59 protein-coding genes (1 of these 59 cut by a window edge) are annotated in these 55804 nt (G+C 57.4%); 33 read left to right on the top strand and 26 right to left on the bottom strand.

From position 1 onward, the window contains the following. The 5 genes from FPY71_RS00295 to FPY71_RS00275 all read right to left on the bottom strand — a co-directional run. On the bottom strand, positions 1-54 hold the 5' end (the start) of the coding sequence (locus FPY71_RS00295; protein WP_149296506.1) for a hypothetical protein. 234 nt of this gene lie to the left of the window's left edge; only the first 54 of its 288 coding nucleotides appear in the window; it begins with the start codon at positions 52-54; its stop codon lies beyond the left edge, outside the window. 124 nt (positions 55-178) lie between these two features. Next, positions 179-577 (bottom strand): (deoxy)nucleoside triphosphate pyrophosphohydrolase, encoded by a 399-nt coding sequence (locus tag FPY71_RS00290; RefSeq protein ID WP_149296504.1) that lies wholly within the window; start codon positions 575-577, stop codon positions 179-181. Positions 578-581: 4 nt separating this feature from the next. Then, positions 582-1364 (bottom strand): GNAT family N-acetyltransferase, encoded by a 783-nt coding sequence (locus FPY71_RS00285; RefSeq protein WP_149296502.1) that lies wholly within the window; start codon positions 1362-1364, stop codon positions 582-584. Next, positions 1345-2577 carry a bifunctional glutamate N-acetyltransferase/amino-acid acetyltransferase ArgJ gene (gene argJ, locus FPY71_RS00280; protein WP_149296500.1) on the bottom strand — a complete coding sequence of 411 codons (1233 nt, stop codon included), beginning with the start codon at positions 2575-2577 and terminating at the stop codon, positions 1345-1347. Before argJ ends, FPY71_RS00285 begins: the two co-directional genes overlap by 20 nt. 133 nt (positions 2578-2710) lie before the next feature. Further along, complete coding sequence (locus FPY71_RS00275) at positions 2711-3652, bottom strand: peptidylprolyl isomerase (RefSeq protein WP_149296498.1); 942 nt, start codon at positions 3650-3652, stop codon at positions 2711-2713. A gap of 233 nt (positions 3653-3885) precedes the next feature. Between FPY71_RS00275 and secA the strand changes: the two genes are divergently transcribed. Both secA and FPY71_RS00265 read left to right on the top strand, forming a co-directional pair. Beyond that, positions 3886-6564 carry a preprotein translocase subunit SecA gene (secA, locus tag FPY71_RS00270; RefSeq protein ID WP_149296496.1) on the top strand — a complete coding sequence of 893 codons (2679 nt, stop codon included), beginning with the start codon at positions 3886-3888 and terminating at the stop codon, positions 6562-6564. 161 nt (positions 6565-6725) lie between these two features. Next, positions 6726-7310, top strand: coding sequence for a hypothetical protein (locus FPY71_RS00265; protein ID WP_149296494.1), 585 nt, complete (start codon positions 6726-6728; stop codon positions 7308-7310). Positions 7311-7364: 54 nt separating this feature from the next. On the opposite strand, the gene FPY71_RS00260 is transcribed toward FPY71_RS00265, so the two are convergent. The 4 genes from FPY71_RS00260 to FPY71_RS18615 form a co-directional block, all read right to left on the bottom strand. Then, positions 7365-8369, bottom strand: a complete 1005-nt coding sequence (locus tag FPY71_RS00260; protein WP_149296492.1) for a L,D-transpeptidase family protein — start codon at positions 8367-8369, stop codon at positions 7365-7367. 178 nt (positions 8370-8547) lie between these two features. Next, entirely contained in the window at positions 8548-9507 is a 960-nt protein-coding gene (locus FPY71_RS00255) for an acetyl-CoA carboxylase carboxyltransferase subunit alpha (RefSeq protein ID WP_149296490.1), read from the bottom strand. Positions 9508-9623: 116 nt separating this feature from the next. Continuing rightward, positions 9624-10556: a site-specific tyrosine recombinase XerD gene (locus tag FPY71_RS00250; RefSeq protein ID WP_149296488.1), complete on the bottom strand. Its 933-nt coding sequence runs from the start codon at positions 10554-10556 to the stop codon at positions 9624-9626. Next, entirely contained in the window at positions 10553-10732 is a 180-nt protein-coding gene (locus FPY71_RS18615) for a hypothetical protein (RefSeq protein ID WP_246160069.1), read from the bottom strand. The genes FPY71_RS00250 and FPY71_RS18615 overlap by 4 nt, the downstream gene beginning before the upstream one ends. 156 nt (positions 10733-10888) lie before the next feature. Between FPY71_RS18615 and FPY71_RS00240 the strand changes: the two genes are divergently transcribed. Together FPY71_RS00240 and aroB are read left to right on the top strand one after the other, a co-directional pair. Beyond that, on the top strand, positions 10889-11470 hold the full coding sequence (locus tag FPY71_RS00240) for a shikimate kinase (RefSeq protein WP_149296486.1): 582 nt from the start codon (positions 10889-10891) through the stop codon (positions 11468-11470). Continuing rightward, entirely contained in the window at positions 11467-12606 is a 1140-nt protein-coding gene (gene aroB, locus FPY71_RS00235) for a 3-dehydroquinate synthase (protein ID WP_149296484.1), read from the top strand. Before FPY71_RS00240 ends, aroB begins: the two co-directional genes overlap by 4 nt. Here aroB and FPY71_RS00230 read toward each other — a convergent pair. Then, positions 12566-13291, bottom strand: coding sequence for a YoaK family protein (locus FPY71_RS00230; RefSeq protein ID WP_149296482.1), 726 nt, complete (start codon positions 13289-13291; stop codon positions 12566-12568). The genes aroB and FPY71_RS00230 overlap by 41 nt on opposite strands. Further along, the gene (locus tag FPY71_RS00225; RefSeq protein WP_149296480.1) at positions 13288-13587 is read right to left on the bottom strand and encodes a BolA family protein; all 300 of its coding nucleotides are present in this window, start codon (positions 13585-13587) and stop codon (positions 13288-13290) included. Before FPY71_RS00225 ends, FPY71_RS00230 begins: the two co-directional genes overlap by 4 nt. 118 nt (positions 13588-13705) lie before the next feature. Here FPY71_RS00225 and FPY71_RS00220 point away from each other — a divergent pair, with 118 nt between their 5' ends. From FPY71_RS00220 to FPY71_RS00205, 4 genes are all read left to right on the top strand, one after another. Next, entirely contained in the window at positions 13706-14305 is a 600-nt protein-coding gene (locus FPY71_RS00220; RefSeq protein ID WP_149296478.1) for a J domain-containing protein, read from the top strand. A 275-nt stretch (positions 14306-14580) separates the two neighbouring features. After that, positions 14581-15567: a cobaltochelatase subunit CobS gene (gene cobS, locus FPY71_RS00215; RefSeq protein ID WP_149296476.1), complete on the top strand. Its 987-nt coding sequence runs from the start codon at positions 14581-14583 to the stop codon at positions 15565-15567. Positions 15568-15572: 5 nt separating this feature from the next. After that, complete coding sequence (gene cobT, locus FPY71_RS00210) at positions 15573-17459, top strand: cobaltochelatase subunit CobT (protein ID WP_149296474.1); 1887 nt, start codon at positions 15573-15575, stop codon at positions 17457-17459. A gap of 2 nt (positions 17460-17461) precedes the next feature. Further along, the gene (locus tag FPY71_RS00205; protein WP_210246224.1) at positions 17462-18505 is read left to right on the top strand and encodes an esterase-like activity of phytase family protein; all 1044 of its coding nucleotides are present in this window, start codon (positions 17462-17464) and stop codon (positions 18503-18505) included. Positions 18506-18536: 31 nt separating this feature from the next. Here FPY71_RS00205 and FPY71_RS00200 read toward each other — a convergent pair whose 3' ends face one another. Together FPY71_RS00200 and rpmB are read right to left on the bottom strand one after the other, a co-directional pair. Next, a complete protein-coding gene (locus FPY71_RS00200) occupies positions 18537-19229 on the bottom strand; it encodes a queuosine precursor transporter (RefSeq protein WP_149296470.1) in 693 nt (230 codons plus the stop codon). Between the two features lie 152 nt (positions 19230-19381). Then, a complete protein-coding gene (gene rpmB / locus FPY71_RS00195; RefSeq protein ID WP_149296468.1) occupies positions 19382-19675 on the bottom strand; it encodes a 50S ribosomal protein L28 in 294 nt (97 codons plus the stop codon). A 254-nt stretch (positions 19676-19929) separates the two neighbouring features. Between rpmB and FPY71_RS00190 the strand changes: the two genes are divergently transcribed. Next, positions 19930-20724, top strand: coding sequence for a DUF3108 domain-containing protein (locus FPY71_RS00190; protein WP_149296466.1), 795 nt, complete (start codon positions 19930-19932; stop codon positions 20722-20724). A gap of 52 nt (positions 20725-20776) precedes the next feature. Continuing rightward, positions 20777-21658 (top strand): aromatic amino acid exporter YddG, encoded by an 882-nt coding sequence (gene yddG, locus FPY71_RS00185; RefSeq protein WP_149296463.1) that lies wholly within the window; start codon positions 20777-20779, stop codon positions 21656-21658. A 7-nt stretch (positions 21659-21665) separates the two neighbouring features. Here yddG and gloB read toward each other — a convergent pair whose 3' ends face one another. Then, complete coding sequence (gene gloB, locus FPY71_RS00180) at positions 21666-22436, bottom strand: hydroxyacylglutathione hydrolase (protein WP_149296461.1); 771 nt, start codon at positions 22434-22436, stop codon at positions 21666-21668. A 130-nt stretch (positions 22437-22566) separates the two neighbouring features. Here gloB and FPY71_RS00175 point away from each other — a divergent pair, with 130 nt between their 5' ends. Both FPY71_RS00175 and FPY71_RS00170 read left to right on the top strand, forming a co-directional pair. After that, on the top strand, positions 22567-23325 hold the full coding sequence (locus FPY71_RS00175; RefSeq protein ID WP_149296459.1) for a class I SAM-dependent methyltransferase: 759 nt from the start codon (positions 22567-22569) through the stop codon (positions 23323-23325). A gap of 99 nt (positions 23326-23424) precedes the next feature. After that, positions 23425-24408: an aldo/keto reductase gene (locus tag FPY71_RS00170; RefSeq protein WP_149296457.1), complete on the top strand. Its 984-nt coding sequence runs from the start codon at positions 23425-23427 to the stop codon at positions 24406-24408. 121 nt (positions 24409-24529) lie between these two features. Here the strand turns inward: FPY71_RS00170 and metW are convergent, their stop codons facing one another. Together metW and metX are read right to left on the bottom strand one after the other, a co-directional pair. Continuing rightward, positions 24530-25192, bottom strand: coding sequence for a methionine biosynthesis protein MetW (gene metW / locus FPY71_RS00165; protein ID WP_149296455.1), 663 nt, complete (start codon positions 25190-25192; stop codon positions 24530-24532). Next, complete coding sequence (gene metX, locus FPY71_RS00160; RefSeq protein ID WP_149296453.1) at positions 25189-26367, bottom strand: homoserine O-acetyltransferase MetX; 1179 nt, start codon at positions 26365-26367, stop codon at positions 25189-25191. The genes metW and metX overlap by 4 nt, the downstream gene beginning before the upstream one ends. Before the next feature lie 123 nt (positions 26368-26490). Here metX and pheA point away from each other — a divergent pair, with 123 nt between their 5' ends. From pheA to FPY71_RS00145, 3 genes are read left to right on the top strand one after another with little or no spacing between them, the layout of a single operon-like run. Next, a complete protein-coding gene (pheA, locus tag FPY71_RS00155; protein WP_149296451.1) occupies positions 26491-27285 on the top strand; it encodes a chorismate mutase in 795 nt (264 codons plus the stop codon). Positions 27286-27318: 33 nt separating this feature from the next. Then, positions 27319-28422, top strand: a complete 1104-nt coding sequence (hisC, locus tag FPY71_RS00150) for a histidinol-phosphate transaminase (protein ID WP_149296449.1) — start codon at positions 27319-27321, stop codon at positions 28420-28422. Next, positions 28419-29360 (top strand): prephenate/arogenate dehydrogenase family protein, encoded by a 942-nt coding sequence (locus tag FPY71_RS00145; RefSeq protein WP_149296447.1) that lies wholly within the window; start codon positions 28419-28421, stop codon positions 29358-29360. The genes hisC and FPY71_RS00145 overlap by 4 nt, the downstream gene beginning before the upstream one ends. 1 nt (position 29361) lies before the next feature. Here FPY71_RS00145 and FPY71_RS00140 read toward each other — a convergent pair whose 3' ends face one another. Beyond that, positions 29362-30387 carry a DUF2125 domain-containing protein gene (locus FPY71_RS00140; protein WP_188052154.1) on the bottom strand — a complete coding sequence of 342 codons (1026 nt, stop codon included), beginning with the start codon at positions 30385-30387 and terminating at the stop codon, positions 29362-29364. A gap of 238 nt (positions 30388-30625) precedes the next feature. Here FPY71_RS00140 and FPY71_RS00135 point away from each other — a divergent pair, with 238 nt between their 5' ends. The 5 genes from FPY71_RS00135 (at position 30626) to wecB (ending at position 35856) form a co-directional block, all read left to right on the top strand. Then, positions 30626-31165 carry a gamma-glutamylcyclotransferase gene (locus FPY71_RS00135; protein ID WP_149296443.1) on the top strand — a complete coding sequence of 180 codons (540 nt, stop codon included), beginning with the start codon at positions 30626-30628 and terminating at the stop codon, positions 31163-31165. A 69-nt stretch (positions 31166-31234) separates the two neighbouring features. Beyond that, entirely contained in the window at positions 31235-32533 is a 1299-nt protein-coding gene (locus tag FPY71_RS00130) for an O-acetylhomoserine aminocarboxypropyltransferase/cysteine synthase family protein (protein WP_149296441.1), read from the top strand. 120 nt (positions 32534-32653) lie between these two features. Then, complete coding sequence (locus tag FPY71_RS00125; RefSeq protein ID WP_246160067.1) at positions 32654-33520, top strand: dTDP-4-dehydrorhamnose reductase family protein; 867 nt, start codon at positions 32654-32656, stop codon at positions 33518-33520. A gap of 12 nt (positions 33521-33532) precedes the next feature. After that, on the top strand, positions 33533-34585 hold the full coding sequence (locus tag FPY71_RS00120; RefSeq protein ID WP_149296439.1) for a polysaccharide biosynthesis protein: 1053 nt from the start codon (positions 33533-33535) through the stop codon (positions 34583-34585). A 122-nt stretch (positions 34586-34707) separates the two neighbouring features. Further along, positions 34708-35856: a non-hydrolyzing UDP-N-acetylglucosamine 2-epimerase gene (gene wecB, locus FPY71_RS00115; RefSeq protein ID WP_149296437.1), complete on the top strand. Its 1149-nt coding sequence runs from the start codon at positions 34708-34710 to the stop codon at positions 35854-35856. A gap of 6 nt (positions 35857-35862) precedes the next feature. Here the strand turns inward: wecB and rfbA are convergent, their stop codons facing one another. Next, a complete protein-coding gene (gene rfbA, locus FPY71_RS00110; RefSeq protein WP_149296435.1) occupies positions 35863-36741 on the bottom strand; it encodes a glucose-1-phosphate thymidylyltransferase RfbA in 879 nt (292 codons plus the stop codon). A 161-nt stretch (positions 36742-36902) separates the two neighbouring features. Between rfbA and rfbC the strand changes: the two genes are divergently transcribed. Genes rfbC through rfbD form a run of 3 tightly spaced genes read left to right on the top strand, consistent with a single transcriptional unit; the run spans position 36903 to position 39408 of the window. Then, positions 36903-37475, top strand: coding sequence for a dTDP-4-dehydrorhamnose 3,5-epimerase (gene rfbC / locus FPY71_RS00105; protein WP_149296433.1), 573 nt, complete (start codon positions 36903-36905; stop codon positions 37473-37475). After that, positions 37475-38536: a dTDP-glucose 4,6-dehydratase gene (gene rfbB, locus FPY71_RS00100; protein ID WP_149296431.1), complete on the top strand. Its 1062-nt coding sequence runs from the start codon at positions 37475-37477 to the stop codon at positions 38534-38536. The genes rfbC and rfbB overlap by 1 nt, the downstream gene beginning before the upstream one ends. 5 nt (positions 38537-38541) lie before the next feature. Beyond that, positions 38542-39408 (top strand): dTDP-4-dehydrorhamnose reductase, encoded by an 867-nt coding sequence (gene rfbD, locus FPY71_RS00095; protein ID WP_149298538.1) that lies wholly within the window; start codon positions 38542-38544, stop codon positions 39406-39408. A gap of 101 nt (positions 39409-39509) precedes the next feature. On the opposite strand, the gene FPY71_RS00090 is transcribed toward rfbD, so the two are convergent. From FPY71_RS00090 to hutC, 3 genes are read right to left on the bottom strand one after another with little or no spacing between them, the layout of a single operon-like run. Then, positions 39510-40103, bottom strand: coding sequence for a UbiX family flavin prenyltransferase (locus FPY71_RS00090; RefSeq protein ID WP_149298536.1), 594 nt, complete (start codon positions 40101-40103; stop codon positions 39510-39512). 1 nt (position 40104) lies between these two features. Then, positions 40105-41436 carry a UbiD family decarboxylase gene (locus FPY71_RS00085; protein ID WP_149296429.1) on the bottom strand — a complete coding sequence of 444 codons (1332 nt, stop codon included), beginning with the start codon at positions 41434-41436 and terminating at the stop codon, positions 40105-40107. Positions 41437-41460: 24 nt separating this feature from the next. Then, complete coding sequence (gene hutC, locus FPY71_RS00080) at positions 41461-42210, bottom strand: histidine utilization transcriptional repressor HutC (protein WP_210246223.1); 750 nt, start codon at positions 42208-42210, stop codon at positions 41461-41463. 273 nt (positions 42211-42483) lie between these two features. On the opposite strand from hutC, the gene FPY71_RS00075 reads away from it, so the two are divergent. From FPY71_RS00075 to FPY71_RS00045, 7 genes are all read left to right on the top strand, one after another. Further along, complete coding sequence (locus FPY71_RS00075) at positions 42484-43974, top strand: aldehyde dehydrogenase (protein WP_149296425.1); 1491 nt, start codon at positions 42484-42486, stop codon at positions 43972-43974. A gap of 99 nt (positions 43975-44073) precedes the next feature. Next, positions 44074-44931: a glycine betaine ABC transporter substrate-binding protein gene (locus FPY71_RS00070; protein WP_149298534.1), complete on the top strand. Its 858-nt coding sequence runs from the start codon at positions 44074-44076 to the stop codon at positions 44929-44931. A gap of 150 nt (positions 44932-45081) precedes the next feature. After that, a complete protein-coding gene (locus FPY71_RS00065; RefSeq protein WP_149296422.1) occupies positions 45082-46143 on the top strand; it encodes a quaternary amine ABC transporter ATP-binding protein in 1062 nt (353 codons plus the stop codon). A gap of 1 nt (position 46144) precedes the next feature. Then, on the top strand, positions 46145-47011 hold the full coding sequence (locus FPY71_RS00060) for an ABC transporter permease (RefSeq protein WP_149296420.1): 867 nt from the start codon (positions 46145-46147) through the stop codon (positions 47009-47011). Positions 47012-47057: 46 nt separating this feature from the next. Further along, entirely contained in the window at positions 47058-47843 is a 786-nt protein-coding gene (locus tag FPY71_RS00055) for an ABC transporter permease (RefSeq protein WP_246160146.1), read from the top strand. Continuing rightward, positions 47840-49144, top strand: coding sequence for an NAD(P)/FAD-dependent oxidoreductase (locus FPY71_RS00050; RefSeq protein ID WP_246160066.1), 1305 nt, complete (start codon positions 47840-47842; stop codon positions 49142-49144). Before FPY71_RS00055 ends, FPY71_RS00050 begins: the two co-directional genes overlap by 4 nt. Before the next feature lie 45 nt (positions 49145-49189). Further along, positions 49190-49570 (top strand): RidA family protein, encoded by a 381-nt coding sequence (locus tag FPY71_RS00045; protein WP_149296416.1) that lies wholly within the window; start codon positions 49190-49192, stop codon positions 49568-49570. Between the two features lie 22 nt (positions 49571-49592). On the opposite strand, the gene FPY71_RS00040 is transcribed toward FPY71_RS00045, so the two are convergent. Next, complete coding sequence (locus tag FPY71_RS00040) at positions 49593-50114, bottom strand: TIGR02444 family protein (RefSeq protein ID WP_149296414.1); 522 nt, start codon at positions 50112-50114, stop codon at positions 49593-49595. 122 nt (positions 50115-50236) lie between these two features. Continuing rightward, positions 50237-50788 carry a DUF924 family protein gene (locus FPY71_RS00035; RefSeq protein ID WP_149296412.1) on the bottom strand — a complete coding sequence of 184 codons (552 nt, stop codon included), beginning with the start codon at positions 50786-50788 and terminating at the stop codon, positions 50237-50239. A gap of 160 nt (positions 50789-50948) precedes the next feature. Here FPY71_RS00035 and FPY71_RS00030 point away from each other — a divergent pair, with 160 nt between their 5' ends. Continuing rightward, positions 50949-51167 (top strand): sulfurtransferase TusA family protein, encoded by a 219-nt coding sequence (locus tag FPY71_RS00030; protein WP_149296410.1) that lies wholly within the window; start codon positions 50949-50951, stop codon positions 51165-51167. Positions 51168-51169: 2 nt separating this feature from the next. Here FPY71_RS00030 and FPY71_RS00025 read toward each other — a convergent pair whose 3' ends face one another. Both FPY71_RS00025 and FPY71_RS00020 read right to left on the bottom strand, forming a co-directional pair. Then, positions 51170-52261, bottom strand: coding sequence for a CobW family GTP-binding protein (locus FPY71_RS00025; RefSeq protein WP_149296408.1), 1092 nt, complete (start codon positions 52259-52261; stop codon positions 51170-51172). A 21-nt stretch (positions 52262-52282) separates the two neighbouring features. Beyond that, a complete protein-coding gene (locus FPY71_RS00020) occupies positions 52283-53422 on the bottom strand; it encodes a D-alanyl-D-alanine carboxypeptidase family protein (RefSeq protein ID WP_246160064.1) in 1140 nt (379 codons plus the stop codon). A 232-nt stretch (positions 53423-53654) separates the two neighbouring features. Between FPY71_RS00020 and FPY71_RS00015 the strand changes: the two genes are divergently transcribed. Together FPY71_RS00015 and FPY71_RS00010 are read left to right on the top strand one after the other, a co-directional pair. After that, positions 53655-54824, top strand: coding sequence for a M20 aminoacylase family protein (locus tag FPY71_RS00015; RefSeq protein WP_149296406.1), 1170 nt, complete (start codon positions 53655-53657; stop codon positions 54822-54824). Between the two features lie 90 nt (positions 54825-54914). Beyond that, positions 54915-55181 (top strand): hypothetical protein, encoded by a 267-nt coding sequence (locus FPY71_RS00010; RefSeq protein WP_149296404.1) that lies wholly within the window; start codon positions 54915-54917, stop codon positions 55179-55181. Positions 55182-55467: 286 nt separating this feature from the next. On the opposite strand, the gene FPY71_RS00005 is transcribed toward FPY71_RS00010, so the two are convergent. Then, the coding region (locus tag FPY71_RS00005) for an autotransporter outer membrane beta-barrel domain-containing protein (RefSeq protein ID WP_149296402.1) at positions 55468-55804 on the bottom strand (337 nt) is incomplete at its 5' end.

Genomic DNA, 55804 nt, shown 5'->3' with positions numbered 1-55804 from the left:
CAGCGCAGTATCGCGCGTGCGAATAGTCTCGCGATGGTAAGATTGCTTGCTCATAGCCTGACCCGCATTGTCCCGGGTGAACATGCATTTCACCCGTGTGAAGCCGTATGTCGCCTGAACGGGGTTAAGAGGCTGTTAATTTTGCTGCGACATGCGCGCGCATGGTTAATGCCGACGATCATAAAAGGTCAATCAGCGGCGCGATGAGCGGCAGATCGGCCGGCGGCATCGGGTAATCGCGCATGTCCTTCGGCCTTACCCATTTCAGCCGCTGACCTTCCTGGCCCCGCGGTATGCCATCATATTTGCGGCAGACATAAAGCGGCATCAGCAGATGAAAATCTTCATAGGCGTGGCTGGCAAAGGTCAGCGGTGCAAGGCAACTTTCCCAGGTTGTGATGCCCAGTTCCTCGTGCAGCTCGCGGATAAGGCAAGCTTCCGGCCGCTCGCCCGCTTCCAGCTTGCCGCCCGGAAACTCCCACAATCCGGCAAGCTGCTTGCCAGCCGGACGCTCTGCAAGAAGAACCCGCCGATCTGCATCCACCAGCGCACAGGCAACGACAAGCAGCAATTTCATGGGATCAATTCTCGCCCTTCTGGCGGTAGACATACCGGTAGGCTTCCTTGAAGCCGAGGCTGTGATAAAGGGCCACGCCGGCCACATTGTCGGCTTCAACCTGCAACCAACCAGTGCGCGCGCCCTTATGCTGGGTGTGCCGCAGTGCGGTGCCGATCAAATCCCGTCCAATGCCCTGTCGCCGCTCGGATGGCAGCACGGCCACGTCCAATATTCCGGCAAGATCATTATCCGTGATTGCCAGTGCCGTGGCCATCGGGTCACCACCGGCATTTTCCCGGACAAAATAAGCTGCCGGTGGACGAATGACACTCAACACCTCAAACAACCCCGCCCGCAATTCCGCGGGCCGCTGGTGCACAACCAGGCTGGCGTCAAGATAGCGCTCCATATCCCGTATGGGAATTCGATCCAGCGCCTGCGAAAGATCGAGCCGGTCCAGTTCGGCGGTGAAAACTATCGATTCGCCGAACCGTCGCCACCCTTCCGCATCCAGATGGCTGACCAGATCCGGCGGCGCGAGCGGCGACTGCCGGAACAGCAACGGCCTGCCCGCACGTGCAAAGTGGGTTTTGGCGCGCTCTATACGCCCGGCAATATCGCGGTTATCCGACGGATCCAGCGGATTGACCGAATTCAGCCGTTTGGCCGGAAAGCTGGTGGTCAGCCGCACAGCCCAGGTGCCGTCATAATGTGTGGATGTTGCAGGCCATGCTCGAAAACCCGCCGCTTCGAGACGGCGGGTTATTGCAAACTGTCGCAGGCGGTCAGCTTCTGTAGTCGCCATTGATTGTCACATATGCCTTTGTCAAATCACAGCCATACACCGTCCAGCTGCCAGTGCCCAAACCCAGCTCGACCCGAATTTCAATCTCGTCGCGCTTCATGACTTGCGAGGTTTCTGCTTCACTATAAGCGGGGTCACGCTCACCATCCACTGCCACCCGCACATCGCCAAACCAGATAGCAAGCCTGTCGCGGTCCGCTGGCTCACCAGCCTTGCCAACCGCCATTACAACGCGGCCCCAATTGGCATCCTCTCCGGCGACTGCGGTTTTGACAAGCGGCGAGTTGGCGACCGCCAACGCAATGCGCTTGGCAGAGGCATCGCTTTCAGCTCCGCTGATGGTGACGCAGATTTCCTTGCTGGCACCCTCGCCATCACGGGCGACCTGCCTTGCAAGATCGACCAGCAGCCTGTGCAGGCCAGCGCGAAACTCACCAAGCCGCTCATCATCCGCATGAGTTACCGGGGCCATGTCCACTTTGCCGGTAGCAAACATCAGCAATGTATCAGACGTCGAGGTATCGCCATCCACCGTAATTGAGTTGAAGCTTGGCTGGACCGCTTCAGCCAGCAGGCTTTGAAGCGCCGGTGAGGCAATAGCGGCATCGGTTGCAATAAAAGACAGCATGGTGGCCATATCCGGCGCAATCATGCCGGAACCTTTGGCAATTCCGTTGATGGTTGCCGTCACCTCGCCGATCTTGACCTGGACACTGGCAAATTTTGGATAGGTATCGGTGGTCATGATGGCGCTTGCAGCGCCCTCCCAGCCATCGGCCGTTGCCGTCGCTGCCATATCACCCAGAACACCGGCAAATTTTCCGGCATCCAACGGTTCACCAATCACTCCGGTGGATGCAAGAAACACTTCATCCATGCGGCAGCCAACGGCTTGTGCGGCGCTTCTGGCCGTTAACTCCGTGGTTTCGCGGCCGCGCTTTCCGGTAAAGGCGTTGGCATTGCCGGAATTGACAACCACGGCACGTGCAGAGCCGCTTTTCAGGCTTTCCCGGCAAAAATCCACTGGTGCCGAAGGGCATCTGGATGTGGTGAATACTCCGGCAACCGATGTTCCGGCATCCAGCACCATCAACAACACATCGGTGCGGTTGCGATACTTGATTCCGGCAGCTGCGGTGGCCAATCGGACACCGGCAATGTCCGGCATTTCCGGATAGGAGGTTGGTGCAAGCGGTGAGACGGCATCAGACATGAACAACCCCGGATCGAATTTGCAGAGAAGCACTTGAATCGGCCCGGTTTGCCTCATGGTCGCGCATCGCGCAAGGCCACCTGCCATGATGAAACCGGACATGGCAGGTGGAAGACCTGAATTTAAGGCCGTGTCACTGCGCTGGTGCCGGCGCTGGAGCTGGCGCCTGTTGGCCGCTGACCTGCGCTTCCATATCCTGAATCTGCTTCTCCAGAGCAGGATCGGTAAATTCTACCGCAACGTCCTCCCGCGCTTTTTCAAGCATATCGACATAGCTTTCACGCAGTACGATTTGCCGGACCTGATCGCGAACCTGCTCAAATGCCGGAAATTCTGTCTGCCGCTTTTCAACTGATTCGATCACGTGCCAGCCAAATTGCGTTTCCACCGGCTCTTTGGTGTACTCACCCGGCTCCAGAGCAAAAACCGCCTCTTCAAACGGCGGCACCATTTGGCCTCTGCCGAAAAAGCCCAGATCGCCGCCATTTTGCGATGAAGTGTCTTTCGACAGCTCCCGCGCCAGATCCTCGAACTTTTCCCCGGCTTCCAACCGTTCGATAATTTTTTCAGCAACCTCACGCGTATCCACCAGAATGTGCCGGGCGCTCAGCTCCTCCTGAGGTTGATAGCGTTCTCTTTCCTCTTCATACCGCGCCTGCAATGCCTCTTCAGTCATTGCCTCGACGCCGTATTTTTCAAAATAGGCGTTGTGCAGAGCCCGTTCGCGCGCAAATTCGATTTTGCGAGCCAGCGCCGGGTCGTCCTGCAATTTTTCCTTATCGGCCAGCTGTGACAAAGCCTTCACATCAATCAGCGCCGAGATGATGGCAGCGCGGCGCTGGGCCGGCGGAACCTGGGCAAATTGCGAAGCCATGTCTTCTGAAGCTGCTGTAATGTCACCCTCGGTGATCTTCGCCCCTGCCACCGTTGCAACCACCGTGTCCGGTGAAACAGGTGCTGGCTGTGCAGCTTCCGTTGCAACTTCTGGCGTAGCTTCCTGCGCCATTGCGGGCGCCAGCAAGCAGCCAAGGACCAGCGTCGAGGCTAAAAGCCGTGCTGTCAGTTTCGAGCTCATTGTCAGAAAAATCCTTCCCGTTCTGGTAGTAGCGCCTTTTCGCAACCTTATGGCTTTTTTCCGGACGCTGGTCCAACAGAACCAGAAACGTTGACATCGCCGGGGGGCGCTCTTATTTCTCGCTCGTTCTTAATGTCCAGCCGGGTTTGGTCAAGTCAAGCGGCAACCGCCGGCTGTGGGAGCAAAGGCCAGACCGGTCTTTCGCGCCGTGAATTCTCTTGGAAGGACCCTTTATGGTCAGTTTCGGTGGCCTAGCCCGCTTGTTGCTCGGTTCGGCCAATAGTCGCCGGGTTAAGCGTTTTGAACCTACGGTTCGTGCAATCAATGCACTTGAGCCAGAGTTGGCGGCGCTGTCCGATGAGGCGCTTGCCGCCAGGACAACCCATTTTCGAGAAGAGATTGCTGGCGGGAAATCCATCAACGATCTTCTGGTACCGGTCTTTGCGACCGTTCGTGAAGCAGCCAAACGCTCACTTGGAATGCGCCCTTTTGACGTGCAGCTGATTGGCGGCATGGTTCTGGCAAGTGGCGCAATCGCTGAAATGCGCACTGGTGAAGGCAAGACGCTGGTCGGCACCCTGCCGGTCTACCTGGCCGCGCTGGAAGGCAAGGGCGTTCACGTTGTTACAGTCAACGACTATCTTGCCACACGCGATTCGGCCTGGATGGGCCGTTTGTACAAATATCTCGGCCTGACAGTTGGCGTCATCACGCACGGCATTTCCGATGAAGAGCGTCGCGATGCCTATGCGTGCGACATCACTTACGCAACCAACAACGAACTTGGTTTCGACTATCTGCGCGACAATATGAAATATGATCGTGGGCAGATGGTGCAGCGGGGGCACCACTTCGCCATTATCGATGAGGTGGACTCCATCCTGATCGACGAGGCGCGCACGCCGCTGATCATTTCCGGCCCGCTCGACGACCGCTCCGACCTGTACAAGACAATTGATGCCTTCATCCCTCAGCTTTCAGAAGGCGATTATGAGGTTGATGAAAAACAGCGTCAGGTTTCCTTCACCGAGGAAGGCACCGAGAAGCTGGAAGGCCTGCTGACGGCTGCCGGGCATCTGCAGGGTGAGTCGCTGTATGATGTGGAAAATGTCGCGATTGTTCATCATGTGAACAACGCGTTGAAAGCGCATAAGCTTTTCCAGCGCGACAAGGATTATATCGTGCGCAATGATGAAGTCGTCATCATCGACGAATTCACCGGCCGCATGATGCCGGGGCGCCGCTTTTCGGAAGGTCTGCACCAGGCACTGGAAGCCAAGGAAGCCGTAAAAATCCAGCCGGAAAACCAGACGCTAGCTTCCATCACGTTCCAGAACTATTTCCGCATGTATTCGCGCCTGGCCGGAATGACCGGTACAGCATCAACCGAGGCTTCCGAATTTGCCGACATTTACGGCTTGGAAGTTGTGGAAATTCCCACCAACCTGCCCGTGCAACGCATCGACGAAGACGACGAAGTCTACCGTACGGCTGAAGAAAAATTTGTAGCCATTGCAGATGAGATCAAGGCAGCAGCAGCGCGGCGGCAGCCCATTCTCGTCGGCACAACTTCAATTGAAAAATCGGAGTTCCTGGCGGAAATGCTTCGCAAAAGCGGCCTGAAAGATTTTCAGGTCCTGAACGCGCGGTACCATGAGCAGGAAGCCTATATTGTGGCGCAGGCCGGTGTGCCTGGCGCAGTGACCATAGCAACCAACATGGCGGGCCGCGGCACCGACATTCAGTTGGGCGGCAATGCGGACATGCGCATTGACCATGAGTTGAAGGACCTGCCGGAAGGGCCGGAGCGCGACGCGCGTGAGCAAGCGATCCGCGACGATATCAAGCGGTTGAAGGAAGAGGCGCTTTCCCTGGGCGGCCTCTATGTTCTCGCCACGGAACGCCATGAAAGCCGCCGCATCGACAACCAGTTGCGCGGCCGGTCCGGCCGTCAGGGTGATCCGGGCCGATCGAAATTTTACCTGTCGCTTCAGGATGACCTGATGCGGATCTTCGGGTCCGAACGTATGGACACGATGCTGACGCGCCTGGGCCTGAAGGATGGTGAGGCCATTGTTCACCCCTGGATCAACAAGGCCCTTGAAAAAGCGCAGAAGAAGGTTGAAGCGCGCAACTTCGACATTCGCAAGAACCTTCTGAAATATGATGACGTGATGAACGATCAGCGCCGGGTTATTTTCGACCAGCGTCTGGAGCTTATGGATGCTGCTGGTCTGACAGAGACAGTGGACGACATGCGCCACGAAACCATCAGCAATCTGGTTTCGCGCCGCATTCCGGAACGCGCCTATCCCGAGCAGTGGGAAAGCGCCGCCTTGCAGGACGATATTCGCGAGTCCCTGAATCTGGATCTGCCGATTGTTGAATGGGCAGACGAGGAAGGCATTGACGACAGCGATATACGCACGCGCATTACCGAGGCTGCTGATGCTGCAGCGCAGAGCAAGGCGGAGCGTTTCGGTCCGGAAATCACCACTTATGTGCAGCGATCAATTGTGCTGCAGACCATTGATGCATTGTGGCGTGAGCATCTGGTCAATCTGGACCATCTGCGCTCGGTTGTCGGTTTCCGCGGTTACGCTCAACGCGACCCGCTGAACGAGTATAAGTCCGAAGGCTTTGAGCTTTTCGGCACTATGCTCGACAACCTGCGTGAGAGAGTGACCCAGCAGCTTTCACGCGTTGAGTTGCAGCAGCGACCGGTGGAAGAAGAGCCAGCACTGCCACCAATGCAGGCACACCACATGGATCCGCAAACCGGCGAAGATGAATTTGCTGGAGCGGTGCCAAATTCAGGAACCCCCTCAAGCTGGGGGACTGTGTCGCGCAACGCTCTCTGCCCATGTGGCTCTGGCAAAAAGTTCAAGCACTGCCACGGCGTTCTTGCCTGACACCGCAGTCAGGCATCGTTCAGGGCCACCCCGAACAATGCCTTGACCAAACCCTAAAATGTGCGGCGGATTGTCGCACATTCTCAACCGCTGCTACATTGCAATAAAGTATATTTTATAAATAAACTGTCTTTCATGAACTGGCTTGAAAGGCAGGAGAAATGCGAACGGTTTTCGCCGCACTGGCAGTGCTTGTCATTGGTTTTTCCACCTCGGGCCACGCCGCGCCTTTCGGCCTCAAAATGGGTGCGCGACCACCAGACTTCACCATTCTGCGTGACAACCGCGATGGTACGGTCGTGCTCTCAACAGTGCCACGCGCCTTCCCCGGTCTTTCGCACTATTTTGCCAGGTTCGATGCCAGCCATGGTCTGTGCTCGGTGGCGGGCAGTACAAAACCATTCGAGAACGACCCGCTGGGCATTGCCGTCCGCGACTATTTCGTTGGACTGGAGCGGCGTTTGAATGAGATGTACGGTCGGTCGAAAGCTTACAACTTTGCAAAGCCAGGCGACAATTCGGTGAACGCCGGAAGCTGGGTTGAAGCAGTCGCTACCCGGGAACGCGTGGTTTACACGTTCTGGAATGCCGATGCCGGGTCGCGCCTGAAATTCAGCGTTCGGTCAATCGCGCTGAGCATTGGCGCATCTGCTGACCACAAGCCCTTCGTCATGCTGCAGTTCGATTTTGAAAATTATCCCGATTGCGAAAGAACCCAACGCATCCGCGAGGCAATGGCGCTGTGATCCAGCGCCGCCAGTCTGTTCGATGGCGGGAGCATGGCTCCCGCTCAGTTCCAATCAGTTGGCAAGCAATGATCTGAACATTGAGGTGCGGGCCGGCGTTGTCCGGTTGCCCAAACGATCATATCCCTCACGGCGGTTCTGCTCACGCGCATAGGCTTCAGCGGTGATCGGGTCGCCCGTTCTGTAGGTGAAGGTCGATTGCAAGGCAAAGTCCGCAGGTGTCATGCGCGCAAGCAAGGCAGAGGTTTCGGCCTCGTCTGCAATGCGCCGCGCGGCCATTGCCGGAGATTCATTCACTGTCGGGCAAGCGCCGGCTGGATTCAGGGTCGTGCCTTCTGGCAACGAAGCATTGAACAGATAGCGCTTTTCGCAGACGTCGACTTTGACCGGCCGCTTTGTCACCTCGAACGCATCATAGCCCTGTTTGAGCATGGCCCAGAATGGCGCATATTCCGACTGGCTATGCCGTGCCATATTTTTCGGCGTCATGCGGAATGGATAGGCCTGGAACTGAAAGTTACGCTGACCTGCAGAAAATGACTCGCGTGCGAGCGAGTAGATTTCCTCGATCTGATTGTTGTCCATGGCGTAGCAGCCGGAAGAGTTGCACGAGCCATGCACCATGAGATGCTGACCCGTAAATCCGTTTGCGGAGTCATAGCGGTTTGGATAACCGATATCGAAGGCCAGATGATGCTGCGACCGCGGGTTCAATGAGCCTTGCGTGATATTGTAGAAACCTTCAGGCGCCTGCCGGTCACCCTCCTTGCGCTTTGGCCCCAGTTTGCCGGACCATGCGCAGATTGTATAGGTCTTCAGAAGTGCGTAGCTGCCACTGGTTGTCTGCTTCCAGACCTCCAGTTCAGACTCTTCCTTGAACAGGCGGACCATCATGGGTGAACCCTTACCCATGTCGAGTTCCTGCATCTGCTTGAGCAGAGCTGAAGAAAGAGGAGCCGTCGGCCCCATCAGATCGTCAATCGAGCCGGGTTTGCAACCGGCAATTACAAGCAGACCGGTGGCTAGGCAGGCGGCCGTTGCAAGACGTCTGGCGAACATTCTCTGATCCCCTAATGAGCAGCAGCGCCAGTAGCGTCCCCCTGCCCGACAAACAGTAATTTTCACCCTAATTATGACTCCGTCAACCTTGCGCGGCGGTTAACGGCATAAGTTCATTTTTACAGTTTTCAGAAGCTTTTTCGCATCTTCATGTCAATCAGGCAAAAGGCCGCGCAGGTCAAACCTTGAGGTCGCGGCCCATGCTCAGAAATTTTTGTCGTCTTTCACGCTTCAGCGTTTCGCCGTCGGTCTGTGAAAGACTTTGAAATGCCTGACGGATAGCAGCACCGGTAGAGTTGATTGCCGCCATTCTGTCGCGATGAGCACCGCCAATCGGCTCTTCGATGATCTGATCGATGATGCCGAAATTCTTGAGATCCTGCGCGGTGATCTTCATGGCCTGCGCAACATCCTTGGCCCTGGACGAATCTCTCCACAGAATGGAGGCACCGGCTTCCGGCGAAATAACGCTGTAGATGGCATGCTCAAGCATCAGCACCCGGTTGGCCGCAGCAATGGCAATCGCGCCGCCGGACCCGCCCTCGCCGATGACGACTGAAACCAATGGAACCTTCAGGTTCAGACATGTTTCCGTCGACCGGGCAATGGCCTCCGCCTGACCACGCTCTTCCGCACCGATACCCGGATAGGCGCCTGCTGTGTCCACCAGCGTCAGCACCGGAACGTGGAACCGCTCGGCCATTTCCATCAACCGTACGGCCTTGCGGTACCCTTCCGGACGCGCCATGCCGAAATTGTGTTTCAGCCGTGACTGAGTATCAGAACCTTTTTCCTGACCGATCACCGCGACCGGCTGGCCGTCAAACCGCCCGAAACCGGAAATGATCGCATGATCTTCCGCAAAATAGCGGTCCCCCGCCAAAGGGGTGAAATCGGTGATCAGATGCTCAAGATAATCCAGGCAGTGCGGCCTGTCCGGATGCCGGGCCACCTGCGTCTTCTGCCAGGGCGTTAACTTGCGGTACAGATCCACCAGCGCATCGTGCGAACGCTTTTCAAGCCGCGCAATGTCGTCGCCGACATCAAGGCTGCCTTCATCATTGCTCATGCGCTTCAGTTCAAGGATCTGACTGTCGAGATCAGCGACTGGTTTTTCAAAGTCGAGGTAATTGTGCATTCGTCAGCGGTCGTTGCCGTCCTTCTGCCGGGCGGACCCTTTGTGCATTTGCGCACAGGGGCATAAGCGCCGTCGATTTTGGCGCAAACTGACGATATGGCCGCGCCTTGTCAATCTTATCCGTCGCCAAGCGTTGATAAAGGGTGATGCTCGCTGACAAGATCCAACAAGCGACTTTCCAGAACATGGGTGTAAATCTCGGTTGTCGAAATGTCGGAATGACCCAGAAGTTCCTGAACCGAACGCAGATCAGCACCATTTTGCAGCAGGTGGCTGGCAAAGGCATGGCGAAGAACATGCGGCGAAACGGTTGATTCGGATAGGCCGGCCCGGTGTGCCAGTGCCTTGATGTCGCGGGCAGCGGCCTGCCGCGTCAGATGACCGGACTGTGATAGCGCTGGAAACAGCCAGCCACTGTTCGATTGAGGGGCCAGCGTTTGCTGCAGGGCAGAAAACTCGGCCAGCGCCTGCGCAGCCCGGCTGCCCAGCGGCACCATTCTTTCCTTGTTGCCCTTGCCAAGCACCATGATCGCGCCGCCGCTGGCACGCAGCACTGTCCTGGGCAATGACACAAGTTCGGATATGCGCAATCCGGTTGCATAGAGGCTTTCTGTCAAAGCGTAGAGCCGCAGCGCCCTCAGGCGCGCCGCGTCGGACAGCCGGGTATCAAGTGATTCGGCCTCTGCGGTGTCCAGCAACCGCGTCACCTCGAACTCGCTCAGCACTTTTGGCAGCGACAATGACTTGCGCGGCGCATCCAGGGAACTTGCCGGATTGTCCTTGCGCTCCCCCTCCACATACAAAAACCGGAACAGCTGGCGAATGGACGACAAGTGCCTGCGACGTGTTGAAGAGGCAAAGCCACAATCGGCCAGAGAGTCCATATAGGCGCGCAGATTCTCGGCTGATGCGGTGGCAATTTCTGCGCCTTTTGCCGCCAGAAATCCGGCAAGGTCGGTCAGGTCGCGCTCATAGGCTTCCAGAGTATGCGCTGCCGCTCCGCGCTCCACCGCCATCATTTCCAGAAAATTCGCGACCTCACGGCTCATGGAACCTGCCGTTGCGGGGCGGGAGTCGGCTGGCCCTGCCCCAGCTCACGCAGCGGCACTGTTTCGCGAAACTGTGTCGGCTTCGGCTCCACATAAAGCACCAGCAATGCCATGGTTGCCGCAACAATGGCGGCAATCACGACAAGAGCTGTCAGCAGGCGAACAAGGGTTGGCATAATCAAACAAACTCGTCATGAGGTAAGATCAGCATTCTGTGCGCCAAGAGTTAAAACTTCTGACTCATGGCGCAAATTGCAAGCACGCTTGACGTGAAGGCCGGTTTCCTGTTTTCGAAACGAGCGTTTTTTCTTCCTTCCTGTACAAGGTATGTGATGTCTGTTTCGGCCGGAAAACAAAAGGTTGGTCCATCAAGGCCGGATCTGCAAGGCCGCTCAGTTGCGCTGGTTGGTCTGATGGGTGCCGGCAAAACCACAATCGGGCGCAAGCTGGCGCAGGTTCTGCAACTGCCTTTCGTCGATTCAGATGCCGAAATTGAACGCATTTCCCGCATGACGATTTCTGACCTGTTTGCCGCCTATGGTGAACCGGAATTTCGGGCGCTGGAAGCCCGCGTGGTGGCTCGAATTGCCGAAGATGGGCCGAAGGTGATTGGCACCGGCGGCGGTGCTTACATGAACGCAGCCACGCGGCAGGTTCTTCGTGAGCACGCGGTGACAATCTGGCTGAAAGCCGACCTGGATCTGTTGATGGACCGGGTTTCCAAACGCCCGACCCGCCCGCTTTTGCAGGCACCCGATCCTCGACAGGTTATGCAGGACCTCATTGACAAGCGCTATCCGGTTTATGCGCAAGCCGACCTCGTGGTTCAAAGCCGCAATGCGAAGCGCGAAACGATTGCCATGGAAATTGTTGCCGCACTTGAAAAATACTGTGCGCAGAAGGATTCAGAATGACCGATATCCAAGCCTCTGGCGCCAGTAAAACGGTGCGGGTGGAATTGGGAGCGCGCTCCTACGACATTTTGATCGGGCCGGGAATTCTGGCCCGTGCCGGGGAAGAAATTGCCCGTCGCGCGCCCGGAATTCGCGCCGCCATTGTAACGGATGAAACCGTGGCGCCGCTTTATCTGGCCAGGATGCAGGATGTGCTGAGGCAGGCGGGCATTGCATCCAGCGCCATTGTGATGCCTGCGGGAGAAGCGACCAAAAGCCTGTCCTGTCTGGGTGAGGTTGTGGATAGCGTGCTGGCCGACAGGCTGGAACGTGGTGATACTGTGATTGCGCTTGGCGGTGGCGTCATCGGCGATCTGGCAGGTTTTGCCGCCGGTATTGTGCGGCGTGGCATGCGGTTCATTCAGATTCCCACAACATTGCTGGCACAGGTGGACTCTTCCGTGGGTGGCAAAACCGGCATCAACTCTCCGCGTGGCAAAAATCTGATCGGTGTCTTTTACCAGCCGCAACTGGTGCTGGCCGACACTGAGGTGCTGTCAACATTGTCCCCGAGGGAATTTCGCGCCGGTTACGCCGAGGTGGTGAAATACGGGCTGATTGACCAGCCGGAGTTTTTCGAATGGCTGGAGCAGCATCACGCGGCGGTTTTTGCCGGGGGACCGGAGCGTGTCGAAGCAGTTGCACGCTGCTGTGCTGCCAAAGCCGCAGTTGTTGCGGGTGATGAACAAGAGCATGGCAACCGGGCATTGTTGAACCTTGGCCACACTTTTGGTCATGCGCTGGAAGCCGCAGCCAATTATGATTCCGCGCGGCTGGTCCATGGTGAAGGCGTGGCAATCGGCATGGCGCTGGCGCACCGATTTTCTGCGCAACTGGGGCTTATCAGCGGGCAGGACGCCACGCGGGCCGTACGGCATTTGCAAACTGTTGGCTTGCCCACCGAGATTTCGCAGATTCCAGGGCCGCGCTTTACCGTGGATCTGTTGATGGACAAAATTGCGCAGGACAAAAAGGTCAGCAAAGGCAAGCTGACATTCATCCTGACCCGCGGACTCGGCCAATCCTTCGTAGCCAGAGACATTTCTGCGGAAAAGGTCAGCGAGTTTCTGGCCGGGCAGCTGGACGCGCCAGCCTGACGCGTGGTGGTGAAACATAGCTGTGCCGCCAATGGCGCGGTATCAGCAGAATCACCACACCCAGAAACAGGTTGAACACGGTTGGAACCAGAAGCGCATTCTCCTGCAGGCTCTGATAGGCCAGCGCGCCCACCAGTGCGCCGGCAAACATGCCTGCCCATGGCACGATCTGAAAGGTCCACGCGCCTTGACGCTCACCCATGAGATACCGGCCGAGTCCGCGCCCGAAACGCGACAATGCGCCGGTTATGAAGGTGATGCCAAATGCCTGACCTTCAATCTGCTCAATGCCGGAATTCAGCATGCCCATTGCCAGAACGGTCAACAGAACCGCCCACATCGAGCCGGGCGCAAGCATTGGCATGGCGATCAGAGCAGAAATCAGAAACAGAAGCGGCACATGGTTTCGCTTTACCAGGCGAATGAAAACCTCGCCTGCCGTATTGCCCAGCACAAAAACCAGCAGGATGGCCATCATCAGCGCAGCACTGGCGAAATCGCCCCCAACCAGCGCCGCCGCCAGCTCTGTTGTGTTGCCGCTCATGAAGGAAATGTAGTGGCCAATCATCATCAGCCCGATCACGTCGGTCATGCCGGCCAGCATGGCCAGGGCGCTGGTCAGCAGAAGCCCTGCACCCACGCGCTGCCGCTTCAGCCGACGGTGCCTGCGACGATGTCGGGTCATTGCTGTGCAATATCTTCCGGAGCTTTGGCCTCGATGGCCAGCGCATGCACACCGCCAGCCAATTCATCGCTCAAGGCAGCATTGATTGCCCTGTGTCGTGCAATGCGGTTCTGGCCGGAAAAAGCACTTGCCACAATGCGCACTCGAAAGTGTGTTTCACCTGTGCCATCAAACGGCGCAGGGTGGCTCGAATCATGATGATGCCCGGCGTGCAAATGACTCTCATTGAGAACTTCAAGGCTCTCAGGCGTAAATGCAGCTTTAAGCTTCTGTTCGATAGAGGTTTTAATGCTCATATATCACCCGGGCAGATTACAGGATAAACGCAAATTAGGCCGAAGCTCTCGTGTTGCGCGGCTTTTTCTGTCTGTCAATTCTTGTTCAACACGCAATACGAACCCATAATTGAGTGCGATGAAGCTTGATTCTAAAATTTTTGACCGTATCCGGGTGCGCGGCACAGCCAAGGAAGAGGTGCGCGCGCCCGAATGCGCATGGCATGATTGCTGCGAGCCCGGCACGCACCGGGCACCGCGTGGCCGCAATCAGGAAGGCCAGTACTACCAGTTCTGCTTCGAGCATGTGCGGCTATATAACAAAAGCTACAACTACTTTTCCGGGCTGGATGATGAAAGCATACAGGCTTTTATCAAAAGCTCGCTGACCGGACACCTGCCCACCTGGGGCATGGGCTCGAATGGCAGTGGCGAAACCGGAGCCTCATCCGCATCCTCCAGCGCGAAGGCTCGTCCGCGCTGGAACAAGCACACCCATGCCAACCGCCCGCAGGGAACGGTCACCGGGCCCAGCCGCAAGCCCCGCACCTTGGAAATGAAGGCAATGGACACTCTGGGCGTGCCCCACAACACCGGGCCGGAAGTGCTTCGCCTGCGCTACAAAGCGCTGGTGAAACAATATCACCCGGATGCCAATGGCGGCGACCGCACGACTGAAGACCGGCTGCGCGAAGTGATCCAGGCCTACAAGCTGCTGAAACAGGCAGGCTTCTGCTAGGCCAAGGCTGCAATCCGCATCCATTTCCGGCCAATTTTACTCCATTTATGCGCAACGAGTGTTTCCACCCGGCGTTAAAATGCTTTAGAACGCGGGCGGTGGCGCTTTTTGCGCCGCGTGCGAGTGGCGCATTTTGGCTTTTCCCCGAATCGCAAAATGCTCTATCGCTTTGTTTTTATGCAATTCCAAACGCAAGACTGCGTCTTACCTTGACTGGAATTGCTCTGGACAGATGACCATCGCTGCCGCAGCGCACTTTGGTCCTTGGAGGTATGATGAGTGCAGCGGAACTGGAAGTGGCCGGATTGCCCGATGCCAGCGTCTCCGTCCGCGAAACCTTCGGTTTCGACAGCGATTTGGTAGTACCCGCTTTTTCTGTGGCTGACCCGCATGTCCCGGAAATGGACCCGGACTATTTGTTCGACAAGCAAACCACGCTGGCAATTCTGGCTGGCTTTGCGCATAACCGCCGCGTCATGGTTTCCGGCTTTCACGGCACCGGCAAATCAACCCACATCGAACAGGTGGCCGCGCGCCTGAACTGGCCTTGCGTGCGCGTCAATCTGGACAGCCACGTCAGCCGCATCGACCTTGTCGGCAAGGACGCGATTGTCGTGCGCGAAGGCATGCAGATCACCGAATTTCGTGATGGCATTCTGCCTTGGGCCTACCAGAACAATGTTGCGCTGGTGTTTGACGAATATGATGCCGGACGTCCCGACGTGATGTTTGTCATTCAGCGCGTGCTGGAAGCATCCGGCAGGCTGACATTGCTGGATCAGAGCCGCGTTATTCGTCCGCATCCGGCTTTCCGGCTGTTTGCCACCGCCAATACGGTTGGCCTGGGTGACACGACCGGCCTCTACCATGGCACCCAGCAGATCAATCAGGCGCAGATGGATCGCTGGTCAATCGTGACCACGCTGAACTATCTGCCGCACGATAATGAAGTGGGCATCGTGCTGGCCAAGGCACGCCATTTCGACACCAAGGAAGGCCGCACGCAGGTTTCCAAAATGGTTCGCGTTGCGGATTTGACGCGCTCTGCCTTTACCAATGGCGACCTTTCCACCGTCATGAGCCCGCGCACCGTGATCACCTGGGCGGAAAATGCGCAGATCTTCGGCGATATCGGATTTGCATTCCGCCTCACCTTCCTGAACAAATGCGATGAGCTGGAACGTGCGCTGGTTGCAGAGTTCTATCAGCGCGCCTTTGGCGAAGAACTGCCGGAATCCTCTGCCAACATTGTGCTTGATTGATCCCAATGACGCGTCACGGCGACAATACACGGCCCGGGAAACTGACAACCGTCGATCGCGAGCCATTTCGGCGGGCGGTTTCCGGTTGTCTTCGGGCCATTGCCGGCGAGGCTGAGCTTGAAATTGCCTTTGGCAACGAGCGCCCCGGCATTTCGGGCAGCAAGGCGCGGCTGCCGGAGCTGCCACGCCGTGCCACTGCAAATGATGTTGCCGTAACCCGGGGCCTGGCAGATGCCATGGCGCTGCGCCGCGCCCGCCATGACATGCGCATCCACACGACACTGGCCCCCCAGGGGCGCGAGGCGAAGGCCGTGTATGACGCGGTTGAGCAGGCGCGCGTTGAGGCCATTGGCGCCAATGCACTGAGCGGCGTCGGCGAAAATCTGACCGCCATGCTGGAAGACAAATATTCCCGTTCCAACCTGTCTGCCGTGACCGACAAGGCGGAAGCGCCGCTGGAAGATGCGGTGGCAATGATGGTGCGTGAGAAACTGACCGGCCGACCCGTGCCAGCCAGCGCACAGGCACTGGTGGATGTCTGGCGTGACTGGATTATGGAAAAGGCCGGCTCACGGTTCGACAATCTGTCTGAGTTGATCGAAGACCAGCGCGCCTTTGCCCGTGCCATGCGCGATGTTCTTGCCGCCATGGAGATGGCGGAAGAACTGGCAAATGAAGAGCCTGAAGAAGACGGCGACAACGAGGAAAGCGGTGATAACCAGACCCGCGACCCGGACGATGCGGATGGCGACAAGGAAGCGGGGCAGCAGGACGCCCAACCGCAGGAAACCGAGATGGAAGGCGAGTCGGAGGATGCCGCTGAATCCGACGCTTCGGACGCCACTGCGGAAGACCCTTCGGACGACGACAATCCTGATACCGAAGCGCCGGGAGACACGCGACGACCGCACCAGCCGTTGACCAATCAGTCCGGCGACAGCGACTACCGCGCATTCACCACACAGTTCGACGAAATTGTTGGCGCGGAGGACCTGTGCGACGACGAAGAGCTGGAGCGTTTGCGGGCGTTCCTGGACAAGCAGCTTGCGTCTTTGCAAGGCGTTGTCGGCCGACTGGCCAACCGTCTGCAACGGCGCCTTATGGCGCAGCAGAACCGCTCCTGGGACTTTGATCTGGAAGAAGGCTATCTCGACACTGCGCGCCTGACGCGGCTTGTGACAGATCCGATGCAGCCCCTGTCGTTCAAGATGGAGCGTGATGCGCAGTTTCGCGACACCATTGTCACGCTGCTGATCGACAATTCCGGTTCCATGCGTGGCAGGCCAATCACCGTTGCGGCAACCTGTGCCGACATTCTGGCCAGAACGCTGGAACGCTGCAACGTCAAGGTTGAAGTGCTTGGCTTCACCACCCGCGCGTGGAAGGGTGGCCAGTCGCAGGAGCTTTGGCGCAAAGAGGGCAAGCCGCAGCGCCCTGGCCGCCTGAATGACATTCGCCACATCATCTACAAGTCGGCTGAAGCGCCATGGCGGCGCGCACGGCGCAATCTTGGCCTGATGATGCGTGAAGGGTTGCTGAAGGAAAATATCGACGGTGAGGCGCTGATCTGGGCGCACAACCGCTTGCTTGCCCGCTCCGAGCAGCGGCGCATCCTGATGGTGATTTCCGACGGTGCACCGGTGGATGATTCGACATCTTCCGCCAATCCGGGCAATTACCTTGAGCGCCATTTGCGCGCGGTGATTGAAGAAATTGAAACTCGCTCCCCGGTTGAACTGCTGGCAATCGGCATTGGCCATGATGTGACACGGTATTACCGACGCGCGGTTACTCTGGTTGATGCCGAAGAGCTGGCCGGGGCAATGACCGAGCAACTGGCTGCGCTTTTCGAAGTGCAGGAAAATACGAAAGCCACTGGCAAGCGCCGGTGAGGATGAGACTTACCCTGTTCTGTCTGAGCGCAGCCCTGGTGCTGCATCAGCCGGTACAGGCCGCTGGCAAGGCGGTAACGGTTGCAGCCACGCCAATTGAACAGTTCCGTCCCGGTCACGATCAGACCCGGTTCGGTGCGTTTGACTATATTGGTGGCTTCAGTTTTCGCGCACCCAATGTGCATGGCATTTCAGGCCTGCGCTTTCTCGATAACGCGCGTCAGGCATTCCTCAGCGTTTCTGACTTAGGCTATTGGTTCACCGGTCGGATTCGCCGCGCCGATGACGGGACGCCGATTGGCATTGATGCTGCACAGCTGGCTCCGATACTTGACCGGGATGGCATGAGTTCGGCCCGCAAAACTTCATCAGACGCAGAAGGTCTGGCAATTCATGATGGCATGGTGCTGGTTGCTTTTGAACGAGACCACCGCATCGAAGTGTTCGACCGCGCCGACCCGCTGCTCAGCCGCCCGCTCGCCGGCGTTCCGCTGATCATTCCGCACAATGAGCTGCGCAGCAATCAGGGCATAGAGGCAGTTGCCTTTGCTCCGCCGGGCGGCGCTTTGCGGGGCGCTGCAATTGCGATTTCCGAGCAATCGATAGATTCACACGGCAATCTGTTTGCCGCAATTCTCGGCCGCCCGGTGGCCGCGGCCAAAGGCTATGTTGAAGCCAATCCCGACCACAGCGGCATTTTCACGGTGTTGCGGCAACCGCCCTGGCACGTTACTGACGCGGCCTTTCTGCCAACAGGCGATCTGTTGCTGCTGGAACGGCGCTATGAGGGGTTTGGTCAGCTTGGCATGCGGCTGAGGTGCATTTCCGGCACAGCACTGAAACCTGGCAGGCTGGTCTCCGGCGCAGTTCTGATGGAGGTCGATGGCAGCTATGCCATCGATAATATGGAAGCGCTGGATGTGGCTGTCGATGCGACCGGACAGATCGTCATTGCCATCGCCTCTGATGACAACGCATCGTTTTTTCAGCGCAATCTTTATCTGGAGTTCCGGCTGGCAGAGGATACACCCGCCTGCCCTGCATAGCCCATTGTTCTGACGTGGAAACGCAGCCGTTTCAACGAGAAGTGCCTTGCGCCTCGCGGTAAGGCAGAAGCAGGTTGATCGCCACGCGATACGGAACCAGACCGAACACCGCCACCGCCATTTTCACTGAAAAGTCGCCAATCGCCCACGAAATCCAGCGTGGAGCCTCTATAGACATGACGCCAAGAAGCGGTGCGGCTTCCAGGGCAAAGCCGTCATTAGGGCCAAGAATGAGAAACAGCGGCGCAAAAGCCAGTGAGAAAAACACCAGCGTGTCCAGAATGGTGCCAACCACGCCGGAGGCCATAGGCGCTTTCCACCAGCTTTGGCGGCGCAAACGGTTGAATACGTAGATGTCCATCAATTGCGCCAGCAAAAACGCACTGCCGCTGGCCAGCGCGATTCGCACCAGCCGCCCTGGTTCCAGCCCAAAAGGCACCAGCCCCCAGCCAAACAACAAGGGTGGCAGCACAATGGAGCTAAGAATGGCCATGGCAAAGCCGATGTAAACAACCCGGCGCGCCATATGCGGACCAAACAGCCGGTTGTTGATATCGGTAATGATGAACGCGAAGGGGTAGACGAATGCACCCCAGGTCAGCAAATCGCCCAATGACAGGTTGCCCACCTGGCCCTGAACTGGAAACTGCACGGCAATGTTGGACGCCAGAACAATCAGCGTCATTGCGGCAACAGGCAGCGCGTAGCGTTGAGTCATCGTCATCTATCGTTCCATTTTTTTATGCTGGGGTATGGCACCAGCGGTCAGGTTGGTCCGCGATTATACGGAAAATTGCATGAAAACGGCCCCGCTGAAAGCGAGGCCGGATTCGAAAATGGAGGATTTGCCCTGAGCAAACAGAGCAATGCCAAAGATTACTCGGCTGCGCCGGCAACCTTCTTGGCGATCTGACGCTTCAACAAACGAGCGCGCTGCGAAAGATCGTTTTCCGGAGCCTTGGCCAAAAAGGCATCAAGGCCACCGCGATGCTCAACCGTGCGCAGAGCGTTGGCGCTGACGCGCAAACGGAAACGCTGGCCCAGCGCATCGGAGATGAGTGTGACATTGCACAGATTCGGCAGAAAGCGGCGACGCGTCTTGTTGTTCGCGTGGCTAACATTGTTGCCGGACAGGACGGCTTTGCCGGTCAATTCGCAAGCGCGAGACATTAGAGCACCTTTCAACTACCATAAGCCCCGGCGAGACGCGCCGCCGCTGTAGAGCGACGCGATCATCAGCCAGACGGGCATGATCGGGAATAAGCGCCTCCTATAGTCGCCTCCCGCCTCAACGTCAAGAACACCTGACTTTCCTGATGCATGCGTTGAATATTTTTGGATTTTTGCATTTTTGCACAAGTGGTTGTCTGCCAGCATGGGTTATAAGATGCAGCCGCTGCCCGCCCGTTAAAGGTTCACACTCGATGTCCGCCGAAAGAATCGTCCATATCGCCACTTTGTTTGTGTTGCTGCTGGTATCGGGCAGCGCTGCGGCAGAGGCTCTGCAAACCCGATACAGCATTTCGATTCTTGGCCTGCCGATGGGCCGGGCAGATTTTACCACCAGACTGGACAACAACCGCTATTCGGTCAGCGGTCAATTGCGGTCGGCCGGACTCGGCGCGCTTATTTCCAGCACGCACGGCAACAGCTCGGTTGAAGGGCAGGTGCAGGGCAATGGCCTGCAGGCCACGCGCTACCGCCTGTCTTATACAAGCGATGGCAAAAGCTGGGCCAGCGATGTGCGGTTTCGCAATGGCCGTGCCGTGCAAAGCACGGTTTCCCCACCCCTGCGGGACAAAATGCCAACCGATTTTGTCTCTGTGTCCAATTCGCAATTGCGCAGCGTCGTCGATCCGCTCAGCGGCCTTATGCTGAAGGGTTCGGGTGAGCGACTGTGTAACCGCACCTTGCCGGTTTATGATGGCTGGTCCCGGCTGAACCTGAAGCTTTCACCAGCAGGAACCGGCAATTTCCGCACCAATGGCTTTGATGGTCAGGTGGTCAAATGCAATGCGCGGGTTGAGGCAATTGGCGGTTTCAGACGCTCATCATCAGGGCTGAAATATCTGCAAAGCCAGACCATTCAAATCTGGCTGGCACCTGTGGGTCAGGACAATCTGCACGCGCCGGTCTATGTGCGCATTCCAACAAAAATCGGACCGCTGACCCTCAGTGCCTCAATCTTTGCGCAAAAGGCATCTGGCGCGGGAAATTGACGGCCTGTAAAAGCCTGCCTGTTGCGTCAGAACAAGTGCAAGGCAGGCAGGCATGGCCACGTTAATCGGGTTCAGTGCGATTCTCATGTGGGCCTTGCTGGCGCTGTTCACCACGGCCAGCGGTACGGTTCCGCCATTCCAGCTCAGCGCTATCTGTTTTTCCATCGGCACACTGGTAGGTGTGGCCATGCTGCTGATTCGCGGCGGCTCGCTGCGGGTTTTTCGCCAGCCTTTGCTGGTCTGGCTGGCGGGCGTGCTGGGCCTTTTCGGCTATCACGCCTTGTATTTTGCCGCATTGCGCAATGCGCCCGCTGCAGAAGCCAGCCTGATCGCCTATCTGTGGCCGCTTTTCATCGTGCTTGGGTCCGCCATGCTGCCCGGCGAAAAGCTGCGCTGGTATCATCTGGCAGGAGCATTTGCCGGTCTTGGCGGAGCAGCGCTGATCATTGCCGGGCGCGGATCCATGAGTTTTTCCGCCGGGCACACCACTGGCTATATCCTGGCATTTTTATGCGCCCTGACATGGGCCAGCTATTCGCTGATATCCCGCCGATTCGGCACGGTTCCAACTGACATTGTTACCGGTTTTTGCGCCGCCACCGCTCTTTTGTCGCTGGTTGCGCATCTGCTGTTTGAAACCACCGTCTGGCCCGATACATCAGGCCAGTGGCTGGCCATTCTGGGCCTTGGTCTGTTGCCCGTGGGGGCGGCCTTTTACACATGGGATTATGGCGTCAAACGCGGCGACATCCAGCTCCTGGGCGCTGCCAGCTACGCAGCACCGCTTCTTTCCACCGGGGTTCTGATTCTGGCGGGCAAGGCAGCAGCATCGACCTCGGTTCTGCTCGCCGCCCTGCTCATTACCTTCGGGGCGGTTCTGGCCGCTCTGCCCCTGTTTTTACGCCTGATGGGCAAGCGGCCCGCCACGCGGTGATGCCGAGCTAAAACCGGTCTTTCCGGCTGCGCATGTCTGCAAACACCGCCTCGGCGCTTTGGCCGCCCTGCCCAAGTGCTTCCGCAAGGTCGGCGTCATCCGCCCTCAGAAACGGGTTTGTGCGCTTTTCCAGCCCCAATGGCACCGGCAAGGTTGGCTCACCCGCAACGCGCAACCGCTCCACCTCTGTGACACGCTCATGCAGGGCCAGATTATGAGGGTTGATCGACGCGGCAAACCTTGCATTGCTTGCCGTATATTCATGGCCGCAATACAGCATCGTTTCATCAGGCAGCGCGCGCAGCTTTTGCAAAGATTGCCACAACATGGCCGGAGTGCCTTCAAGCAGACGGCCACAGCCAAGCGAAAACAGCGCATCGCCAGCAAAAACCGCCGCCAGGCCGGGCATGTAATAGGAAACACTGCCCAGGGTATGTCCCGGCGTATCAATGACCTCGATGTCCAGCACTCCAATTGCGAATCGATCGCCACCCCTGACGCCGCGGTCGATTCCGGGAATACGGTCGGCTTCAGCATCCGGACCAATGATCTGCACATTGAAACGCCGCTTCAACGCGTCATTGGCCGCCACGTGGTCATTGTGGTGGTGGGTGGTCAGAATATGAGTCAGCTTCCAGCCTTCTGCTGCCAGTGCATCCAGTATCGGCTGCTCCTCCGGCGCATCAATGGCGATCGTCAACTGGTTGTCGACATCGCGCAGCAAAACCCCGAAATTGTCGGTGCGGCAGATGAATTGCCGAATTTCAACCGTGCTCAAAATGAATCCTCACTTGTCATTGGCCTGGAAAATCCAGACATAAGGTAGCAGTGTCGCGGGCCTTGGTGATTGATATATCCTTTGCCCGGTATGAAACCAGTGGGAGGAACCCATCAGCTCAACCCAGCCAATGAATGCAGATATTGTCGATCTGCGGGATTTTTATGCCACGCGGCTTGGACTTGCTGCCGCGAAAGCCATTTCCATGGCGCTGAATCCGCTTTGGCACCCGATAGCTCAGGAAAGGCTGGTGGGGCTCGGCTATCCGCTGCCCTATCTTGATGCGCTGGGCGTGGACGCAGACCGGGTGCTGGCTTTCATGCCTGCCGCGCAGGGCGCTGTCCGCTGGCCAGGCGGCAATGCAGGCTCGCTGTGCGCGTTGATTGATGATGCATGCCTGCCTCTGGGCGATGCTTCAGTCGACCGGATCCTGATGGTTCATGCGCTGGAGTTTGCCGAGAACCCCGCTGAAACGCTGTCGGAAATGTGGCGCATACTGGCGCCTGGCGGCAGGCTTGTTCTGGTGGTTCCCAACCGTTCCGGCCTATGGACCCGCCTTGACCGCACGCCTTTCGGGTCAGGTCGTCCGTGGTCACGCGGGCAACTGCACCGGCTGTTGCGCAATTCAATGTTCAGCCCGTCGGGGATATCGGAAGCGCTGTTTTTTCCGCCATTCCGCAGGCAGGGCTTCGTTAATCTTGCCATGCCGCTGGAGCGAGCGGGCAGAACTGCATGGCCCTATTTTGCCGGGGTTATTGCCATCGAAGCGACCAAGCTGGTTTATCGCGGCCTTCCTGTGACACGCAATGAGCGAGCCAAAGTCAGGCTGGGCGCGCCAGTTCTTGTGCCACAGGGTGCGCCGGTCCTGCACCGGCCTGAAAATAGCTAGTTTTTTCATAGGCATGTGAAAAATTTGCCGCCTGAATCTTTTACCCAGGCCTTGGCTCCCCCACATGGGCATCAAGACTCACGTCTGAAGGGGACAATCATGGATTATCGCAAACTGGGTCCGGACCTGACCGTATCGCGCCTTGGCTTGGGCTGCATGGGCATGTCGGAATTTTATGGAACTGGCGATGATACGCAGTCCATCCGTGTCATTCACAGAGCGCTTGATCTGGGTCTGACATTTCTGGACACTGCCGATATGTATGGCGTTGGCCGCAATGAGGAACTGGTCGGCCGGGCAATAGCCGGTCGCCGCAACGAGGTGGTTCTGGCCACCAAATTCGGCAATGTGCGTGGCCCCAAGGGCGAACGACTTGGCATAAACGGCCGGCCCGAATATGTGCGCACTGCATGCGATGCCAGCCTGAAGCGACTGGGTGTTGAGGTTATTGACCTTTACTATCAGCACCGCGTGGACCCCAGCGTACCGATTGAGGAAACGGTGGGGGCAATGAGCCGTCTGGTGGAACAGGGCAAGGTGCGTTTTCTGGGTCTTTCGGAAGCATCGCCGCAAACTATCGAACGGGCGCACAAGGAACACCCGATCACCGCCTTGCAGACAGAATATTCCCTCTGGAGCCGGGACCCCGAACCCGAAATACTGCCGCTTCTACGGGAATTGGGCATCGGCTTTGTGCCATATTCCCCGCTGGGGCGCGGCTTCCTGACCGGGCGTTTCCGTAGCGAGGCTGATCTGCCGGAAGATGATTTTCGCAAAGGCCATCCGCGTTTCAGCGGCGAGAATTTTGCCCGCAATCTCAAACTGGTGGATGCTGTCAGCAGCATTGCCCGGCTTCGCGGCGTCAACCCGTCTCAATTGGCGCTGGCATGGATTCTGGCACAAGGCGAAGATGTTGTGCCAATTCCCGGCACAAGGCAGGTGCACAATCTGGAAGAGAATATTGCGGCAACCGACCTCATTCTGACCCGTGAGGAAATTGAGGAACTGGACAATATTTTCCCGCCGGATGCCGCCGCAGGAAATCGCTACGCCGAGGCAGGCATGAAGTCTGTCAATTTGTGATTCGCACTGACGCAGTTTGAATATGCCGCGTTGAAACAAATTCAATTCAATGCAGCGCTACAGAGAGTTGAAGCCTTCCAGGTGAGCGGATGATCACCCGGAAGGCGTTAACTGGAGCCAGTCAGCTTTTTCGCCGCAAGACAAACACCGCTTGCTGGCCAAACAGATTCCAGAACGCCCATGGCAGTCGCATGCCGATTTTCTTGCCATCCTTGTCCAATGCAACTGCAGTTACAATTTCTGCGTCCACCTCGTGCAACAGGTCGACAAAATCGCGGATGGTGCAAAAATGAATATTTGGCGTATCGTACCAGCTATACGTCAGGTTTCGCGTAACCGGCATGCGCCCCTTCAACAACGAAAACCGCACGGACCAGTGGCCGAAGTTGGGAAATGAAACAATGGCGTGCTGGCCGATGCGCAGCAGCTCCAGCAGCACATGTTTGGGATTTTGCGTTGCCTGTATGGTCTGCGACAAGACCACATAGTCAAAAGCGCTGTCTGGATAGTGCTGCAGATCGCGGTCGGCATCGCCCTGAATAACCGAAAGGCCTCGCGCAACAGCCTCGTTCACGCCCTGCTGGCTCAGTTCCATTCCGCGCGCGTCAACATTGTTGTGGCGCTCAAGAAGCGCCAGCAAGGCACCATCGCCGCAACCGACATCCAGCACCCGGCCGCCATTGGGCACCAGATCGGCAATCAGTTGCAGGTCCACGCGCATGGAGGTATCAGCAGCAGCTATTTCGCTGGTGGGCTGCGGCGGCAGACTGGTCGGGTCGCTCATTTCAGCCCCCGCGCTTTGGCCGCAGATGTTAAAAAGCCCATCATTGCTGCATAAAATTCAGGCTCATCCAGCAGGAAGGAGTCATGTCCGCGATCCGTTTCAATCTCGACAAACGAAACCGAGGCTGCCGCCGCATTGAGTGCATGCACGACCGCACGGCTTTCCTCAGTTGGGAACAGCCAGTCGGATGAAAAAGACACGAGGCAGAACCGCGTTTTGGTGCGGGAAAAAGCATCTGCCAGTCTGCCACCGTAGTCAGCGGCAATGTCGAAATAGTCCATGGCCCGCGTCAGGTAGAGATAGGCATTGGCGTCGAAGCGATCAACAAAACTGCTGCCCTGATGCCGCAAATAGCTTTCAATCTGGAAATCGGCCTCAAAGCCAAAGCCGAGTGCTTCACGATCCTGAAGATTGCGGCCGAATTTGCGTTGCAGTGCCGCCTTGGACAGATAGGTGACATGTGCCGCCATGCGGGCGACAGCCAGGCCCTTGTGCGGGCGCACACCGCCCTCGATATACCGCCCGCCCTGCCATTCTGGGTCCGCCATGACGGCTTGCCGTCCAACCTCGTGAAACGCAATGTTCTGGGATGAATGCCGCGCACCGGCTGCAATTGGCAATGCGCAGAACACGCGCTCGGGATAGGCCACTGTCCATTGCAGGCATTGCATGCCACCCATGGAGCCGCCAATCACCGCAAAAAGCTGGTCTATGCCCAGCCGATCCATCAGCATCGCCTGCGCTCGCACCATATCGCCGATGGTCAGAACCGGCAGGTTCAGCGCATAAGGCAGTCCGGTTGCCGGGTCTGTGCTGGCCGGGCCGGTCGAGCCCATGCAGGAGCCGATCACATTGGCGCAGATGATGAAGTAGCGGTTTGTGTCCACCGGTTTGCCTGGACCGATGATGGATGACCACCAGCCGGGACGCCCGGTTACCGGGTTTGTGCTGGCCGCATACTGGTCGCCCGTCAGCGCATGGCAGACATAGATCGCGTTGGATTTGTCGGCATTCAGTTCGCCCCAGGTTTCATAGGCAATCTGAAACGGCGAAAGCATTCGCCCGGCATCCAGCCACAACGGTTCTTCTGGCCCGAAATGTGCAACTTTGCTGGAAGGCTGGCGCGCCTCGCGGAGAGGAAGGCTTGCCGCCTCGGTCAAGGAGGGAGCATTCATGTGGTTCTGCCGGTTGGTTCAAATTATCTGGTACTGCCCGGCGGGCCATAGATCAACGCTTCTTTGCAACCACCCGTGACAAACGTTAAAACATGGCCGGAATCGAGAGCGAGAGAGGGCAGAATGGCATCGGCGGATCAACAGGATACGACACGGCTTTCAGAATTGCGGGCAAAGATCGACGCGATTGACGAATCTATCCACAGGTTGCTGATGCAGCGCGCCATGGTGATTGACGAGTTGATACAGACCAAAGGCATTGCGCGCAGCGGTGCTGCTTTTCGTCCCGGTCGCGAGGCAGACATGATGCGACGTCTGGCAACGCGCCACACCGGCCACCTGCCGATAACCGCAGTTGAACATTTGTGGCGTGAAATCATTTCCACTTTCACGGCCCTTCAGGCGCCGTTCAGCGTTGCGGTTTCCGCCAAACACGATGTTGCTGCTGCGGTGGAAACAGCCCGCTTCACCTGCGGCTTTTCCGTTCCGATGCAACTGTTGCCTGACGCAGACTCTGTGGTTGACCTCGTGGGTCAAAGCGATGCGCTGATGGGCATTGTGCTTCTGAATGAGAAATCCGGCGCATGGTGGAAACAGCTTGGTCGCGCCACCATCGTGGCACGCCTGCCCTTTATTGCCGTGGATGGCAGGCCGGCGAATGAGCCGGCACTGGTCCTTTCCTCACCATTGGCGGATCCGGTGCCGTTTGAGGTGGAATGCTATGTGGTGAATGGCGGTGGGCCGGACTTCGTACCGGGTGATGGTTTCGAAGTTCTGGCGCAGGATGTAACAGACGGTCAGTACAGCCGCCTGATCGCCGGGCCGCGCGGCGGCAATCCTGCCTATACCAGCCTTGGTGAAAGTCTCGACATTCGCGCCATCGGCGGGTATGCCGCACCTTTGCGTCTGGACAGATAGACAGGCAGTTTGAAACGCTTGAGGAATAACGAGATGGCCACCCCTACCCGGCAGCCGGCCCCCAAGCCGGGAATTCTGGATATTGCAGCTTATGTTCCGGGTAAAAGCAACGCCCCTGCCGGGGTGAAGCTGCATAAGCTTTCCTCAAACGAAACCTCGCTTGGGCCATCCCCCCATGTGCATCAGGCAATTGCGGCCGCAGCTCAACATCTGGAAATCTATCCTGATGGGCAGGCAACCGCGCTGAAAACCGCCATTGCCGACCGCTTCGGGTTGAACAGGGCCAATATTGTCTGCGGCAACGGCTCTGACGAGCTGTTGACGCTGCTTGCCCAGACCTATCTGCACGAGGGCACCGAAGGCATTTTCACCGAGCACGGTTTCCTGCTGCACAAGACTGCCATTCAGGCAACTGGCGCAAAGGCGGTCATGGCGCCGGAACTGGACGCGCATGTCGATGTGGACGCCATTCTGGATCGGGTGACCGAGCGCACGCGTATTGTCTATGTTACAAATCCTGGCAATCCGACCGGCACCTATATTCCGTTTGACGCCATACGCCGGTTGCATGCCGGGTTGCCGGGCAATGTCATTCTGGTTCTCGATGCGGCCTATGCCGAATATGTGCGACGCAATGACTATGAAGCCGGGCTGGAGCTAGTGGCGACCACCAGCAATGTGGTGATGACGCGTACCTTTTCGAAGATTCACGGCCTGGCCTCACTGCGCGTTGGCTGGATGTATGCGCCCGCCAATATTGTTGACGCAGTGGAGCGGATCCGCAGCCCGTTCAACCTGAACACGCTGGCCATTGCCGCAGCCGCAGCCGCTATGGCCGATTCAAGCCATGTTGAAAAATCGATCGAGCACAATTCTGCGTGGCTGGCGCGGCTGACAACGGCTTTCACGCAGATGGGGCTGAAGGTCAGCCCCAGCGTGACCAATTTTGTGCTGATCCACTTTCCGGAAACCGGCAGCAAAACAGCCGAAAAGGCCGATGCCTATCTGAGCGCGCGCGGTTTTATTCTGCGGCGGGTTACCGCCTATGGTTTTCCAAATGCCATGCGTATGACCATTGGCTCACAAGAAGCCAATGAGGGTGTCATAGCGGCATTGCAAGAGTTTATGAGCCAATGACATCTGTGCTTTTTCAACGCGTGGCGCTTATCGGTATCGGGCTCATCGGCTCGTCCATCGCCATCAATCTTCGTGAGCGCAAGCTGGCTGGTCATATTGCCATTGCCACCCGGCGCAAGGACACGCTGGATCGGGCGCAAAGCCTGGATCTGGGCGACAGCTACCATGAGGATTTTGCCGAAGCGGTGGCAGGCGCCGACCTGGTTGTTCTGTGTGTGCCGGTGGGTGCCTGTGCTGCGTTGACCGCGCTGATTGCCCCGGCTCTGGCGCCCGGCGCAATCATCACCGATGTGGGCTCGGTTAAAGGGGCCGTTGTTTCGGCCATGCTGCCGCACCTTCCCGCCAATGTGCATTTCGTTCCCGGCCATCCAATCGCGGGTACAGAACAATCCGGGCCAGAGGCAGGCTTTCTCGAGCTGTTTGAAAACCGCTGGACCATTTTGACCCCGCTGGAGAATTGCGACAAGGCAGCGGTGGCCCGGCTTCAGAACCTGTGGGAAGCCATGGGAGCCATGGTGGAGGTCATGTCACCAGACCATCATGATCTGGTGCTGGCCATTGTCAGCCATGTCCCGCATCTGATCGCCTATAATATCGTGGGAACGGCAGCCGATCTGGAAACCGTGACACAGTCGGAAGTGATCAAGTTTTCCGCCTCCGGTTTCCGCGATTTCACGCGAATTGCGGCATCAGACCCAACCATGTGGCGCGACATTTTTCTAACCAACCGCGAAGCGGTTCTGGAAATGCTGACACGCTTTTCCGAAGATCTGGCATCTTTGCAGCGGGCTATCCGCTGGGGCGATGGCGATGCGCTGTTTGACCTGTTTACCCGCACCCGGGCGATCCGCCGGTCAATTGTCGCGGCAGGACAAGACACGGCGGATGCCAATTTTGGCCGCTTGCGCCAGCACAAGGACTTGCCGGGCCAGCAGTAGCTTACAAGGGTGGAATATCGCCCAGCGGTATGAAGCCCAACCGGGCGCGGCCATTCTGCACGTCAATGTCAATGACCGAACGGCCATCCACCTGCCGGCCGGCAAAGCCGATTCCGCCGGCAACCGCATTGGCGACGCCAGCGGCTGCGGGGGCAATGCTGGTCACAAGGTCTGCAATGGCCTGCGGGTTTTCAACCGCAATGCTGAAACGGCCGGTTAACAGCCCCTCGGGCGAAAACTGGAATGGCCCGCTGATTTCTGCTGCGCCGCCACCCTGCAATGTCAGTTGCAACTGGCGCAAGACACCGGACCGCCCGCGCAAGGCAGTTTCCAGCCGCCCGCCCGGCAGCACGCCGGTAATCCATTCTGCGCCGCCGGTAATGCTGGCATCCGTTGCCAGATCAAATGGCGGCAAAGCAGGAAGCCCCGGCGCAGACATGGTGACGGCCTTGTCGGACACCGCCAGATCAAGGTCCTGGCCATTCTGGCGCGCATGCACTTCCAACCGGGCAGATTGGGCCAGGGGCGCCGAAGGCTCCCCCGCGGGCTGGCGAAGCGCCAGGGACGGATTGTCGATTGCCAACGAAAAGCGCTGAAGCCGGCTACCGGAAAAATGCGTGGAGGATTGGGCCAGCGAATAGCTCAACTCCAGAGGCGGTACGTTGGGCGCGTCAACCTGCACCGGACCGGTCAGTTCTGAAATAACCAGATTGGTGTCGTAAATCTGCGCAGCCGTGCGAAATGCTCCGGCAGAAACCCGTATGCCGCTGGCGGGAGAAGCAACCATGACGGCATCACAGCCCAGCCCGATACGAAACGGATAGCCAAACACCTGACGGCCTTCACACTCGATTGTTGCGCCGCCACCGGCAGCCCGATCGATAGCCCCGGCTACCCGCCGGTCAATTTCCCCGGCGAGATAAAACCAGCCCGCGGTCAATCCTGCGGCCAGCAACAGGGCAACAATGACCACGCCGATCATCGCCTTCATTGCAGGGGTCAGCCTTCTGGTGCTAGAGGCGTTCATGAATTTCTTCCTTTTGCGTCCAAAATTGCGGCAGAACAAAAAATCAGAGCGGTTTGTCGTTTTTTCAGGCATTTCCGTTGAAACGGTTGCCTTTCAACGGCAAAACAGGTCGACAGAATAAGGGGTCAGACCGCGTAGGGCGAACATAAGATCGCCTGAAACGGTCTGGAGAACGATAAAGGTTCCAGCAGTCGGTGTTCATTCCGGCAGTGTTTAACGGCAAACTTCGCGTGCGGAAATGACCGATTTATGGGTTTTTGGCTATGGCTCACTGATTTGGCACCCCGGATTTGAATTCCAGGAGCAATTTCAGGCACGACTTTCCGGTTATCATCGATCCTTGTGCATTCGCAGTTGTGTGCATCGCGGCACGCCGGAGAAACCCGGCCTGGTCTTTGGGCTGGATAAAGGCGGCTCGTGCGTCGGAATGGCTTTTCGGGTACAGCCTGAGAACAGTGAAGCAACGATTGCCTATCTGCGCGGGCGTGAACTGGTCACCAATGTTTATCGGGAAACCGTTCAGGCTGTTCGTCTGCATGACGGCCGCACAGTGCATGCACTGACCTACATAGCCGACCGGGGGCACAGCCAATATGCCGGCCGGCTTGCGCCGGACGAGGCTGCCTCGCTGGTGGCCCGTTCGCATGGCCAGTCCGGCCCCAATGTTGACTATGTTGTTTCCGTTTATCACGAAATCACTCGCATGGGTTTGAAGGATAGCTGGCTGGAGCAAGTGGTATCCTTGCTGCCCCATGGCGCGCATCTGGCGCACGAGTAATTTCAGGTTGTAAGAATCAAGGCAAGAGGCCACAACCCTTGGTAATAATCAAATGGGAGAAGGCTCAAAATGACCAGTCGCAAACTGCATCCGGAAACTTTGGCACTCCATGCGGGCTGGCGGGCAGACCCGGCGACTGGTGCGGTTGCGCCGCCCATTTACCAGACCACCTCCTACCAGTTTCAGAACTCCGAGCATGCGGCCAATCTTTTTGCACTGAAAGAACTGGGCAATATTTACACCCGCATCGGCAATCCAACCATGGATATTCTGGAACAGCGCCTCGCCGCCATCGAAGGGGGTGTTGCGGCACTGGCCGTGGCATCAGGGCAGGCAGCGTCCGCTTATTCGGTTCAGAATCTGGCCAGAGCCGGCGACAACATCGTGTCTTCTACCAATCTGTATGGCGGCACGTGGAACCTGTTTGCCAACACATTGCGTGATCAGGGAATAGAGGTGCGGTTTGTCGACCCCGCCGATCCGCAAGCCTTTGTGCGCGCCAGCGATGAACGCACCCGCGCCTGGTATGGCGAAACCTTGCCGAACCCGCGGCTGGTGGTGTTTCCAATAGCCGAGGTTGCTGCACTGGGTCGGCCGCTTGGCATTCCGCTGATTATGGACAACACAGCAGCACCTATGCTGGTGCGGCCGCTGGAACATGGCGCGGCCATCGTGGTCTATTCCACAACCAAGTATATTGGCGGGCATGGCACGTCGATTGGTGGCGCAATTGTTGATGGCGGCAATTTTGACTGGGGCGGGCATGCCGCCCGTCAACCGCTGCTGAACACGCCAGATCCAAGCTATCACGGCGCAGTCTGGAGCGAGGCAGCCAAGCCGCTGGGACCTGTGGCCTATATCCTGCGGGCGCGCACCGTGCTGCTGCGTGATCTGGGGGCTGCCATTTCGCCGTTCAACGCCTTCCAGATTTTGCAGGGGCTGGAAACATTGTCTCTGCGCATTGCTCGTCATTGCAGCAATGCGCAGACAGTTGCGCAGTTTCTGAAAAATCACTCACAGGTTACATCCACCATCTATCCCTCATTGCAAAGCGGTGTAGATGCAGAGCGCGCCAACCGCTATATGACAGGCGGTTATGGTGGGCTGGTCGGATTTGAACTGAAGGGCGGCAGAGAGGCCGGGCGACGCTTCATTGATTCACTCGAGCTGTTTTACCACGTTGCCAATATTGGCGATGCGCGCAGCCTGGCCATTCACCCCGCATCAACAACGCATTCACAGCTTTCCGCGGACGAGCAGATCGCCACTGGCGTATCAGAGGGCTATGTGCGCCTTTCCATAGGCCTTGAACATCCAGATGACATTCTGGCGGATCTGACACAGGCGTTGACCAAGGCTGCCATATAGCAATTGTGCCCGCAAAACTGGTCATCTCGGCCATTCATGCCGTATGACCAACAGACAATCGACAAATGACAACCTAAAGCTTATGCGTCTTTGACTGTCCAAATCAGGACTGGGGAACCTGTGCGCAAAATTCTGATCCTTGGCGCTTTCGGCATGCTGGGCAATTCGGCATGTCGCTTGTTTGCAGCATCTCCGGGTTGGGAAACGGTGGGAGTCGCCCGCAAAGGCAACCCCGCCGGGCACCTGCCCGGTTTGCGGGTGGTGGAAGGGTTTCACGTTGGCGACACCGATTTTCTCGTGCGCCTTCTGGCGAAAGAGCGCCCCGATCTTGTGCTGAACTGCGTCGGCGTCATCAAACAGTTGGAACTGGGCAACGACCCGACCACCTGCCTCGAAATCAACTCGCTGTTTCCGCACAGGTTGGCGCATTTGTGTGCGCTGGCAGGAGCGCGGCTTGTGCAGGTTTCCACCGACTGCGTGTTTGATGGCACCGGTTCCCTGTACAAGGAAACGGATACGGCAACCGCCCGCGATGTGTACGGATTGTCCAAATTCATGGGCGAGGTGGATTATCCCAACGCCATCACACTGCGCACCTCCATCATCGGGCATGAAGTTGGCAAATCGGTTTCGTTGATAGACTGGTTTCTGGGGCAAGCCGGTCCAGTCGTGAACGGTTATACCAAAGCCATATATTCCGGGCTGCCAACCAATGAGCTTGCCCGTATTGTGCGCGATATCGTGGCTCCGCGGCCGGATATGCGGGGTCTTTGGCATGTCGCCTCGGCACCGATTGATAAATTCAGCCTGTTGCAGCTTGTTGCTGCAACCTACGGCAAGAACGTCACCTTGAGGGCAGATGACAGCGTGCGCATCGACCGCTCTCTGGATGCTTCCCGCTTCAATTCACAAACTGGCTACGCACCGGCAAGCTGGCCGGAGCTGGTTGCCGACATGCACCGTTTTCACAACACTCAACTCAGCTAGTACAGGTTTGCAATGAATCAGCCAGAGACTGTTTTGCCTTTTGATCCGGCTGAGCTTTCCGGAAAAGTGGCTTTGATAACCGGCGGCACAGGCTCTTTTGGCAATGCCGTCCTGCGCCGGTTTCTCAAGCATGATTTTCGCGAATTGCGGGTCTTCAGCCGTGATGAGAAAAAGCAGGAAGACATGCGGATCGAACTGCGGGACGACCGGCTGAAATTCTATATCGGTGATGTGCGTGAGGCTTCGTCGCTTTCTGCGGCCATGGTTGGCGCTGATCTGGTGTTTCACGCCGCCGCACTGAAGCAGGTTCCATCCTGCGAGTTTTACCCGATGGAAGCGGTGCGGACGAACATTCTGGGCGCAGAAAATGTTCTTAACACCGCAGTCCAGGCCGGAGTTGGCCGCGTTATCGTGCTTTCCACCGACAAAGCCGTATACCCCGTGAACACAATGGGCATGAGCAAGGCCATTATGGAAAAGCTGACGGTGGCCAAGTCCCGCACCGTGCCCGACGGCGGAACCGTCATGTGCGCAACGCGATATGGCAACGTCATGGCCTCTCGCGGCTCAGTCATTCCGCTGTTCGTTTCACAGGTCAAAGCCGGTTTGCCCATCACCATCACCGATCCGAAGATGACGCGCTTTCTGATGTCGTTGGAAGATTCCGTTGATCTGGTGCTGTTTGCCTATAAAAACGGACGGCAGGGGGATCTTTTCGTGCAGAAGGCGCCTGCCTCGACCATTGGTGATCTCGCGCGCGCGGTTTGTGAATTGTTTGAAAGCAAATCACCAATCCACATCATTGGCACGCGGCACGGTGAAAAGCGGTATGAATCACTCGTCTCCCGCGAGGAAATTGTGCGCGCAAATGATCTGGGCGCCTATTACCGCGTGCCTGCCGACAACCGCGACCTGAACTACGCCCAGTATTTCAGTGAAGGGCAGCCGGAAATGGCTAGCGTGAGCGACTATACGTCAGACAACACCGAGCAACTGGATGTGGAGGGCGTCAAATCACTGCTTTTGACACTACCCTATGTTCGCGCGGAACTCGGCTTGCATTAGTGCGCTTCCGGCGATCTCACGATTGCCAGCAACGGCCTGACTTCTTGTTTTGTCGCATTGTCTTGCCGTAGAAGCCAACCCGCTCCAACGGCAAGACAATGCTCTAATTCGGAATGGCACCCATGACCACAGCATCTTCCACATCCGCGCGACGCCGCGTCATGTCGATTGTCGGCACACGGCCGGAATTGATCAAAATGTGCCGCGTTATTTCGCTTCTGGACAGCCAGACTGAACACTGCCTTGTGCACACGGGCCAGAACTACGACCCGCAATTGAATGCGGTGTTTTTTCGCGATCTGCAAATTCGCGAGCCAGACCATTATCTGGGCGCGGCTGGCGAAACGGCCATGCAAACCGTGGCCGACATTCTGGTCAAAATTGAAGCGCTGCTGACACAGGAAAAGCCGGAAGCAGTGCTGATATATGGCGACACAAATTCCGGTCTGGCAGTGATTGCAGCCAAGCGACAGAAAATTCCGGTGTTTCATATGGAAGCGGGCAATCGCTGCTTCGACCAGCGCGTTCCGGAAGAATTGAACCGCAAGGTCATCGACCACCTGTCCGATATCAATATGGTGCTGACCGAGCATGCCCGGCGCTATCTTCTGGCCGAAGGGCTGCCACCAGAGCGCGTCATCAAAGTCGGCTCGCACATGGAAGAGGTGCTGGAGCATTTCGCCTCTGACATTGCGGCCTCGAACGCCCCTGAGCAGCTTGGTCTGCAGACCGGCAAATACTTCATCGTCTCCGCTCATCGTGAAGAGAATGTCGATTCACCGGAGCGGCTGGCGGATTTGCTCGATTCGTTGAATGGACTGGCCGAAGCCTATGGTGTGCCCATTGTGGTTTCCACCCATCCGCGCACCCGCAAGCGGCTGGATGCATTGAATCTGGCCGATATGAACCCGCTGATAAAGTTCATGCAGCCATTCGGCTTTCTGGACTATATCAAGCTTCAGCAAAGCGCGATGTGCGTGGTGTCCGACAGCGGCACAATCACTGAAGAAGCCTCTTTGCTCGGCATGCGCGCAGTGACCATTCGTCAGGCGCATGAGCGGCCGGAAGGCATGGATGAAGGCACGCTTGTCATGTGCGGTTTGAAGCGCGACAGGGTTCTGGATGCTGTGCGCTTTGTCATGGCAGTTGAAGTGCCCCCGGCCCGCCCGGTCGGGGATTATGAAGGCGGGCCGGTTTCACGCAAAGTCGTTGGAATTGTGCTGAGCTACATCGACTACATCAACCGCGTGGTCTGGCAGAAAACTGCCTGACAAAAATTACGGCCTGCTGCCGTGCCGCGCCAACTGCTGCAGATACTGGCCATACAGGCTTTTGCCCAGCTCCAGCCCAAGCTGCCGGAGCTGGTCTGCGTCGATAAAGCCCATGCTGAAGGCAATTTCTTCCGGGCAGGCGATTTTGACACCTTGCCGGTGTTCCAGCGTGCGCACAAATTCCGCTGCCTCAAGCAGGCTGTCCGGCGTGCCGGTGTCCAGCCAGGCAAAGCCCCGGCCCATCACCTCGACATGCAGCAGACCTTCCGAAAGGTACACATTGTTCAGATCGGTGATTTCCAGCTCGCCGCGTGGTGACGGCTTCAATGTCCGGGCAATTTCCGAAGCTCGACCATCGTAAATATACAGGCCGGTGACCGCCCAGTTGGATTTCGGCTCAACCGGCTTTTCTTCGATGGATTGCGCCTTGCCGCTGGCATCAAAATCCACCACGCCGTAACGTTTGGGGTCGTTGACGTGATAGGCGAAAACAGATGCGCCCTGCGGACGCGTTGCGGCCGCGGCAATGATTTTCGGCAGCCCGTGGCCGTAGAACAGATTGTCGCCCAGAATAAGCGCGGAAGGTTCGCCGTTCACGAACTCCTCGCCGATCAGATAGGCTTGCGCAAGACCATCCGGGCTGGGCTGTTCGGCGTAGGAAATTTTCATACCCCATTTTTCACCATTGCCCAGCAGCGCCTGAAAGCGCGGCAGATCGTGCGGAGTCGAAATGATCAGAACATCCTTGATGCCCGCCACCATAAGGGTGGAGAGCGGATAATAGATCATCGGCTTGTCATACACCGGCAGCAACTGCTTCGATGATGTCAGGGTGATCGGGTGCAGACGCGTGCCACTGCCGCCAGCCAGAATAATGCCCTTCATGCCCAATCCTTACACCTGTTGAATGAGTTACATCTCACCTCGGGTTCAAAGCACGACTATGACCCATCGTAAAGAGGGCACGGGTTCGGGCTGGTTTTTTTGCATGGCTGGCGATATCCCTGCTGATAAGACTTGCTTCAACACGGCGGTAAGGAGAGTTCATGCTAGAGGTTAAAAAGTTAGCCATTGCTGATGTACTGGAAATCCGGACAAGGCGCTTTGGCGATGACAGAGGATTTTTCTCTGAAACCTTCCAGCGGGACCGCTTTATCCAACAGGGTATCACTATCGACTGGATGCAGGACAACCAGTCATATTCAGCAGAAGTTGGCACGCTGCGTGGCCTTCATTATCAGGACCCGCCTTTTGCGCAAGACAAGCTTGTCCGTGTGCTGCGAGGCAGAATTCTGGATGTTGCCGTGGATATTCGCAATGGCTCACCGACTTTCGGACAGTGGGTTTCGCTTGAATTGTCCGCTGCGGACTTCAACCAGATTCTGGTGCCGATTGGTTTTGCGCACGGTTTTGTAACGCTGGAACCTGACACCGAGGTTTTGTACAAGGTTTCGGCTCCTTACAGCGGAGAACATGACCGCTCGATCCGGTTTGACGATGCGGATATCGGCGTGGACTGGCCGTTGAATGGCAGAACACCCGTTCTGTCTGCCAAAGACACCAATGCGCCACGATTGGCTGAAATCACCTCGCCGTTCAACTTTGAAAGCCTGGCATAATGAAAATCATTGTTACGGGTGGTGCGGGCTTTATTGGCTCGGCTGTATGCCGCCATCTGATTCAGAACACAGATCATGAAGTCGTCAATCTGGACAAGCTGACCTATGCGGCAACGCTTGGCTCAGTGGATATGCTGGACGGCAACAATCGCTACCGCTTTGTCAGAGGCGATATTCTCGACCGCAATTTCATTGCCTCGCTTCTGGAAGAAATCCAGCCCGACGCCATCATGCATCTTGCTGCCGAAAGCCATGTTGACCGGTCAATTGACGGGCCGGGCGATTTTATCGACACGAATATTGTCGGTACGTACCAGCTTCTGGAAGCGGCACGCGGCTATTGGGCAACCCTGCCCGCAAGCCGTAAGGACGGTTTCCGTTTCCATCATATTTCAACCGACGAGGTTTATGGCGATCTGCCACTGGAGGGCGGCCTGTTCACCGAGGAAACGCCTTATGCGCCATCCTCGCCCTATTCGGCATCCAAAGCTGCCTCTGATCACCTCGTCATGGCCTGGCACCACACCTACCACCTGCCGGTTGTGCTTTCCAATTGCTCCAACAATTACGGCCCCTACCATTTTCCGGAAAAGCTGATTCCGCTGATCATTCTCAACGGACTGGAAGGCAAAGCTTTGCCGGTTTACGGCAAGGGTGAAAATGTGCGCGACTGGCTGTATGTGGAAGACCATGCCCGCGCGCTGGAACTGGTTGCAACACGCGGAGAGCCAGGTCGCTCCTACAATATTGGCGGGCGCAATGAACGGTCGAACCTGACTGTGGTGGAGACAATTTGCGATACGCTGGATCGGCTGACACCGCTGCCATCGGGTCAGGCGCGCCGCAGCCTTATCAATTTCGTGACCGACCGTCCGGGACATGATCTGCGCTATGCCATCGATGCAAGCCGCATAGAGAGCGAACTGGGCTGGAAAGCGCAGGAAACCTTTGAAACCGGGTTGGAGAAAACCATTCGCTGGTATCTGGACAATTCCGGGTGGTGGCAGCCCATTCGCGACAAACGCTATTCCGGCGAACGGCTTGGCGCGGCGAAAGGATGAATATGGTGCGTATTCTGGTAACGGGCAGTGCAGGACAAGTGGCCCAGGCGATGGCGGATCTGGCTGGGCCTGATGTTGAAGTTGTGGTGCAAGGACGCCCCGTACTGGATATAACAGACCGCTCCTCAATCGACCGCGCCATTGCGGATGTGCGACCGGACATCGTGGTCAATGCCGCTGCCTACACGGCGGTGGACAAGGCAGAAAGCGAAGAAGCGGAAGCCTTTGCCGTCAACGCCACGGGAGCCGGCAATGTGGCCGCAGCCAGCGCGGCCGCTGACCTGCCGGTCATTCACATTTCGACCGATTACGTTTTTGCCGGTGACAAGGCCACGCCCTATGTCGAGGCCGATGCCACCGGGCCTCAGGGTGCTTATGGCCGATCCAAACTGGCGGGTGAAGAAGCGGTGGCAGACGCCAACCCGCAGCATGTCATTCTTCGCACAGCGTGGGTTTACGGCCCTTACGGCAATAATTTTCTGAAAACCATGTTGCGATTGGCTGAAACCCGCGATGTACTGCGTGTGGTGGCAGACCAGCGCGGCACGCCGACCTATGCGCCGGATATCGCGCTGGGCATTCTGGCAGTTGCCCGGCAGATGCTGTATGCGCCGGGTGCGCAGGTTGGTGTGTTTCACATGGTGGCAGAAGGCGAAACCAACTGGGCCGGCTTTGCCTCTGAGATTTTCGCCCGCTCCCGCGAGACAGGCGGCTCTTATGCCGATGTTGAGCCAATCACCACCGCAGACTACCCTACCCCGGCCGTGCGGCCCGCCAATTCCCGGCTGGAAACGGCAAAATTCCGTCTGGCCTTTGGTCACGCCTTGCCGCGCTGGCAGGACGGCGTGGCACGGTGCCTGAAAGCGCTGTGAAGCAATGGTACATGATCACTTGAGCACAGTACCTGAATGATCCTGTGTTGAGCAAAAGGCGTTGGACATTTCTGTTAAAATGTGACGGCAGTATCCCGGCTTCAGCCAGTGTTGCCACCCATCGCATCGCTCAAACCAGTCCATCGTTTCACCATTCCAGTGTCGATGTCGAAGAGGTCAAGCGCCCGGGCTGCGGAATGGGTAACCACTTCCTCAAGGCTCTGCGGCTTGGCGTAAAACGCTGGCACCGGCGGCATGATAATCGCTCCCATCTGCGTCAGCCGGCTCATCGTTTCCAGATGGCCCAGATGCAGGGGCGTTTCGCGCACCATCAGGACCAGGCGTCGCCGCTCTTTCAAAACCACATCTGCGGCCCTGCTCATCAGCGAGGAGGTAACGCCGGTTGCAATTTCAGACATTGTCTTGACCGAACAGGGCGCCACCAGCATGCCGCTCGTGCGGAACGAGCCGGACGCGATACTGGCACCAATATCGGCGACAGGATGGATGACATCCGCCTGCCCCTCCAGGTCGGCTTTCTGAAGGCCGAGTTCCTGTTTGAGCGTCAGCAGTGCCGAGCGCGAGACCACCAGATGTGTTTCCACTCCGGCTGCCCGCGCAAGCTTCAGCGCGGCAATTCCATATGCCGCACCCGACGCACCCGAAATGCCGATGATGATACGACGCAAGTCCATATCAGCGACCCGGGAACCAGTCATCAGCGCGAACCTTGTCGCCCAACCGCAATCGCTTGCGCTCGAATTCTGCCTCGCGCCCCCATGGTTTGGTGGCGTCTACAAGCAAACGACCCCAATGATCCTTCTGCTCATCGCGGTAGAAAGACGGCGTTTCGGGAATGATCATCATGTCCTTGTCCGGACGACAGCGCGTCAGGATTGCCCATTGAACGTCGTCCATCTCGTAAATGTTCACGTCGGTATCCACGACCGTAATCTGCTTGGCCCAGATTGGCTCTGCACCGATCGTGGCCAGCATGACCTGTCGAGCATGGCCTTCAAACTGCGGTTCAATCTGCACAATCGCATGGTTGACAAATGGCTGACAGGTGACGTTGACAATTCCGGGCAGAGCCGCCGACAACCGCTGGAAAATATTGGCCGAAACCGACGACTCCAGCGTCAGCACCTCTTCTGGCGAGCCGCACAGGATCGAATGGAACATCGCGTCCTTGCGTACGGTGACGCCCAGCACCTCGAAAACAGCGTTCGGCCCGACGGGCACGTAATAGCCCATGAATTCGCCAAATGGACCTTCGGGCAGGCGGACATTGGGAAGAAACCGGCCTTCGATAACCACTTCCGTCTCGGCCGGCACCTCAAGAGCAATGTGGTTGCATTTGCGCATGGCAATTGGCCTGCCACGCAGCCGGGCGGCAACTTCCAACTCGTCCACATCGTATGGCAGTGGCGCAGCGGCGGTCAGGAAGGCATGTGCGGGCGTTCCGATCAGCATGGCCGCCTCAAGGGGCTTGCCCATCTTCTCGGCTTTCTCATGGTAGATTGTCAGATGATGGCGCGGTGCCAGGCGGCAGCGCAGTTCGCCATCATTGATGTACATTGAGCGGTGATAGGAAAGATTGCCCACACCCGTCTCGGGGTCTTTGGCGATGAACATGGCCGAAGTGAAATAGGCGCCGCCGTCGCGGTCGGAATAAGTGATCAGCGGCAGATCCGACAGCTTCACCTCTTCATATTCCGGAAGGTCGGACGGACCTGCCATCACGAGAGGCTCCTTCATATCGGCCGCACCCAGCGTCGAAAGCCTGCTCCATTGACGGCAGAAATCTGCCGTATCAATGCCAATCACCTCACCCAACCGCTCGCGCGTGCTGTAAATATTGGTGACGACCGGAAATCTGGTGCCCTTCACATTGGTGAACATCACCGGCTTCTGCCACTTTTTTTGCGCAAGAGCAGTAACGGCGGCCAGTTCATGCGCTGGATCAACCTCCCGGTCGACGACCAGAAGGTCACCACGAGCCTCCAGCTTGCGGACAAATTCTCTCATGCTTGATCTCCTCGTGGCGCTGGATCAGCGGCCTTTGCCGGGGCTGGGTGTCGGAACAATCCGGTTTGAGCGCGCCTCGTGCGAGGAGCGCAGGCGATAGCGATCGCCGGGATAAATGAAACGGCTTCTTGTTACCGGAATACCTTCACGCCAGGTCGAACGATCGAGCAACAAGCAAGGCTGGTTCTCGCTGATCTGCAAGTGATTGCGGATGTCTTCGTCAACCCGGATTGCGCGAATGGTGTTATCAACCGTGGTGACAGTCGTTTCGCGCAGAAGCCAGTTGTGCGGCGTAATGCGAGAAAAATCCTGTTCCAGATAAGCCGGCGCTTCCGACGCGTTCACATAGCGGTCCTCGAGCTGAATTGGCGTACCATCTTCAAGATGCAGGAGGCGGGAATGGAAAACGGTTTCCTCGGGCGGCAGCTGAAGCATGTTGCGACCGGGGCTGTCGCGACCAAGTATCGAATGCTGCAGAACGCGGCACGAATGAGCGCCGCCTGACAGCGCAACCTCTTCTTCAATGTCGGGCAAGTTGAAGACCGCGCACTGCATGCGGGGTCCGATAACAAAGGTGCCCCTGCCCTGAATGCGCAAAAGCACGCCATCGGTCTGCAATTCGCGCAGCGCGCGCCGCACTGTCAGAGGTGAAGCGCCAAATTCGCTGGCGAGATCCTCCTCGGACGGCACCTGATAATTGGCAGGCCATTCCTCGGTTTCTATGCGGCGATCGATCGCCGACTTGATCTGTTCGTAAAGAGGCTGGTCAGTCACTGTGCCATCCAAAGTGATATCATTATCCGTAACATTATCACTCTCTGGCGTTTCATATTGCAAGCAAAAATTCGAAGATCAAAAATCTCATTTGGTGATAAAAGCGGCAATTCGCCCATATTTGCAGCTTTTGGGGCATAATTACCCCAATCTGGCAATTTTGGCGCGGCCACAATTCTGTTCTTGACAACAATACAAATATCTTTTCATTCTGATATCACTATTCAAGATTCGAGACCATGGCGACGTTCACCCGAGGTGATTGGAGAGACAATGCCCACCGATAGCCTGCCAAAACTGTCCATGTTTATTGACGGCCAATGGGTCGCCCCAGCCTCCGGGCAATATCTGGAAACGGTGGACCCGTTCACTGCCAAGCCATGGGCTTTGGTTCCGCGCGGCAATGCCGAGGATGCGGATCGCGCGATCCAGGCGGCGCATCGAGCGTTCAAATCAGGCCCATGGGGCAAAATGCACCCCAGCCTGCGTGGACGCGTCCTTCAGAAATTCGCTGACCTGATTGAAGCCAATGCCGATGAGCTTGCTGAAATCGAGGTGCGCGACAATGGCCGGCTGCTGGCCGAAATGCGCCACCAGATCCGCTATGTTGCACGCTGGTTCCACTATTACGGCGGCCTTTCCGACAAGATCGAAGGTGCGGTTCATCCGTGCGACAAACCCGCATTGAGCTATTCGCGCCACGAACCACTGGGCGTTTGCGTCGGAATCGTGCCCTGGAACGCGCCGCTCTTTCTATTTTCGCTGAAGGCAGCTCCGGCATTGGCAGCAGGCTGCACTCTGGTGATGAAGCCAGCGGAATACACATCTGCCACTGCGCTGAAGCTGATGGAGCTCGTCGAACAGGCAGGCTTCCCCAATGGCGTTGTCAATGTGGTTACCGGCTATGGCCCCGAAGTTGGCGAGCCACTGGTCACGCATCCGCTGACCCGGCATGTCGGCTTCACCGGCTCAACCAAAACGGGCGCGCATCTGTATTCGCTGGCGGCCAGGGACATAAAGCGCGTTAGCCTGGAGCTTGGCGGAAAATCGCCAAACATCGTCTTTGATGACGCCAATCTCGACAATGCCGTGCGCGGCGTCGTCGGCGGAATTTTTGGCGCAGTTGGTCAGACCTGCATTGCGGGATCGCGCCTGCTCATTCACCGCAAGGTGCATGATCAGTTCCTTGAGAAGCTTGCGGCCTTCACAAAAACGGCTCCCATCGGAGATCCGAGGCACAAGGACACACGCATCGGGCCGATCGCCAATGCGATGCAGTTTGAAAAGGTGCTCGGCTACATCGACATCGCCAGGCAGGAAGGCGCCGATCTGATCCTGGGCGGCAAGCGGCCAGACATTGCGGAGTGTCAGGCAGGCTATTTTGTCGAACCGACAATTTTCGCTGGCGTGCGCAACAACATGCGTATCGCTCAGGAAGAAGTCTTCGGCCCGGTTCTCGCAGCCATTCCATTCGATGAGGTTGAAGAGGCAATCGAGATTGCCAATGACAGCGAATTCGGGCTTGCAGCGGGGGTTTGGACTGGCGATATGCGCCGCGCGCTCCTGATGTCCGAGCGGCTGGAGGCAGGCAGTGTATGGGTGAACACCTATCGCGATGTTTCCTACACGACGCCGTTTGGTGGTTACAAGAAAAGCGGCATCGGACGCGAGAATGGCATTGAGGGCATCCGGGAATTTCTGCAGACCAAGGCCGTTTGGCTTTCCACTGCCGAAGAGATCGCAAATCCCTTTGTAATCGGGTGACCCACAGTCAGTGACATGGGAACGGCCTTTCAAAAACCTACGGCCGATCCTCAACGACAGGAAGACGACATCACCTTTTTCGTCAACAGGAGAAATGCCATGAATCTGCTGAAGAAATCTGTAGCCGCGCTGGGATTGGCGATCGGACTTGCCGCCGCACCGGCGGTAGCCGAAGAGGAAAAGACGATCAAGATGGGTGTCATGCAGTGGGAAACCATGGTCATGACATCATCGATCACCGAAGACATGCTTGAGCGCCACGGCTTTGAAGTTGAAACCGTCGAGTTTCAGGAATGGGGCGTGGCATTCGCCGCCCTTGGAAAGGGTGACATCGACATCATGGTGTCGCACCCCGACTATGCGGCAGCGGATTACTGGGAGCGCAACGCCCGCAGGCTGGAGAAGCTTAATGTGGTTTCTTACGGCTACAATGCCGGCCTGATCGTCCCCTCCTACGTCACAATCGACTCAATTGACGAGTTGAACGACCATAAAGAACAGTTTGGCGGCAGGATTATTGGCGTGGAACCGGGTTCCGGCATGATGCGCCAATCTGAAAACGTCGTGCGCGAATACGGTCTTGATTACGAGATCGTCGAGGGGTCAGGCCCTGTGGCCGTAGCGGCGTTGAAATCAGCCATCGACCGCAAGGAATGGATCGTTTCCATGTACTGGACCCCTTCATGGGTCTTCCAGGAATTCGACATCAAGTTCCTGAAGGATCCCAAGAGCGTGCAGGAACCAACCGAAACCTATGTGTGGCTGGCCCGTCAGGGTTTCTCAGCGGAACATCCAAAGGCGCGTGAATCGATCGCTTCGGTCTTTGTTCCCGAGCCGGCACTGACCCAGATGACTGGCTGGGTAAAGGACGGGGCTTCCATTGAAGAAGCAGTGACCCGCTGGAAGGAAGCCAACGCCAACCGTCTGGAACGTCAGGCTGTTATCGGCAACAATTGATGTGATTTCGGTGCGGCCGCAGAGTGAAATTCTGAAGGCCGCATCATCCTTCTGCAGAACAATCCATCTGGCTCACTGGCCAGGCAAACAGCAAAACGACCACATCGCCCGGGCACTACGCCCCAGACCGCCCATCGTGGAGTCTTCGCCTTGAACGACAGTCAGCCCGTCATCTCATGCCGCAATGTCTGGAAAATCTTCGGCCAACGCGCGCCCGAAGCGCTCAAGGCAATTCGCAACGAGGGTGTTGGCAAGGCCGAGGTGCTGCGGCGGTTCGAATGCGTGGTCGGTGTTGCAGACGTGTCGTTCGATGTTCAGCGTGGCGAGATTTTCTGCATCATGGGCCTGTCGGGCTCCGGCAAATCGACACTGCTGCGCCACATCAACCGCTTGATAGAACCAAGTGACGGGCGCATTCTGATCGAAGGGCGCGAGATCAACAGCCTGGGCGCGGCCGAGTTGCGTATGCTGCGTGCCCAGATGATTGCCATGGTGTTTCAAAGCGTGGCGCTGCTGCCGTACCGCACGGTTCTGGAGAACACAGCGCTCGGCCTTGAATTTCGCAAAATGCCAAAGGCAGAACGACTTGAGGCCTCGCAGCGCGCGCTTCAGGCGGTACAGCTTGGCGATTGGGCCAACCGTTACCCTTCCGATCTCTCGGGCGGCATGTTGCAGCGTGTCGGCCTTGCTCGAGCGCTGGCCAGCGACAGCCCCATCCTTCTCATGGACGAACCTTTCTCGGCGCTCGATCCTCTGATCAGGCGCGAGTTGCAGGACCAGTTCGTGGAACTGTCTCGAAAATTCAACAAAACCACCATCTTCATTACCCATGACCTTGAAGAAGCGATCCGCGTGGGCAACCGCATCGGAATCATGCGTGATGGCGTCATGGTTCAGGTTGGAGCGCCTGAAGACATTGTCATGGCACCGGCCGACGATTATGTCGCTCGTTTCACCGCAGGGATTGCAAAAAACCACCTGGTCAGCGCCCGGTCTCTGATGGCGGCTACGGCCGAACCGGAGGAGCTTTCCAGCCTGCCCCGTGTGGCCGCCAATGCCGACATAGACCAACTGATCGACCTCTTTCTGACAAAAGAGTGCGGCAGGCTGGCTGTCGAGGACGAGACGGGCCATCTGATTGGTTGCGTCACGCAGGAAGATCTGCTGCGGGGTATACAGGGGCCGAAGACGATCAAAGCGTCGGAGGCTTGAGATGGATTTTCTCACTTCCTTCCGGTTTGACGGCGCGTTCGATCGCACGGTAGACGACGGCATCGACTGGCTGAATGACAATCTGGCCTTTCTGTTCGACGCAATCCGCGCCGCGCTCGACAGCGCGCTCTTTGCACTGAACTGGGCGCTTTCAATGCCCTGGTGGCTGTTTGTCACTCTCACCGTTGCAGCAAGCTGGCGGCTTTCCGGCCTGGGCCTTGCACTTTTTGCAGCCATTGCCCTAGCTATGTGCCAGGCAGCCGGCCTGTGGGAAATGCTGATCGAGACTCTCGCTCTCGTTATTCTGGCGACACTCATCGCGCTTGCCATCGGCATACCGCTCGGCATTCTCGGCGCGCGGTGGAGGCGCTTCGGGAAAGTCCTGGAGCCGGCGATGGACACGCTGCAGACGCTCCCGCCTTATGTCTATCTGCTGCCAGCGATTGCACTCATCGGTTTTGGCGGTGCCTCGGCTGTGGTGGCAACCATGATCCTTGCGGTTCCGCCAACGGTTCGACTGACAATGCTTGGTATACGCCATATACCCACCGAACGCATTGAACTTGCCAGATCCCTCGGTGCCACATCGACAGCGCAGCTTGTACGTGTGGAACTGCCTTCGGCAATGCCCTCCATACTGGCTGGGGTGAACCAAAGTCTGATGATGGCTCTTGGCATGGCGGTGATCGCCGGCATCATCGGTGCAGGAGGTCTTGGCAGCGAGGTTTACCGCGCCGTCCGCTATCTCGAAATCGGCCGCGCGGTCGATGCCGGGCTGGCCATCGTCGTGCTGTCCATCTTGCTCGACCGGCTGTCAGCGGGCATCGCCGAACGCTTCCTCAAGACCGGAGGAACGACCCGTGGCTGATCTTCAATTTTCCCTCGGGCAATATTTTGCCGTTGCCGTTGACTGGATGAATCGAAACTGGAGTGACACGCTCCGCGCAATCAGCGGGGCTGTCGATGCGTCTGTTAAAGGCCTGGAAGCAGCGCTGATTTCCGTACCCCCTGTGGTGATCGTCGCGGTTGTTGCACTCATGGCCTTGCGCGTTTCGGGCAAGGGGCTGGCCGCGTTCTGCGCAGTCGGGCTGGCCTTCTGCTGGTTCGGCAACCTGTGGGCCGCTACGATGCTGACAACCGCGCTGGTCTTCGTGTCGGTTTCGCTCTCGCTGATGATTGCCATACCGCTGGGCATACTCGCAGCCTCGAATGCCGTGGTTGAAAAGCTGTTGAAACCGCTTCTCGACCTCATGCAGACCATGCCGCCCTGGGTCTACCTAATTCCTGCTGTGGTTCTGCTCGGCGTCGGGCGTGCTCCGGCCGTTATGGCCACCATGATCTTCGGCATTCCGCCGGCTCTTCGCCTCACAGTTCTGGGGTTGAAACAGGTGCCACAGGAACGGATCGAGCTGGGTCAGGCCTATGGTGGAAGCCCGTTGCACATTCTTACGAAAATTCGCCTGCCATCAGCCCTTCCCTCCATCATGGTTGGGGTGAACCAGACTATCCTCCTGTCACTGGGTATGGTGGTGCTGGCCGGGTTGATCGGCGCTGGCGGTCTGGGTGGAGAGGTGACGCGCGGTCTGTCGCGCATGATGCTGGGTCTGGCCCTGCGCGCCGGGCTGGCGGTTGTCATCCTGTCCATTATTCTTGACCGGCTGACCCAGGGTCTTGTGCAGCGCGAGCGGGCGGATAAATGAAAGGGCTGTCAGCCATGCAGCCTGCGACCAGACGCTACGATCTAATCGTTATTGGCGGCGGCATCGTTGGATGCTCGACAGCGCTTTATGCTGCGCGCCAGGGAATGAGCTGCCTGCTGATCGAACGTGACACGCCCGGCTCGGCCCAGTCAGGACGCAACCTCGGCTTCGTGCGTCAGCAGGCTCGCGATTTCCGCGAACTGGCACTGATGGTTGGAGCCATGCGTATTTGGGAAGGCGTCGAGGCTGATCTCGGCCGATCTGTCGGCTGGCATCAGGGCGGCAATCTTTCGCTTGCATTCAGCGAGGCTGAACTTGCTTCGCTTCAGACGTGGCAGCAGCGTGGCGCGGGAGAATTCGGCCTCGATACCCGCATGCTCGCATCTGCCGAAACCCGAGCGCTCGTTCCTGAACTTGCGCCGGGCATCGGCATTCTGGGTTCAATGTTCACGGCGTCCGATGGCCGAGCAGAACCAACACGCGCAACACGTGCCTTTTTTGAGGCGGCGATGGAGTCGGGTGTTGCCGTTTCACTTGGCCAGCCCGTCGCGCGGATCGACACCGGTGGCGGTCGTGTCACCGGGGTATGGGTTGGCAACCACCTGTACCACGCAGACAGGGTGGTCTGCTCTGCCGGAGCACACAGCGCAGCGCTGCTGCGCCATATTGGCCTGGATCTGCCGCAAGAGCGCATCCGCGCCACTGTGGCGCGAACAATGCCACGGCCCGATCTGCGGCTTGGCCCATGTGTATCGGGCTTCCAGACTGGAATTCGACAGGATGTGAATGGCGCGTTCGTCATTTCCGTCGCCGGCGGCGAATATGATGTGAGGCTGGATTCATGGCGCAACATGCGCTGGTATGCACAAACCCGCAAAGACAATCCTGATGCAGCGCGGGTCAACTATCTAGCCATGCTCCCCCGGGCAAAGGGCGCTTCTGCGCCACCATTGGCCGATATCCCGCCGACACGCGACCATGTTGCAATCGAGGCATACAGGGTCGAACAGGCGCTTGCCGATTTTCGCCAGATTTTTCCCGCCGCGCAGGATCTTGGAATAGATACGGCATGGGCCGGGATTATAGACACCCTGCCCGACGTTATCCCGGCCATCGGCCCCGTTGAGCCAGTGCAGGGATTGCTGGCCGCCACCGGGTTTAGTGGACACGGCTTTGGCCCCGGCCCCATGGCGGGCAAGGTCCTGGCCGAACTGGCCGCGGGCCGCGTCTCGCCAGTTGATATTTCGGGTCTCTCGCCCATGCGTTTCAAGGACGGGCCGCTCAAGCGGAGCACCACTTGACCATTCCAAGCCAACACGCCCTTGACCCGACAACGGAGAGATAGAATGAAGAACCGAATTTTCACTGGTGCGCCGTCTGAAACCTCTGCCGGTTATGCCAAGGCAGTTATTGATGGCCGCACCGTGCATGTCTCAGGCACAACAGGGCGCGACCCGGTTTCCAACACGTTTCCCGAAGACGCCGCCGAACAGGCGCGCAACGCACTGGCCTCGATAGACGCAGCCCTGCGTGAAGCCGGTTCCAGCCTGGCCGACGCCGTGGTCAGCCGCGTCTATGTTGTCGACCGCGAGGCAGCCGCTGCAGTGACGCCGGTTCTGGGTGAGGTGTTTGCAGATATCCGGCCGACCAGTACTTTCCTGATCTGTCAGATTCCCGCGCCTGGCGCGAAGGTGGAAATCGAAATCACCGCCTCAAAATCGGCCTGACCCAGACGCGACGTCACAGAGATCAGGCCGTCTGCAAGTTCACTTCGCGGGCGGCCGATATCAGGACATCGAACGACCCGGCCTGATGGTCAGGCGCGGTTGCCATCAATTGCCCAAGCGCATCCTCCAACCGCAGCCCGGTATGCACCGGAAGCGACGTGGCCCAGCGTTCAATCAAGGCAAGCTGTATCTGCTCTGCTTTCAGTTCTGCACTCTTTATCAGGTCACGCAGCTGCTCTGTTTCGGCCACTGGAAATCCTTCAGGTGGCCGCTTTAGGGCGCGGCGCAGGTCGCGTATCGGCAAGACAGTACTATTTCGCCAAGGGCTAATGACGTCTCGCAGTTGCGACACTGCAGCTGCGTCAAAAGTTATGCCAAGGACAGTGTGGGAATAGAGAATGCCGATCAGCGCGACAACGTCCACACCGGCTTCGTCCTGCAGTTTCAAACAAGCCTGTGACACACCTGGCTTGCCGTAGAACTCAATTGCAAAGCGCCAGATTGGTCCCGTGAGCTGAAGCTCGGTGTCATTTCCATTCTGCATTCTTATCACCCTGAATGGGACGCCCGCTTTGCCGGATGCGCGTGAGCTTTAGCGTTTCATCATTCGCGGTTGACGCTACCCGCTTTGTTCACCAATGCCTATGTTTTCAAACGCACCAGCAACTACCCGCCAAATCCACCATCAGCGATGAAATCCAGCTCTTTGGGCGTGGATTTTCGCTGCAGGATTTCGTTGCGATGCGGGAACCTGCCAAATTGCTCGACAATATCGCGGTGGTGACCAGCAAATTTCACATTATCCGCATCGCCAATCCGCTCCATCCAGCGAACGCATTCATTATGGTCGCTCAGGCTCTCTGAATGCATCAGCGGCATGACGAAAAACTGGTTCACTTCCGGATCAGCATGCTCTGCGTCTCCCCGTGCGAGAGCCATATGAGCAATCTGCAACGCCTTTGCATCCGTCGCATACATTTTTGGCGTATTGCGGAACATATTTCGTGGAAACTGATCCAGAAGGATCACCAACGCCAGAGCGCCGTTCGGCTCAGTCGCCCAGCCATCCAGATCGCCAAGGGCCGCGCGCTCATAAACATCGCCAAACCGCCGGCGAATTGTTTCATCGAAAGCCTCGTCCTTGTTGAACCATTTTTCAGGCCCGGCCTCACGCCAGAAATCGACAATGATCTGCGGATCCAGAATTGTCTCGCTCATTGCACGCCATCTCCTGCCACTTGCATTCGCTCTGTCATGTCAGATAGTGCGTTGGTGAATGGATTACATTAGCTGAAATTGCGCCAGAGCAATTCTCGTTGAAACGGTCTCGTTTCAAGTGCAGGACAATACCACGAAACACGAAGTTAGAGCGACGAATATGGAGTTTCTGGATTGTCGTGGGCTGAAATGCCCGCTTCCTGTGCTGAAGACGCAGAAGCGGCTGGAGCGCGTGGACAAAGGCGAAGCGTTGACTGTGCTGGCCGATGATCCGCTGGCGCCGCTGGATCTTCAGCACTGGTGCAACACATCCGGCCACCAGCTCACGGAAAAATCCGGCGATGCGCAACAGGGCTGGCGCTTTGTCATTGTGAAGTGACCTTACATGCCCGGAATGGCCAGCGGATTTTGCGTCAAAGCTGCGCGGTCAGGCGCATCTATTCTCGGCTGGCCGGTAAAGGCCGCAAACAGATCTTCCACAACGCGCGGATCCAGCCCCTCCCCAATGACCACGAGGCGTGTGTGCGGACTGACTGCCTGAGGCCAGTTTTGCATCAGAACGGGCGGGTGCATGTAACGGCGTACACCATGAAGAACCAGCGGTCGGTCCGGATGCTCAAGTGTGTGAACCATCGCCTTCATGCGCAGTATTTTGTCGGCAAACATTGATTGCAGAAGATCGATAAACTCCTGCACTGCGGACAGACTGACCGGTGATTTGTGCACAAGCGACAGCGCACGCACTGTTCCCGTGTGGTGATGGTGCGAATGATCATGATGGTCGTGATGATGATGCGGATCATCACAATCGCAATTCTGGCCATTCAGCCATTCTGCCAGGCGTGAAGTTCGCGTTTCAGGATCATAAAGCCCGGCATTCAGCAGGCTCTGCGCGCCAGCCTCGCCGGATGCGGCATCGAGAATCCGCGCACGAGGGTTCAAATGTCGAATCCAGCTCAAAAGATCAGGATCAGCGGGAGAAAGGTCGGTCTTGGTCAGCACCAGCCTGTCGGCCACGGCAACCTGACGTTCAGCCTCCAACCGTCCTTCAAGTCCTTTCAGCCCGGCATGTGCGTCCACCAGAGTCACCACGCCGTCCAGCGCGTAAATCTGGCTCAGGGCCGGGTGAGCCATCAATGCGGCCAGAACAGGCGCAGGATCGGCAAGACCGGTGGTTTCGATAACCACCCGCTCCACGGCCGGCATTCGTCCTGTCTGCATCCGATCCGCCAGATCAGCCATTCTGTCCACCAGTTCACCGCGCACCGTGCAGCACACGCAGCCATTGGAAAGTTCGATAATTCCCTCACTCGCACCTTCGACTAGAAGATGATCGAGGCCTGCTTCGCCAAACTCATTGACGATGACCGCAGTGCGCGACAAGGCCGGGTCACGCAGCAGCGCGTTGAGCATTGTGGTTTTCCCTGCCCCCAGAAAGCCAGTCAGCACGGTCACGCGGATGGGCAGTTGCATTTGGTCATATCCTGATTGCAATTATTGCTGCGTCACAGACGCCGCCCGATCATCCGCCATGGAAACTGCATCCCCCGGCAAGGTTGGGCGCGCAGTTGGCACTGGAATTCCATAAGCCGCAATCTGGGTAATGCCTGCCGCAATGTCGCCTGACGCTGCCGCCCCACCAAGGGCCACCGTCAGCGTCACCGGCTCTCTGTCCCGATCGGTCATATAGGGTGAGCCATAGGTTTGCGCGCGACCCTCTTCCACCTGCCGTTCGTTAGCTCGCGCCGTGCGCGCTGCGTCCGAGCAGATTTGCGCCGAAACATCCGTTGGCGGACCGTTGGACGTTGGCAATTGCTCTACCAACAAGGAAATGTCTGCCGGGTTGGCAGAAAATCCCTGCTCCAGCAGTCGGGCGGAATCCCGCTCGCGCGATATCGGCCCATCGGCGCCCAGCACCACAACCAGCACAGTGCGGCCGTCGCGCGTGGCCGATGAAACCAGATTGAAACCCGAGGCGCAGATATAGCCTGTCTTCATGCCATCCGCGCCGCGATAGCGCCCCAACAATCCATTGCCATTGACCATCTGCACGTCACCGGCGCGGATTGCCTCAATGCCGAAATAGCTGTTGAAGGATGGAAATTCCTGCCGTATCGCCCGGCCCAGAATGGCAAGGTCACGCGCAGTGGTATATTGCCCGGCGCCCGGCAGGCCATTGGGATTGACGAATTGGGTGTCTGCCATGCCAAGCCGTGCCGCTTCACGGTTCATGCGGGCAACGAACGCCTCATGAGACTCTGCAAGTGTTTCGCCAATTGCCACAGCCACATCATTGGCAGATTTGACCAGCAGCATCTGCAAGGCCTTGTCCAGCCGCATGACGGAACCGGCCGGATAACCCATTTTTCCGGGAGCCTGCCCCGCTGCCAGACGTGACATGACAACCGGCGTATCCAGCGAAGCGCGGCCTTCTGAAATATCGCTCAGCACAAGATAGGCAGTCATAAGCTTGGTGGTGGATGCCGGATACCAACGCTGGCTAGCATTGTCCTGCGACAGCACCTTGCCTGTGGCCACATCAATGGCAATGGATGGTCCTGCCGCCGCAAGGCCGGTCAATGCAGCAAGCACAAACCCTGCCATGACCGCCAGCTTTGCAACCAGTGCACGCAATTTGCTTCCTTTCAAATCATTTGACCGGTCTGTGGATTAAAGCAATTCCGGCGAAAATGCGAAGCGCGTTTGTGTCCAGAATTGCGACAGACCAGAGAATTTGAGCAATTTTGCGATTCGAAGATATGCGAAAATGCTCTAAAGCCGAAATCTGTGTCATGTCCATGGCACGATGCAGTTAGAAATTGTAGTCTTTGCGTTGCAACATCACATTGAGAGAGTCAGGCCATTCATGCCGGTCACCGAAAGCATCGCCGCGGAACAGGCGGAAATTATCGAATGGCGTCGTTTTTTGCACCGCTGTCCGGAATTGCTCTACGATACGGTTGAAACGGCTGCATTTGTTGCAGAAAAACTGCGCGAATTTGGCTGCGATGAGGTTGTGACCGGCATAGGCACCCTCGGGGTCGTCGGGGTTGTGCATGGGCGAGTGGGCAACAGCGGGCCGATGCTTGGACTGCGCAGTGACATGGACGCCTTGCCAATTGCCGAGGCAACCGGCCTTCCCTACGCATCATTGAACCCGGGCAAAATGCATGCCTGCGGCCATGATGGTCATATGGCAATGTTGCTGGGAGCCGCACGGCATCTTGCCCGCAACCGTGAATTCAATGGCAGTGTCGCGTTCATATTTCAGCCGGCTGAAGAAGGCGGCGCGGGCGCAAAGGCGATGATTGATGACGGGCTGTTTGACCGTTTCAACATTGAGCGGGTTTTTGGCATGCACAATCTGCCAGGGCTGCCCATTGGCAACTTTGCCATGTGCCCTGGCCCCATCATGGCGGCCACAGACGAGTTTGCTTTTGAAATCACCGGACGAAGCGGCCATGCAGCCATACCCCACAGGGCGGCAGATCCCGTTCTGGCCGGCGCAGCACTGGTTCTGGCTTTGCAGCAAATTGTCGCACGCAACACCGATCCGTTGGACGCACTTGTCGTTTCAGCCACCGAATTTCATTCGGGCTTCGTGCACAATGTCATTCCGGACAAGGCAACAATTTCCGGCACCGTGCGGTCTTTGAAACCGCAGACCCGCCTGTATGTTGAAGAGCGAATGAACAGCATTGCGCAGGGCATAGGCCTGACCCATGGTGTGCAGGTCGACCTCACATACCATCACAACTACCCGGTAACCCAGAATGATCCGGAACAAACCGACCTGGCTGCGCAGGCGGCAATGGCGGTTTCCGGCGCAAGTGCCGTCAGTGTAAAGGCTGCGCCGTTAATGGCCGGGGAGGATTTTTCCTTTATGCTGCAAAAAAAGCCCGGAGCATTCATTTTCATTGGCAACGGCGACACCGCCGGCCTGCACAATTCCACTTACAACTTCTCAGATGATGCCATTATCTATGGCTCTTCGTACTGGGTAACGCTGGTAAACCAACTGCTTACGTCAAAATGATTACAACTTGTGGGAAATGATCGCGACTGTCATAGACATCTCACGATAACACCTTATGTTCTCCTCACCACAGGTGGGGAAACAAAAAAAATGTCATTGAGCCATACTCAAGCAGTCGATCCGGAATTGAAGAACCTGATCGAGGAAGCCCTTGCAGCCGGCCTTTTGGGCCCGAACAGCGAAGATTCCCGCATTGCTGGAATTGTTGCGGCCAAAGGCCAGAGCCGCTTGTCCCTTCAGGACAGGGCAATCTGGGAAGCGCGAATTCTGCCGATTTTGGCAAAGCCCTTTTCAGTACCACAGCTTAAAATGACGCTGTCGCGCCCTGACATGGGAATTCAGGAAAAAATTGCCTGAAGGCTCCAGGGGGAAGAAGCAATAAAAGGGTGGGGCGAATATCGCCCCACCCTTTTTGCTTTGCCGCATTGCCCTTGGTTGAAACGATACTGCTTCAACCGGAAATGCTCTGGTTAGTTTGCCGCATTGTCCTTCGGTTGAAACGATATCGTTTCAACCGGAAATGCTCTGGTTTGTTTGCCGCATTGTCCTTTGGTTGAAACGATATCGTTTCAACCGGAAATGCTCTGGTTTGTTTGCCGCATTGTCCTTTGGTTGAAACGATATCGTTTCAACCGGAAATGCTTTAGAACTGGAAGCGCAGGGCAGCGTTGACGCCGTGATCCTGGGCACCATCACCAAACTGGCCATTGTAGCTGATGCCCAATGTCGCCTTGTCGCTGATGTCCATGTCAAAGCCCAGTTCAACAACCGCCGCATCTTCTGCAATCGGCGTCGCCAGAACCGCAAAGTCGCCGCCATTGGTGAAGCTGACATTGGCATTGGGATCAACATCGCCAAAGGCATGCCGCCAGCCGATCATGCCGGTAAAGGTGATCGGACGATCATTCAGGGTCAACTCATGCGACGCGCGCAGACCCAGCGTGGTGAAGGTGGTGCTGGTGGTGTCCGAAGCGCTGGTC

The organism is Aureimonas fodinaquatilis (assembly GCF_008369445.1).
GTDB classification, from domain to species: Bacteria; Pseudomonadota; Alphaproteobacteria; order Rhizobiales; family Rhizobiaceae; genus Aureimonas; species Aureimonas fodinaquatilis.
The sequence above is the reverse complement of the archived record's forward strand: the minus strand, read 5'-3'. Positions and strand labels throughout refer to the sequence as shown.

Coding starts and splice junctions, on each gene's coding strand:
- FPY71_RS00170 (WP_149296457.1), top strand. CDS start 23,425: ATGGATTATCGCAAACTGGGTCCGGACCTGACCGTATCGCGCCTTGGC.
- FPY71_RS00015 (WP_149296406.1), top strand. CDS start 53,655: ATGCCGGTCACCGAAAGCATCGCCGCGGAACAGGCGGAAATTATCGAA.
- FPY71_RS00120 (WP_149296439.1), top strand. CDS start 33,533: ATGAATCAGCCAGAGACTGTTTTGCCTTTTGATCCGGCTGAGCTTTCC.
- metX (WP_149296453.1), bottom strand. CDS start 26,367: ATGAATGCTCCCTCCTTGACCGAGGCGGCAAGCCTTCCTCTCCGCGAG.
- hisC (WP_149296449.1), top strand. CDS start 27,319: ATGGCCACCCCTACCCGGCAGCCGGCCCCCAAGCCGGGAATTCTGGAT.
- FPY71_RS00205 (WP_210246224.1), top strand. CDS start 17,462: ATGAGACTTACCCTGTTCTGTCTGAGCGCAGCCCTGGTGCTGCATCAG.
- metW (WP_149296455.1), bottom strand. CDS start 25,192: ATGAGCGACCCGACCAGTCTGCCGCCGCAGCCCACCAGCGAAATAGCT.
- FPY71_RS00230 (WP_149296482.1), bottom strand. CDS start 13,291: ATGACCCGACATCGTCGCAGGCACCGTCGGCTGAAGCGGCAGCGCGTG.
- FPY71_RS00025 (WP_149296408.1), bottom strand. CDS start 52,261: ATGCAACTGCCCATCCGCGTGACCGTGCTGACTGGCTTTCTGGGGGCA.
- FPY71_RS00175 (WP_149296459.1), top strand. CDS start 22,567: ATGAATGCAGATATTGTCGATCTGCGGGATTTTTATGCCACGCGGCTT.
- yddG (WP_149296463.1), top strand. CDS start 20,777: ATGGCCACGTTAATCGGGTTCAGTGCGATTCTCATGTGGGCCTTGCTG.
- FPY71_RS00070 (WP_149298534.1), top strand. CDS start 44,074: ATGAATCTGCTGAAGAAATCTGTAGCCGCGCTGGGATTGGCGATCGGA.
- secA (WP_149296496.1), top strand. CDS start 3,886: ATGGTCAGTTTCGGTGGCCTAGCCCGCTTGTTGCTCGGTTCGGCCAAT.
- cobT (WP_149296474.1), top strand. CDS start 15,573: ATGACGCGTCACGGCGACAATACACGGCCCGGGAAACTGACAACCGTC.
- FPY71_RS18615 (WP_246160069.1), bottom strand. CDS start 10,732: ATGCCAACCCTTGTTCGCCTGCTGACAGCTCTTGTCGTGATTGCCGCC.
- rfbA (WP_149296435.1), bottom strand. CDS start 36,741: ATGAAGGGCATTATTCTGGCTGGCGGCAGTGGCACGCGTCTGCACCCG.
- FPY71_RS00035 (WP_149296412.1), bottom strand. CDS start 50,788: ATGAGCGAGACAATTCTGGATCCGCAGATCATTGTCGATTTCTGGCGT.
- FPY71_RS00220 (WP_149296478.1), top strand. CDS start 13,706: ATGAAGCTTGATTCTAAAATTTTTGACCGTATCCGGGTGCGCGGCACA.
- FPY71_RS00250 (WP_149296488.1), bottom strand. CDS start 10,556: ATGAGCCGTGAGGTCGCGAATTTTCTGGAAATGATGGCGGTGGAGCGC.
- FPY71_RS00085 (WP_149296429.1), bottom strand. CDS start 41,436: ATGAGAGAATTTGTCCGCAAGCTGGAGGCTCGTGGTGACCTTCTGGTC.
- cobS (WP_149296476.1), top strand. CDS start 14,581: ATGAGTGCAGCGGAACTGGAAGTGGCCGGATTGCCCGATGCCAGCGTC.
- FPY71_RS00255 (WP_149296490.1), bottom strand. CDS start 9,507: ATGCACAATTACCTCGACTTTGAAAAACCAGTCGCTGATCTCGACAGT.
- rfbB (WP_149296431.1), top strand. CDS start 37,475: ATGAAAATCATTGTTACGGGTGGTGCGGGCTTTATTGGCTCGGCTGTA.
- FPY71_RS00130 (WP_149296441.1), top strand. CDS start 31,235: ATGACCAGTCGCAAACTGCATCCGGAAACTTTGGCACTCCATGCGGGC.
- rfbC (WP_149296433.1), top strand. CDS start 36,903: ATGCTAGAGGTTAAAAAGTTAGCCATTGCTGATGTACTGGAAATCCGG.
- argJ (WP_149296500.1), bottom strand. CDS start 2,577: ATGTCTGATGCCGTCTCACCGCTTGCACCAACCTCCTATCCGGAAATG.
- FPY71_RS00145 (WP_149296447.1), top strand. CDS start 28,419: ATGACATCTGTGCTTTTTCAACGCGTGGCGCTTATCGGTATCGGGCTC.
- FPY71_RS00090 (WP_149298536.1), bottom strand. CDS start 40,103: ATGGACTTGCGTCGTATCATCATCGGCATTTCGGGTGCGTCGGGTGCG.
- rpmB (WP_149296468.1), bottom strand. CDS start 19,675: ATGTCTCGCGCTTGCGAATTGACCGGCAAAGCCGTCCTGTCCGGCAAC.
- FPY71_RS00260 (WP_149296492.1), bottom strand. CDS start 8,369: ATGTTCGCCAGACGTCTTGCAACGGCCGCCTGCCTAGCCACCGGTCTG.
- FPY71_RS00010 (WP_149296404.1), top strand. CDS start 54,915: ATGTCATTGAGCCATACTCAAGCAGTCGATCCGGAATTGAAGAACCTG.
- FPY71_RS00055 (WP_246160146.1), top strand. CDS start 47,058: ATGAATCGAAACTGGAGTGACACGCTCCGCGCAATCAGCGGGGCTGTC.
- FPY71_RS00200 (WP_149296470.1), bottom strand. CDS start 19,229: ATGACGATGACTCAACGCTACGCGCTGCCTGTTGCCGCAATGACGCTG.
- FPY71_RS00285 (WP_149296502.1), bottom strand. CDS start 1,364: ATGGCGACTACAGAAGCTGACCGCCTGCGACAGTTTGCAATAACCCGC.
- FPY71_RS00060 (WP_149296420.1), top strand. CDS start 46,145: ATGGATTTTCTCACTTCCTTCCGGTTTGACGGCGCGTTCGATCGCACG.
- FPY71_RS00275 (WP_149296498.1), bottom strand. CDS start 3,652: ATGAGCTCGAAACTGACAGCACGGCTTTTAGCCTCGACGCTGGTCCTT.
- FPY71_RS00190 (WP_149296466.1), top strand. CDS start 19,930: ATGTCCGCCGAAAGAATCGTCCATATCGCCACTTTGTTTGTGTTGCTG.
- pheA (WP_149296451.1), top strand. CDS start 26,491: ATGGCATCGGCGGATCAACAGGATACGACACGGCTTTCAGAATTGCGG.
- FPY71_RS00225 (WP_149296480.1), bottom strand. CDS start 13,587: ATGAGCATTAAAACCTCTATCGAACAGAAGCTTAAAGCTGCATTTACG.
- FPY71_RS00050 (WP_246160066.1), top strand. CDS start 47,840: ATGAAAGGGCTGTCAGCCATGCAGCCTGCGACCAGACGCTACGATCTA.
- FPY71_RS00135 (WP_149296443.1), top strand. CDS start 30,626: ATGACCGATTTATGGGTTTTTGGCTATGGCTCACTGATTTGGCACCCC.
- FPY71_RS00045 (WP_149296416.1), top strand. CDS start 49,190: ATGAAGAACCGAATTTTCACTGGTGCGCCGTCTGAAACCTCTGCCGGT.
- FPY71_RS00265 (WP_149296494.1), top strand. CDS start 6,726: ATGCGAACGGTTTTCGCCGCACTGGCAGTGCTTGTCATTGGTTTTTCC.
- FPY71_RS00040 (WP_149296414.1), bottom strand. CDS start 50,114: ATGCAGAATGGAAATGACACCGAGCTTCAGCTCACGGGACCAATCTGG.
- FPY71_RS00030 (WP_149296410.1), top strand. CDS start 50,949: ATGGAGTTTCTGGATTGTCGTGGGCTGAAATGCCCGCTTCCTGTGCTG.
- FPY71_RS00290 (WP_149296504.1), bottom strand. CDS start 577: ATGAAATTGCTGCTTGTCGTTGCCTGTGCGCTGGTGGATGCAGATCGG.
- FPY71_RS00075 (WP_149296425.1), top strand. CDS start 42,484: ATGCCCACCGATAGCCTGCCAAAACTGTCCATGTTTATTGACGGCCAA.
- FPY71_RS00240 (WP_149296486.1), top strand. CDS start 10,889: ATGTCTGTTTCGGCCGGAAAACAAAAGGTTGGTCCATCAAGGCCGGAT.
- wecB (WP_149296437.1), top strand. CDS start 34,708: ATGACCACAGCATCTTCCACATCCGCGCGACGCCGCGTCATGTCGATT.
- aroB (WP_149296484.1), top strand. CDS start 11,467: ATGACCGATATCCAAGCCTCTGGCGCCAGTAAAACGGTGCGGGTGGAA.
- FPY71_RS00140 (WP_188052154.1), bottom strand. CDS start 30,387: ATGAACGCCTCTAGCACCAGAAGGCTGACCCCTGCAATGAAGGCGATG.